The 55,348-nt window shown below is 68.6% G+C and carries 54 protein-coding genes and 1 tRNA gene (2 of these 55 running past the window's edge); 21 read left to right on the top strand and 34 right to left on the bottom strand.

All coding sequences use genetic code 11. The features are described 5' to 3' along the window. The 3 genes in view from trmFO to gluQRS are tightly spaced (at most 22 nt apart) and all read left to right on the top strand, a layout consistent with a single transcriptional unit that may run on beyond the window. On the top strand, window positions 1–1,139 hold the 3' portion of the coding sequence (gene trmFO / locus CEF10_RS03770) for a methylenetetrahydrofolate--tRNA-(uracil(54)-C(5))-methyltransferase (FADH(2)-oxidizing) TrmFO (protein WP_101066380.1). The gene continues 217 nt to the left of window position 1, outside the view; the window shows 1,139 of its 1,356 coding nt (coding positions 218–1,356); its start codon lies off the left edge, out of view; it ends in the stop codon at window positions 1,137–1,139. Between the two features lie 22 nt (window positions 1,140–1,161). Continuing rightward, window positions 1,162–1,779, top strand: a complete 618-nt coding sequence (locus CEF10_RS03765) for a class I SAM-dependent DNA methyltransferase (protein WP_101066378.1) — start codon at window positions 1,162–1,164, stop codon at window positions 1,777–1,779. Then, on the top strand, window positions 1,776–2,633 hold the full coding sequence (gene gluQRS / locus CEF10_RS03760) for a tRNA glutamyl-Q(34) synthetase GluQRS (protein ID WP_101066375.1): 858 nt from the start codon (window positions 1,776–1,778) through the stop codon (window positions 2,631–2,633). The genes CEF10_RS03765 and gluQRS overlap by 4 nt, the downstream gene beginning before the upstream one ends. 49 nt (window positions 2,634–2,682) lie before the next feature. On the opposite strand, the gene hisI is transcribed toward gluQRS, so the two are convergent. Then, window positions 2,683–3,045, bottom strand: a complete 363-nt coding sequence (hisI, locus tag CEF10_RS03755) for a phosphoribosyl-AMP cyclohydrolase (RefSeq protein ID WP_101066372.1) — start codon at window positions 3,043–3,045, stop codon at window positions 2,683–2,685. Between the two features lie 68 nt (window positions 3,046–3,113). On the opposite strand from hisI, the gene CEF10_RS03750 reads away from it, so the two are divergent. Further along, the gene (locus CEF10_RS03750) at window positions 3,114–3,569 is read left to right on the top strand and encodes an iron-sulfur cluster assembly scaffold protein (protein WP_101066370.1); all 456 of its coding nucleotides are present in this window, start codon (window positions 3,114–3,116) and stop codon (window positions 3,567–3,569) included. 212 nt (window positions 3,570–3,781) lie between these two features. Here the strand turns inward: CEF10_RS03750 and CEF10_RS17325 are convergent, their stop codons facing one another. The 5 genes from CEF10_RS17325 to sciP form a co-directional block, all read right to left on the bottom strand. Beyond that, on the bottom strand, window positions 3,782–3,904 hold the full coding sequence (locus tag CEF10_RS17325; RefSeq protein ID WP_269801313.1) for a hypothetical protein: 123 nt from the start codon (window positions 3,902–3,904) through the stop codon (window positions 3,782–3,784). A gap of 104 nt (window positions 3,905–4,008) precedes the next feature. Continuing rightward, complete coding sequence (gene recG, locus CEF10_RS03745; protein ID WP_101066366.1) at window positions 4,009–6,099, bottom strand: ATP-dependent DNA helicase RecG; 2,091 nt, start codon at window positions 6,097–6,099, stop codon at window positions 4,009–4,011. Further along, window positions 6,096–8,366 carry an NAD-dependent DNA ligase LigA gene (ligA, locus tag CEF10_RS03740; protein WP_101066686.1) on the bottom strand — a complete coding sequence of 757 codons (2,271 nt, stop codon included), beginning with the start codon at window positions 8,364–8,366 and terminating at the stop codon, window positions 6,096–6,098. Before ligA ends, recG begins: the two co-directional genes overlap by 4 nt. A 117-nt stretch (window positions 8,367–8,483) precedes the next feature. Then, complete coding sequence (gene ctrA / locus CEF10_RS03735; RefSeq protein WP_101066362.1) at window positions 8,484–9,200, bottom strand: response regulator transcription factor CtrA; 717 nt, start codon at window positions 9,198–9,200, stop codon at window positions 8,484–8,486. Between the two features lie 94 nt (window positions 9,201–9,294). Then, complete coding sequence (sciP, locus tag CEF10_RS03730; protein WP_101066360.1) at window positions 9,295–9,573, bottom strand: CtrA inhibitor SciP; 279 nt, start codon at window positions 9,571–9,573, stop codon at window positions 9,295–9,297. Window positions 9,574–9,699: 126 nt separating this feature from the next. Between sciP and mnmA the strand changes: the two genes are divergently transcribed. Next, window positions 9,700–10,842 carry a tRNA 2-thiouridine(34) synthase MnmA gene (gene mnmA / locus CEF10_RS03725; protein ID WP_101066356.1) on the top strand — a complete coding sequence of 381 codons (1,143 nt, stop codon included), beginning with the start codon at window positions 9,700–9,702 and terminating at the stop codon, window positions 10,840–10,842. A 94-nt stretch (window positions 10,843–10,936) separates the two neighbouring features. Here the strand turns inward: mnmA and lpxB are convergent, their stop codons facing one another. The 13 genes from lpxB to pyrH all read right to left on the bottom strand — a co-directional run bounded on the left by lpxB (window position 10,937) and on the right by pyrH (window position 22,952). Next, window positions 10,937–12,088, bottom strand: a complete 1,152-nt coding sequence (lpxB, locus tag CEF10_RS03720) for a lipid-A-disaccharide synthase (RefSeq protein WP_101066353.1) — start codon at window positions 12,086–12,088, stop codon at window positions 10,937–10,939. After that, window positions 12,088–12,894: an LpxI family protein gene (locus CEF10_RS03715; protein ID WP_101066351.1), complete on the bottom strand. Its 807-nt coding sequence runs from the start codon at window positions 12,892–12,894 to the stop codon at window positions 12,088–12,090. Before CEF10_RS03715 ends, lpxB begins: the two co-directional genes overlap by 1 nt. Before the next feature lie 3 nt (window positions 12,895–12,897). Continuing rightward, on the bottom strand, window positions 12,898–13,698 hold the full coding sequence (gene lpxA / locus CEF10_RS03710; RefSeq protein ID WP_101066684.1) for an acyl-ACP--UDP-N-acetylglucosamine O-acyltransferase: 801 nt from the start codon (window positions 13,696–13,698) through the stop codon (window positions 12,898–12,900). Window positions 13,699–13,703: 5 nt separating this feature from the next. Beyond that, window positions 13,704–14,168 (bottom strand): 3-hydroxyacyl-ACP dehydratase FabZ, encoded by a 465-nt coding sequence (gene fabZ, locus CEF10_RS03705; RefSeq protein ID WP_101066349.1) that lies wholly within the window; start codon window positions 14,166–14,168, stop codon window positions 13,704–13,706. Between the two features lie 84 nt (window positions 14,169–14,252). Beyond that, window positions 14,253–14,840 carry an OmpH family outer membrane protein gene (locus CEF10_RS03700; RefSeq protein WP_101066347.1) on the bottom strand — a complete coding sequence of 196 codons (588 nt, stop codon included), beginning with the start codon at window positions 14,838–14,840 and terminating at the stop codon, window positions 14,253–14,255. 7 nt (window positions 14,841–14,847) lie between these two features. Continuing rightward, complete coding sequence (bamA, locus tag CEF10_RS03695) at window positions 14,848–17,208, bottom strand: outer membrane protein assembly factor BamA (protein WP_408638412.1); 2,361 nt, start codon at window positions 17,206–17,208, stop codon at window positions 14,848–14,850. A gap of 93 nt (window positions 17,209–17,301) precedes the next feature. Further along, entirely contained in the window at window positions 17,302–17,424 is a 123-nt protein-coding gene (locus tag CEF10_RS17320) for a hypothetical protein (RefSeq protein ID WP_269801312.1), read from the bottom strand. A gap of 118 nt (window positions 17,425–17,542) precedes the next feature. After that, window positions 17,543–18,847: an RIP metalloprotease RseP gene (rseP, locus tag CEF10_RS03690; protein WP_101066682.1), complete on the bottom strand. Its 1,305-nt coding sequence runs from the start codon at window positions 18,845–18,847 to the stop codon at window positions 17,543–17,545. Window positions 18,848–18,910: 63 nt separating this feature from the next. Beyond that, the gene (gene dxr, locus CEF10_RS03685) at window positions 18,911–20,071 is read right to left on the bottom strand and encodes a 1-deoxy-D-xylulose-5-phosphate reductoisomerase (protein WP_101066343.1); all 1,161 of its coding nucleotides are present in this window, start codon (window positions 20,069–20,071) and stop codon (window positions 18,911–18,913) included. Beyond that, window positions 20,068–20,865, bottom strand: coding sequence for a phosphatidate cytidylyltransferase (locus CEF10_RS03680; RefSeq protein ID WP_101066341.1), 798 nt, complete (start codon window positions 20,863–20,865; stop codon window positions 20,068–20,070). Before CEF10_RS03680 ends, dxr begins: the two co-directional genes overlap by 4 nt. Continuing rightward, window positions 20,862–21,611, bottom strand: coding sequence for a polyprenyl diphosphate synthase (gene uppS / locus CEF10_RS03675; protein WP_101066339.1), 750 nt, complete (start codon window positions 21,609–21,611; stop codon window positions 20,862–20,864). Before uppS ends, CEF10_RS03680 begins: the two co-directional genes overlap by 4 nt. After that, entirely contained in the window at window positions 21,611–22,174 is a 564-nt protein-coding gene (frr, locus tag CEF10_RS03670) for a ribosome recycling factor (RefSeq protein WP_101066337.1), read from the bottom strand. Before frr ends, uppS begins: the two co-directional genes overlap by 1 nt. 40 nt (window positions 22,175–22,214) lie before the next feature. Beyond that, window positions 22,215–22,952 (bottom strand): UMP kinase, encoded by a 738-nt coding sequence (gene pyrH / locus CEF10_RS03665; RefSeq protein WP_101066335.1) that lies wholly within the window; start codon window positions 22,950–22,952, stop codon window positions 22,215–22,217. Between the two features lie 144 nt (window positions 22,953–23,096). On the opposite strand from pyrH, the gene miaA reads away from it, so the two are divergent. Further along, the gene (gene miaA, locus CEF10_RS03660) at window positions 23,097–23,975 is read left to right on the top strand and encodes a tRNA (adenosine(37)-N6)-dimethylallyltransferase MiaA (RefSeq protein ID WP_101066333.1); all 879 of its coding nucleotides are present in this window, start codon (window positions 23,097–23,099) and stop codon (window positions 23,973–23,975) included. Between the two features lie 99 nt (window positions 23,976–24,074). After that, complete coding sequence (locus CEF10_RS03655) at window positions 24,075–24,896, top strand: helix-turn-helix transcriptional regulator (RefSeq protein WP_101066331.1); 822 nt, start codon at window positions 24,075–24,077, stop codon at window positions 24,894–24,896. A gap of 24 nt (window positions 24,897–24,920) precedes the next feature. On the opposite strand, the gene CEF10_RS03650 is transcribed toward CEF10_RS03655, so the two are convergent. After that, complete coding sequence (locus CEF10_RS03650; protein ID WP_101066329.1) at window positions 24,921–25,508, bottom strand: lytic transglycosylase domain-containing protein; 588 nt, start codon at window positions 25,506–25,508, stop codon at window positions 24,921–24,923. Window positions 25,509–25,711: 203 nt separating this feature from the next. Between CEF10_RS03650 and ssb the strand changes: the two genes are divergently transcribed. Next, window positions 25,712–26,194 (top strand): single-stranded DNA-binding protein, encoded by a 483-nt coding sequence (gene ssb / locus CEF10_RS03645; protein WP_101066327.1) that lies wholly within the window; start codon window positions 25,712–25,714, stop codon window positions 26,192–26,194. 88 nt (window positions 26,195–26,282) lie between these two features. Then, complete coding sequence (typA, locus tag CEF10_RS03640) at window positions 26,283–28,103, top strand: translational GTPase TypA (protein WP_101066325.1); 1,821 nt, start codon at window positions 26,283–26,285, stop codon at window positions 28,101–28,103. Between the two features lie 13 nt (window positions 28,104–28,116). Here the strand turns inward: typA and CEF10_RS03635 are convergent, their stop codons facing one another. From CEF10_RS03635 to recA, 5 genes are all read right to left on the bottom strand, one after another. Next, window positions 28,117–28,395: a hypothetical protein gene (locus CEF10_RS03635; RefSeq protein ID WP_101066322.1), complete on the bottom strand. Its 279-nt coding sequence runs from the start codon at window positions 28,393–28,395 to the stop codon at window positions 28,117–28,119. A 193-nt stretch (window positions 28,396–28,588) separates the two neighbouring features. Continuing rightward, window positions 28,589–28,858: a hypothetical protein gene (locus CEF10_RS03630; protein WP_157932954.1), complete on the bottom strand. Its 270-nt coding sequence runs from the start codon at window positions 28,856–28,858 to the stop codon at window positions 28,589–28,591. A 346-nt stretch (window positions 28,859–29,204) separates the two neighbouring features. Next, window positions 29,205–29,492, bottom strand: coding sequence for a DUF1330 domain-containing protein (locus tag CEF10_RS03625; RefSeq protein WP_101066318.1), 288 nt, complete (start codon window positions 29,490–29,492; stop codon window positions 29,205–29,207). Window positions 29,493–29,496: 4 nt separating this feature from the next. Then, window positions 29,497–32,160, bottom strand: coding sequence for an alanine--tRNA ligase (gene alaS, locus CEF10_RS03620; protein ID WP_101066316.1), 2,664 nt, complete (start codon window positions 32,158–32,160; stop codon window positions 29,497–29,499). 127 nt (window positions 32,161–32,287) lie between these two features. Then, a complete protein-coding gene (gene recA, locus CEF10_RS03615) occupies window positions 32,288–33,376 on the bottom strand; it encodes a recombinase RecA (RefSeq protein ID WP_101066313.1) in 1,089 nt (362 codons plus the stop codon). 186 nt (window positions 33,377–33,562) lie between these two features. Between recA and CEF10_RS03610 the strand changes: the two genes are divergently transcribed. After that, complete coding sequence (locus CEF10_RS03610) at window positions 33,563–34,195, top strand: gamma-glutamyl kinase (protein ID WP_101066310.1); 633 nt, start codon at window positions 33,563–33,565, stop codon at window positions 34,193–34,195. Between the two features lie 7 nt (window positions 34,196–34,202). Here the strand turns inward: CEF10_RS03610 and CEF10_RS03605 are convergent, their stop codons facing one another. The 3 genes from CEF10_RS03605 to guaB form a co-directional block, all read right to left on the bottom strand. Continuing rightward, the gene (locus CEF10_RS03605; protein ID WP_332870128.1) at window positions 34,203–36,503 is read right to left on the bottom strand and encodes a hybrid sensor histidine kinase/response regulator; all 2,301 of its coding nucleotides are present in this window, start codon (window positions 36,501–36,503) and stop codon (window positions 34,203–34,205) included. 105 nt (window positions 36,504–36,608) lie between these two features. Then, a complete protein-coding gene (locus CEF10_RS03600) occupies window positions 36,609–37,775 on the bottom strand; it encodes an RsmB/NOP family class I SAM-dependent RNA methyltransferase (RefSeq protein WP_101066305.1) in 1,167 nt (388 codons plus the stop codon). Between the two features lie 15 nt (window positions 37,776–37,790). Next, window positions 37,791–39,239, bottom strand: coding sequence for an IMP dehydrogenase (guaB, locus tag CEF10_RS03595; protein WP_101066303.1), 1,449 nt, complete (start codon window positions 39,237–39,239; stop codon window positions 37,791–37,793). Between the two features lie 151 nt (window positions 39,240–39,390). Here guaB and speB point away from each other — a divergent pair, with 151 nt between their 5' ends. Next, entirely contained in the window at window positions 39,391–40,350 is a 960-nt protein-coding gene (gene speB / locus CEF10_RS03590; protein WP_101066301.1) for an agmatinase, read from the top strand. 211 nt (window positions 40,351–40,561) lie between these two features. After that, window positions 40,562–42,613: an ASKHA domain-containing protein gene (locus tag CEF10_RS03585; protein WP_101066299.1), complete on the top strand. Its 2,052-nt coding sequence runs from the start codon at window positions 40,562–40,564 to the stop codon at window positions 42,611–42,613. A 139-nt stretch (window positions 42,614–42,752) separates the two neighbouring features. Here the strand turns inward: CEF10_RS03585 and CEF10_RS03580 are convergent, their stop codons facing one another. Continuing rightward, window positions 42,753–43,481 (bottom strand): c-type cytochrome, encoded by a 729-nt coding sequence (locus CEF10_RS03580; RefSeq protein ID WP_232796391.1) that lies wholly within the window; start codon window positions 43,479–43,481, stop codon window positions 42,753–42,755. 224 nt (window positions 43,482–43,705) lie between these two features. Here CEF10_RS03580 and CEF10_RS03575 point away from each other — a divergent pair, with 224 nt between their 5' ends. Together CEF10_RS03575 and CEF10_RS03570 are read left to right on the top strand one after the other, a co-directional pair. Next, window positions 43,706–44,254, top strand: a complete 549-nt coding sequence (locus CEF10_RS03575) for a cytochrome P460 family protein (RefSeq protein WP_101066294.1) — start codon at window positions 43,706–43,708, stop codon at window positions 44,252–44,254. Between the two features lie 102 nt (window positions 44,255–44,356). After that, window positions 44,357–44,431: transfer RNA gene (locus CEF10_RS03570), tRNA-Gly, on the top strand. A 9-nt stretch (window positions 44,432–44,440) separates the two neighbouring features. Here the strand turns inward: CEF10_RS03570 and CEF10_RS03565 are convergent. Then, window positions 44,441–45,112, bottom strand: a complete 672-nt coding sequence (locus tag CEF10_RS03565) for a sulfotransferase family 2 domain-containing protein (protein ID WP_101066292.1) — start codon at window positions 45,110–45,112, stop codon at window positions 44,441–44,443. A 228-nt stretch (window positions 45,113–45,340) separates the two neighbouring features. Between CEF10_RS03565 and CEF10_RS03560 the strand changes: the two genes are divergently transcribed. The 3 genes from CEF10_RS03560 (at window position 45,341) to CEF10_RS03550 (ending at window position 48,881) form a co-directional block, all read left to right on the top strand. Next, on the top strand, window positions 45,341–45,799 hold the full coding sequence (locus CEF10_RS03560; RefSeq protein ID WP_101066290.1) for a (2Fe-2S)-binding protein: 459 nt from the start codon (window positions 45,341–45,343) through the stop codon (window positions 45,797–45,799). 3 nt (window positions 45,800–45,802) lie between these two features. Beyond that, on the top strand, window positions 45,803–48,046 hold the full coding sequence (locus CEF10_RS03555) for a xanthine dehydrogenase family protein molybdopterin-binding subunit (protein WP_101066288.1): 2,244 nt from the start codon (window positions 45,803–45,805) through the stop codon (window positions 48,044–48,046). Window positions 48,047–48,125: 79 nt separating this feature from the next. Continuing rightward, window positions 48,126–48,881 (top strand): SDR family NAD(P)-dependent oxidoreductase, encoded by a 756-nt coding sequence (locus tag CEF10_RS03550; RefSeq protein WP_101066285.1) that lies wholly within the window; start codon window positions 48,126–48,128, stop codon window positions 48,879–48,881. A gap of 23 nt (window positions 48,882–48,904) precedes the next feature. Here CEF10_RS03550 and CEF10_RS03545 read toward each other — a convergent pair whose 3' ends face one another. The 4 genes from CEF10_RS03545 to CEF10_RS03530 form a co-directional block, all read right to left on the bottom strand. After that, window positions 48,905–49,663, bottom strand: a complete 759-nt coding sequence (locus CEF10_RS03545; protein WP_232796390.1) for an ion channel — start codon at window positions 49,661–49,663, stop codon at window positions 48,905–48,907. Between the two features lie 75 nt (window positions 49,664–49,738). After that, window positions 49,739–51,565 (bottom strand): ABC-F family ATP-binding cassette domain-containing protein, encoded by a 1,827-nt coding sequence (locus tag CEF10_RS03540; RefSeq protein ID WP_101066283.1) that lies wholly within the window; start codon window positions 51,563–51,565, stop codon window positions 49,739–49,741. Window positions 51,566–51,601: 36 nt separating this feature from the next. Beyond that, on the bottom strand, window positions 51,602–52,345 hold the full coding sequence (locus CEF10_RS03535; RefSeq protein WP_101066281.1) for a GNAT family N-acetyltransferase: 744 nt from the start codon (window positions 52,343–52,345) through the stop codon (window positions 51,602–51,604). 86 nt (window positions 52,346–52,431) lie between these two features. Beyond that, on the bottom strand, window positions 52,432–52,890 hold the full coding sequence (locus CEF10_RS03530; RefSeq protein ID WP_101066279.1) for an outer membrane protein assembly factor BamE: 459 nt from the start codon (window positions 52,888–52,890) through the stop codon (window positions 52,432–52,434). Window positions 52,891–52,980: 90 nt separating this feature from the next. Between CEF10_RS03530 and CEF10_RS03525 the strand changes: the two genes are divergently transcribed. The 4 genes from CEF10_RS03525 to CEF10_RS03510 form a co-directional block, all read left to right on the top strand. Beyond that, a complete protein-coding gene (locus tag CEF10_RS03525; RefSeq protein ID WP_101066277.1) occupies window positions 52,981–53,535 on the top strand; it encodes a YceD family protein in 555 nt (184 codons plus the stop codon). A 146-nt stretch (window positions 53,536–53,681) separates the two neighbouring features. Then, window positions 53,682–53,888 carry a 50S ribosomal protein L32 gene (gene rpmF, locus CEF10_RS03520; protein ID WP_101066275.1) on the top strand — a complete coding sequence of 69 codons (207 nt, stop codon included), beginning with the start codon at window positions 53,682–53,684 and terminating at the stop codon, window positions 53,886–53,888. 22 nt (window positions 53,889–53,910) lie between these two features. Beyond that, window positions 53,911–55,017 carry a phosphate acyltransferase PlsX gene (plsX, locus tag CEF10_RS03515; protein ID WP_101066273.1) on the top strand — a complete coding sequence of 369 codons (1,107 nt, stop codon included), beginning with the start codon at window positions 53,911–53,913 and terminating at the stop codon, window positions 55,015–55,017. Then, a protein-coding gene (locus CEF10_RS03510; RefSeq protein ID WP_101066271.1) for a beta-ketoacyl-ACP synthase III crosses the window boundary here: on the top strand, window positions 55,014–55,348 show its 5' end (the start). Its footprint extends 640 nt past the window's final position; the window shows 335 of its 975 coding nt (coding positions 1–335); its start codon is at window positions 55,014–55,016; its stop codon lies beyond the right edge, outside the window. Before plsX ends, CEF10_RS03510 begins: the two co-directional genes overlap by 4 nt.

Here is a 55,348-nt window from a genome sequence, read left to right as displayed (position 1 = left end):
TGCGCCAGGCCGACGGGCTGATCATGCGGATGGGGGACAAGCACCGGCTTCCCGCGGGCGGCGCGCTGGCGGTCGACCGCGACGCGTTCTCGGCCGATGTGACCGCGACGCTGCGCGACCACCCCAACGTGAGCGTGGAAACCGCCGAGATCGACCGGCTGCCCGACGAAGGCACCTGGATCATCGCGACAGGCCCGCTCACCAGCGCGGGGCTGGGCGGGGCCATCGCCGCCGAGACGGGCGCGCAGTCGCTGGCGTTCTTCGATGCCATCGCGCCCATCGTCTACGCCGAAAGCATCGACATGTCGGTGGCATGGCAACAATCGCGCTACGACAAGGGCGAGACGGAGGCCGAGCGCACCGCCTACATCAACTGCCCGATGGACCGGGACACCTACGAGGCGTTCATCGACGCGCTTCTGGCCGCCGAGAAGACGGAATTCCACGAGGGCGAAACCGCCGACTACTTCGACGGCTGCCTTCCCATCGAGGTCATGGCCGAACGCGGCCGCGAAACCCTGCGGCACGGCCCGATGAAGCCGCGCGGGCTGACCAACGCCCACAAGCCCGACGAAAAGCCCCATGCCGTCGTGCAATTGCGCCGCGACAACGCGCTGGGCACGCTCTACAATATCGTGGGCTTCCAGACGAAAATGAAGTATGGCGCGCAAGTCGATGTTTTCCGGATGATTCCCGGGCTTGAAGAAGCACGGTTCGCGCGCCTTGGCGGGATCCACCGGAACACCTTCATCAATTCGCCGCGCCTGCTGGACGCGCAGCTGCGGATGCGCGCGCGCCCGCACATTCGTTTCGCCGGCCAGATCACCGGGGTCGAGGGGTACGTGGAAAGTGCCGCGATGGGCCTGGTGGCGGGCCGGCTGGCGGCCGCCGAACTGCAGGGCCACGAGATAGCGCCGCCCCCGCCGGAAACGGCCGTGGGCGCGCTGGTCACGCACATCACCGGCGGCGCGGAGGCCAAGACCTTCCAGCCGATGAACGTGAACTTCGGCCTGTTTCCGCCGGTCGACGGCATCAAGGGCGGGCGCCGCGCGCGAACGGAACGCTATCGCGCCTACACCGACCGGGCCAAGGCGGCCTGGCGCGACTGGCTGGCGCAGACGGCACTGGACGCGGCGTGATCGGCCAGCGTATCATGGGCGCATGAGCGACACGGGCTTTCTCGACCGCGCCTACGGTGTCTCCGGCACAGAAGAGACGCGCCGGCTCTACGACGACTGGGCGGCCACCTACGAGGCGGAGGTGGGCGAAAACGGGTATGCCACGCCGGGGCGCGTGGCCCGGGCGCTGCACGCCGTGGCCCCCGATCCCGGCCGGCCACTGCTCGATTTCGGCTGCGGCACGGGTCTTTCGGGGCTGGCCCTCAAGCTCGCCGGGTTCGAGGCCGTCGACGGCGCCGACCTGTCGGCGGAGATGCTCGAGATCGCGCGCGAAAAGCAGGTCTACCGTCACACCTGGCAGGTCGAACCGGACGCGGGCGACCCGTTCGAGGCGGGGGCCTACCCCCTTGTGGCGGCCATCGGCGTGATCGGGGCCGGCGCGGCCCCGGCCGAAACCTTCGACACGATCATGCGCCTGCTGCCCAGGGGCGGCCTGTTCGCCTTTTCCTTCAACGATCACACGCTGGAGGATCCCGCGTTCGAAGGCCGGATCAGCGAGTGGGCCGACACCGGCAACGCGCGGATGCACTTCCGCGAACACGGTGATCACCTGCCCGGTATCGGTATCGGCTCCACAGTCTACGTGCTTGAAAAGACGTGAATTTCATCACAAGGTTCGCGCCGTCGCCCACCGGGCCGCTGCACCTGGGCCATGCCTTTTCGGCCATGCTTGCCCATGACGCGGCCGTCGCGGCGGACGGGACCTTCCATCTGCGCATCGACGACCTGGACAAGAGCCGCTGCCGGCCCGAGTGGGAAACGCAGATCGAGGACGACCTGTCGTGGCTCGGGCTCGACTGGCCGCGCCCGGTGATGCGCCAGTCCGACCGGCTGCCGCGCTACCGTGCCGCGCTCGAAGGGCTCTGGGCGCGCGGGCTGCTCTATCCTTGCGGATGCAGCCGCGCCGACATCCGCGCCGCCGCCAGCGCCCCGCAGGAGGGCGTGCTGCCCCACGGCCCCGACGGGGTGATCTATCCCGGCACCTGCCGCCCCGCCACCGCCCCCCGTGGCCCGATGGCCGAGGGCGCGGTGCTGCGCCTCGACATGGCCCGCGCGCTGGCCACGCTGGACAGCCCGCCGGGGTTCTCCGAAACCGGCGCCGGACCCGCCGGCGAAACCGGCCGGATCACTGCCACCCGGCTGCACGAGACGGCCGGTGACGTGGTGCTCGCCCGGCGCGGCCTCGGCGCCTCCTACCACCTCGCGGTGGTGCTCGACGACGCCGACCAGGGCATCACCCACGTCATCCGCGGGCAGGATCTGTTCGAGGCCACGCAGATCCATGTTCTGCTGCAGCGACTGCTCGGTCTGCCAACGCCTGTCTACCGCCATCACCGGCTGATCCGCGACGACGCGGGACGGCGGTTGGCCAAGCGCGACGATGCCCGCGCCATCGCGACATACCGCGCCGAGGGCCTGCGCCCCGCCGACCTGCGCGCCATGGTCGGGCTCTGACCCGCGCTTCTTCTTGCCTGAAAAAACCTCGGGGGGCCGCCCCTCGGCCTCAGCCCGCCTCGGGCGCCATGATCTCCACTTCCGCGCCGTCGCGGACGGCGGTGTAGAAACAGCTGCGCCGGTTGGTGTGGCACGCCGGCCCTGCCTGCTCCACCAGCAACAGCAGGCAATCGCGGTCGCAGTCCACCCGCATCTCCTTGAGCGTCTGCACATGCCCACTGCTTTCGCCCTTGACCCAGAACGCCCGCCGCGAGCGGCTCCAGTAGGTCGCGCGCCCCGTCTGCAGCGTGCGCGCCACCGACTCGGCGTTCATCCAGGCCATCATCAGGACCTCGCCGGTGCCGGCGTCCTGTGCGATCGCCGGGATCAGCCCGGCCGCGTCGTATTTCAGTGTCGCGGGATCGAAAGACATGTCGTGAAATCCTTTGGCCTCCGGACGTTTGACGCCTATTTATTGGGTCAGCAGCGAAAGGGAAAGCCATGAGCAGCGAGCCCGACCTGATCAAGCTCTACTCCGCCCGCATTCTCGAGCTCGCGGCCGAGATCCCGCACCACGCGCGCCTGCCCGAGCCGCAGGCGAGCGTCAAGAAGCGTGCGCCGTTGTGCGGGTCCACGGTGACGGTGGACGTCACCTGCACCGACGGGCGCCTTGGCGAGATCGGGCTCGACGTCAAGGCCTGTGCCCTGGGCCAGGCCGCGGCATCGGTCGTGGCGGCGAACGCGGTGGGCTGTACGCCCGATCAGGTCGCCGAGGCGCGCGATTCGCTCAAGGAGATGCTCAAGCACGACGGCCCGACGCCCCCGGCCCCCTTCGACGGGCTCGAAGTGCTGCGCCCCGCGCGCGACTACAAGAATCGTCACGGCTCGATCATGCTGTCGCTGGAGGCCCTGACCGAGGCGATGACACAGGCCTGCGAAACCAGCAGCTGCGCCTGACCGCCGCACCGCGCGGCTTGCCAAAAAAAGCCGCCGCGCTTCCCGTCGGGGAAGGCGGCGGAGCAAGGTGCGGCACCCGTCACGGCCCCGGCCCGGGCGGGGGAGGCAGACCCCGCGGGGACAGGTTGGGCAAGGGCCGGCGACCTTGGCGCATCCGGACGGAACAGCGGGATGCGGGCAGAACAGGTACGGCGGGCCGCAGGCAGATTTCGTCAGACGATCGAGGGCAGATAAAGCCCGGCCACCAGCATCACGACCAGAGCCGCCCCGCCAAGGGCATCGCCCAGGAGCGTGTCATGGCAGCGGCGCGCGGCGGTCACGATCTGGCGGAACATGGGATTTTCCTTCCTCCGTCATCCGAGTTGCCACTTTGTTCTCACTTTTCGTTGCCGCTGTAAAGAACTTTTTTAGAACATTCGTGAACGAAAGGGGTTTCCGCTCATCCGACCGAGATCAACCGGATCCCCTGGTCCTGCTCCATGAGCCACAGCAGGTGCCGGGCCGCGGCTCCTCGGCCAGCGACAAGTCCCGGGTCGTCGGCCAACAGGCGGCGCGCGTCGCTCTGTGCAATTGCCATCAGGGCGGCCTGCGCCTCCATGTCGGCGATTCGGAACCGGGGCAGCCCGGACTGCGCGGTGCCGATCAGATCGCCCGCGCCGCGCATCTCGAGGTCCACCTCGGCGATGCGGAAGCCGTCCTCGGTGTCGCGGAGCGTCGTCAGGCGCCGTTCGCCCGTCTCGCTCAGCGGCGGCTGGTACATCAGCAGGCAGGTCGAGGCTTGCGTGCCCCGCCCCACGCGGCCGCGCAGCTGGTGCAGCTGCGCCAGCCCGAAGCTTTCGGCACGCTCGATCACCATGATCGTGGCGTTGGGCACGTCCACGCCCACCTCAATCACCGTCGTGGCCACCAGCACGCCGGTTTCGCCGCGCTGGAAGGCGGCCATCGCGGCATCCTTCTGGTCGGGCGGCATCTGCCCGTGGACAAGGCCCACCTTCCCCTCGCCCAGCGCCGCGCGGAGCCGGCGGAACCGGTCCTCGGCGCTCGACAGGTCGACGCTTTCGCTCTCCTCGACCAAGGGACAGACCCAATAGGCCTGGCGCCCCTCGGCCACGGCGCGGCGCAGGTGATCGACGACCTCGTCCATGCGGCCCTGGCTGACCAGCGCGGTCTTGATCGGCTGGCGGCCCGGCGGCTTCTCGTCGAGGATCGAGACGTCCATGTCGCCGTATTGCGCCAGCGCGAGGCTGCGCGGAATCGGCGTTGCGGTCATCACCAGAACGTCCACGCCCGCGCCCTTGCGCCCCAGTTCCAGCCGCTGGTTCACGCCGAAACGGTGCTGCTCGTCCACGATCGCAAGCCGCAGGTCGTGAAACGCCACGTCCTTCTGGAACACCGCGTGGGTGCCGACGAGGATCTGCGTCTCGCCCGAGGCCAGCGCGGCCAGCTTGCCGCGCCGCTCGGCCCCCTTGTCGCGGCCCGTCAGGATCTCCATGCGCGCGCCGGCGGCCCGGGCCAGCGGTTGCAGCGCCTGCAGGTGCTGGCGGGCCAGCACCTCGGTGGGGGCCATCAGCACGCCCTGCCCGCCCGCCTCCACGGCGATCAACAGGGCCTTGAGCGCCACCAGCGTCTTGCCCGCCCCCACGTCGCCCTGCAGCAGCCGGTTCATGCGGGTCTGCGCCCCCATGTCGGCGGCGATCTCTGCCAGCGCGCGCGTTTGCGCCCCGGTCAGGGCATAGGGCAGCGCCTCGACCACGCGGGCCTGCAACGCACCGGTGCCAACGCTCACCCGGCCCTTGCCACGCCGCAACCTGGCCCGCGCCAGCGCCAGCGTCAGCTGATGCGCCATGAACTCGTCGTAGGCCAACCGTTCACGCGCGGGGTCCGCCGGCGACAGGTCCGCGGCCTCCTGCGGGTGGTGCGCGGCCTGAAGCGCCGCGCGCCAGTCCGGCCAGCCGGCCTGCGCCTTCTGCACCGGGTCGATCCAGTCGTCCAGTTCGGGCGCACGATCCAGCGCCGATTGCACGGCGCGGGCCATCGTCTTCTGCGTGACCCCGGCGGTCAGCGGGTAGACGGGCTCGTATGCGGGGATCTCGCCGGCCTCCTCGGGCGGCAGGATATGGTCGGGGTGAACGATCTGCGCCACGCCGTCGAACAGCTCGGCCTTGCCCGAGACGACGCGCCGCGCGCCGGTGGGCAGCACCCGGCGCAGGTAGTCCGAACGCGCGTGAAAGAACACCAGCTGGAAGCTGGTCGCCGCATCCTCGACCGTCACGCGGTAGGGGCCGCCGCGGCGCGCGGGCGCGCGATGCTGTCCCACCGTGACCTCGACCGTCACCACCCCGGGCAGCTCCGCACCCTGAACGGTGGCGCGCCTGCGGCGGTCGACCCCCGCGTAGGGCAGCGTGAACAGCAGGTCGCGGGGCTTGTGGATGTCGAGCTGACCAAGGTGCTGGGCGGTTTTCGGGCCGACCCCGTCGAGCGAATCGAGCGCCGCGAACAGCGGGTAGAGCGCCTCGGGCCGCCCGCTCATGATTGCCCGACGAGGTCGAGCCAGCCGTCCTCGTCCAGGATCGCGACGCCCAGCTCGCGTGCCTTGTTGGCCTTCGATCCCGCCCCCGGGCCGGCGACGACCATGTCGGTGTTGCCCGACACGCTGCCCGAGACCTTGGCGCCCATCGCCTCGGCCCGCGCCTTGGCCTCCGCGCGGGTCATCCGCTCCAGCGTGCCGGTGAAGACGATGGTCCGGCCCGCGATCGGGCTGTCGTCCGCGCCGGCCGGCGCCTCGACCGGCTCGACCTTCAGCTGCGCCAGCAACCGGTCGATGCCGGCGCGCTCCTCGGGCTGGGCGAATGCCGTGACAAGCGCGCGCGCCATCGTGCCCCCGACGCCGTCGATCCCGGTGAGCCGTTCCCATTCCGGTCCCTGCTGGTCGGCGGCGGCATCCATCGCGGCCGTGAAATCCGCCCAGGTGCCGTGGAAACGCGCGATGGTCCGGCTGGCCACCTCGCCCACGTGGCGGATGCCCAGTGCGAACAACAGACGGTCGAAGGGGATGGTGCGGCGCGCCTCGATGGCCGCGAAGAGGTTCTCGGCGCTTCTCGCGCCCCAGCCCTTGACCTGGGCCAGCGGGGTCGCGCCGAGGTCTTCCAGCCGCGCCTTCACCGCGTCGCGGTCCCAGGCGTCCAGCCCCGCCGCCTCGGCCAGCCGCAGGCGCGCCTCGGGGCGGTCGTCGGCCTCGACCCGCGCGATGCGCTCGGCGGCGGGCACGACGGCCTTGTCGCCGGCTTCGTCGCGGGCCTTCAGCGTGAAGATGTCCGCCGGTTCGCGCAGCCAGCCCAGCCGGTAGAACTGCGCCACCTGTTTCTCGCCCAGCCCCTCGATGTCGAAGGCCCCGCGCGAGACGAAATGCCTGAGCCGCTCCACCGCCTGGGCCGGGCAGATCAGCCCGCCGGTGCAGCGGCGCACGGCGTCGCCCGCCTCGCGGATGGCGGCGGAGCCGCACTCGGGGCAGGTGTCGGGGAAGTCGTATGGCGTGGCGTCGGCGGGCCGGCGCGACAGGTCCACGTCGTTGATCTTGGGAATCACGTCGCCCGCGCGGTAGACCTGCACCCAGTCGCCTTCGCGGATGTCGCGGCCCTCGCGGATCGGGGAGCCGGAGGCGTCGCGGCCGGCGATGTAATCCTCGTTGTGCAGCGTCGCGTTGGACACCACGACGCCGCCCACGGTCACCGGGGCGAGGCGGGCGACCGGGCTGAGCGCGCCGGTGCGGCCCACCTGGATGTCGATCGCCTCGAGCCGGGTCCAGGCGGTCTCGGCGGGAAACTTGTGCGCGATCGCCCATCTTGGCGTGGTGGAGCGGAAGCCCAGGCGTTGCTGCAGGTCCAGGTCGTCCACCTTGTAGACCACGCCGTCGATGTCATACCCCAGTTCGGCGCGTTGCTGTTCGATCCGCGCGTAGTGGTCCAGCATCTCCGGCACCCCGTCGCAGCGCACCGTCAGCGGGTTGGTCACGAACCCCAGACGGCCCAGCCGCGCGAGCGCGCCCATCTGGGTGTCGGCCAGCGCCTCGCTCAGCGCGCCCCAGCCGTAGGCAAGGAACTTGAGCGGCCGCGCGCGGGTGATTTCCGCGTCGAGCTGGCGCAACGACCCGGCGGCGGCGTTGCGTGGGTTGGCGAAGGTCTTGTCGCCGGCCTCGGCCTGGCGTTCGTTGAGAGCCGCGAAATCGGCGTGATCCATGTAGACCTCGCCGCGCACTTCCAGGATGGCCGGCGCCGTGTCGCCCAGGTTTCGCGGGATCTCGTCGATCGTACGGGCGTTGGCGGTGACGTTCTCGCCCTCCTCGCCGTCCCCCCGGGTGGCCGCCTGAACAAGCCGGCCGCCCTCGTACCGCAGGCTCAGGCTCAGCCCGTCGATCTTGGGTTCGGCGGTGTAGGTCAGCGGCGCGTCGGCCCCGAGCCCGAGGTAGCTGCGCACGCGGGCATCGAAGTCGCGCACATCGTCCGCGTCGAAGGCGTTGCCCAGAGACATCATGCGAACGGCATGGCGCACCTTGGCGAAGGTCTCGGACGGCGCGGCGCCCACCCGGTCGCTCGGGCTGTCGGCACGTTTGAGTTCGGGAAAGCGCGCCTCGATCTCCGCGTTGCGCGCCTTGAGCGCGTCATACGCGGCGTCGCTCATGATCGGCGCGTCGCGGGTGTGGTAGGCCGCGTCGGCGCGGGACAGCAGATCGGCCAGGCGCGCCAGTTCGGACTCGGCCTCTGCCGCGCTCAGTTCCTCGACCGCCTTGGTGTCACTCATGTCCGCGCCCCCGAACGGATTGTCGCCGGGGTGTGCCATCGCGTTCCCCGGTCCTGCCCGTCCGTGATAGGGCGCGCCGGTCCGGAGGTCCAGCCTCGGCCGCCGGGGGCTGCGGCCTCAGGCGCCGATGGCCAGCCGCTCGTCGTCCATCTCGCCGGGCTCGGGGTCGCGCAGCACGTAGCCGCGCCCCCAGACCGTCTCGATGTAGTTGTCGCCGCCCGTCGCCTCGCTGAGCTTCTTGCGCAGCTTGCAGATGAAGACGTCGATGATCTTGAGCTCGGGCTCGTCCATGCCGCCGTAGAGATGGTTGAGGAACATCTCCTTGGTCAGCGTCGTGCCCTTGCGCAGCGACAGGAGCTCCAGCATCTGGTATTCCTTGCCGGTCAGATGCACCGCGGTGCCGTCAACGTCCACCGTCTTGGCATCGAGGTTGACGTTGATCCGCCCTGTCCGGATGACCGACTGCGCGTGCCCCTTGGAGCGGCGGATGATCGCGTGGATCCGCGCGACCAGCTCCTCGCGGTGGAACGGCTTTGTCAGGTAGTCGTCCGCGCCGAAGCCGAACCCCTTGATCTTGTTGTCGGTATCGTCGGCACCGGTCAGGATCAGGATCGGCGTCTCGACCCGGGCGAGCCGAAGCTGGCGCAGCACGTCGTGGCCGTTCATGTCGGGCAACCCGAGGTCCAGCAGGATCAGGTCGTAATCGTAGAGCTTGGCCAGATCGACCCCTTCCTCGCCCAGATCCGTCGTGTAGACGTTCAGGTTGGCATGGGTCAGCATCAGCTCGATGCTCTTGGCGGTCGTGGGATCGTCTTCGACCAGAAGCACACGCATCTGTCATCTCCGCTTGGGTCAGCTTTCGACACCCGAGACTGACCAGAAATGGTTAACTGCCAGTTACCGACATGGAACAATTAGCGAATTCCCCTCATGGTTGTCTATAGTCCTTGAGCGCCGTCGCCTTGAGCGCGGCCTCCCCGTGCTCGGTCACCGCACGCACCCATTCCGCGAATTCCTCGGCGCTCAGGCCATAGCGGCGCTGCGCCTCGGCCTGCGTGATCAGCCCGTAGGTCACGCCGCGCACCACCGCCAGCTTGCGCGAGGCGACCCAGCGTCGCGTGTCCGCCGGCGGCAGGTCCGCTTGTGTCATGACCGTGCCGTCAGGCAGCGTGACGGCCCTTTTTCCATCCACCTTCTTGAGATACATTGCACTCACCCTCACTTACCGGGGGCCGAAACTGGGTCGGGCGCGCTTAAGGCGCCGTGTACCCGGCCCTTGAGAGTGCTTAGGATTTTCCTATATTCCGCCGGACCCTGACCCCGGAGGCCACCGATGGCACTGGACACCGACACGCCCCTCAATTCGCTGGGCTTCGCCAAGCCGCCGGCGCAGACCCGCGTGGTGGTGGCCATGTCGGGCGGCGTGGACAGCTCGGTCGTGGCCGCGCAACTGGCAAGCGAAGGCTACGACGTCGTCGGCGTCACGCTGCAGCTGTACGACCACGGCGCGGCGCTGGCCAGGAAGGGCGCCTGCTGCGCGGGCCGCGACATCCACGATGCCCGCCGCGTGGCCGAGGAAACGGGGTTTCCGCATTACGTGCTCGACTACGAAAGCGTCTTCCGCGACGCGGTGATCGACGAGTTCGCCGACAGCTACCTCGCCGGCGCGACGCCCGTGCCCTGCATCCGCTGCAACGAGCGCGTGAAGTTCCGCGACCTTCTGGAGACGGCCAGGGACCTCGAGGCCGACTGCATGGCCACCGGCCACTACATCCAGCGCAGGACGGGCGCGCACGGCCCCGAGCTTCACCGCGCGGCCGATTCCGCCCGCGACCAGAGCTATTTCCTGTTCTCCACGACGCCCGAACAGCTGGAGTACCTGCGGTTCCCGCTGGGACACCTGGAAAGCAAGGACGCAACCCGCGCATTGGCCGCAAGGCACGGGCTGCAGGTGGCCGACAAGCCCGACAGCCAGGATATCTGCTTCGTGCCGAACGGCGATTACGCCGCCGTGATCGAGAAGCTGCGCCCCGGCGCGGCCGAACCTGGCGAGATCGTCCATGCCGACGGCCGCGTGCTGGGCGCGCACCGCGGGGTGATCCACTATACCGTCGGGCAGCGCCGGGGGCTGGGCATCGGAGGTCTGAGCGAGCCACTCTACGTGGTCCGTCTCGACGTGGAAAACCGCCGCGTGATCGTCGGCCCGAAGGAAATGCTTGCCACCCGCATCGTGCCCGTGCGCGAGATCAACTGGCTCGGCGATACCCCCTTCGCCGAGGCGGGCGAACACCATGTCTCCGTCAAGGTGCGCTCCACCCGTGCCCCCGGCGAGGCGATCGTGCGCCCCACGTCCGCCACCGCGGCGCGGGTCGAGCTCCTGACCCCCGAAGAGGGCGTGAGCCCCGGCCAGGCCTGCGTGTTCTACGAGACCGGGGGCACGCGCGTGCTGGGCGGCGGCTGGATCTGGAGCGGCTGACCGGCACGACGGTCGCCTGCCCCTTCATCTTGCCCCAAGTACTCCGGGGTGAATTGGCCGCAAGGCCAAGAGGGGCAGCGCCCCTCGCACGCCGCTACAACCGGGCCAGAACCGCCCGCGCGGCGCGCATGCCCGGCGCCTCGCCCGTTTTGCCCAGCCTGTCCATCGTCACGCGCATCGCCTCGAGCTGCGCTTCGGGCGCATCCAGCATCGCGCAGACGGCCTGGGCCATCGGCGCCGGGCGGCAGGCGGCGCCGATGAACTCGGGCACCACGCGGGTTTCGCTGACAAGGTTCACCAGCGTGAGCGTGTCCACGCGGATCATGCGCGGGATGATCTGGCGGCTCAGCCAAGACAGGTCATAGCCCACGACCATCGGGGTGGACGCCGCCGCGAGTTCCAGAGAAACGGTGCCCGAGGCCGCCAGCGCGCCGTCGGCCGCCGCGAAGGCCGCGCGCTTCTCGGCCAGGAACGCCTGGGCGTCGCGCCCCGTGGGGTCGAGCAGAACGGGTGCGCCCGGCCAGCCTCGCAATGTTTCGTGCAGCATGGGCGCCACCGATGGCGCGGCGGGCAAGACCACGCGCAGGCCGGGGCGGCGGGCCACGACCTGCCGAAGCGTCTCGGCGAAACGATCGGCCAGCAGCGCCACCTCGCCCCGGCGCGATCCCGGCAGGACCAGCAGCACCTCGGCCCCCGTCAACCCGTGCCGGTCGCGAAAGCCAGCCGCCTCGGCGGGTGTGGCGACCGGTTCCGACACCACGGGGTGGCCCACGAAATCCGCCGCGATCCCCTCGGCCTCCATGTAGGGCGGCTCGAAGGGCAGCAGGCACAGCACCTGGTCGATGAAACGCGCCATCTTCCGTGCGCGCCCGGGCCGCCATGCCCAGACGGAAGGCGCCACGTAATGCACCGTCCGCACGGGCGCGCGTGCCCGCACGCGGCGGGCCACGCGCAGGCAGAAATCGGGGCTGTCGATGGTAATCAGCGCATCCGGCCGTGCCGCCAGCACGGCATCGGCCACCTGGTTCTTGCGCCGCACGAGGTGGGGATACCGCGGCAGCACCTCGGCGATCCCCATGAGGCTGAGCTCTTCCATCGGAAAGAGGCTGTTCATTCCCTCGGCCTGCATCAGCGGGCCGCCCACGCCCTCGAAGGACACCTCCGGCGCCAGCTGTCCGAGCCCGCGCATCAGCGCGGCGCCCAGCCGGTCGCCCGACGGCTCGCCGGCAATCAGGAAGACGCGCATCACAGCTCCTGCGCGGCCAGGAACAGCCCGCGATCGCACACCGCCTGCAGGGTTTCCGCCCGGTCCAGGATCATCACGCGGTGCGCCTCGATCACCATGCCGGCAAGGCCGGCGTCGGCCACGGCGGCCACGGTGCGCGGGCCTATCGCCGGCATGTCGATGCGCAAGTCCTGCCCGCGCTTGGCTGCCTTGACGTAGACGCCCTCGTAGCCGCGGCGCAGCGTGTCCGGCGTGCGCGCGACGAAATCCAGCAGCGCGTCGGTGCCCTGGATCGTCTCGATTCCGAAGCACTGGCCGCCGGCCACCACCGCGCCCTGCCCGATGTCGAGCGGCGACAGCGCCATCAGGATGTCGGCGGCGCGCGCGGCATCGCGGGTTTCCGCCTTGCCCGGCGCCGAACCGGCGAGCAGCCCGGGCGCGGCCGTGAGATCCGGCAACAGCTCGTGCGCGCCGACGACCGCCACGCCCTGTTCCTCGAAGACGGCGATCACCTCGCTGAGCAGCGCGTCATCGCCCTGCCCCATTGCCGCCATGAGCCGCGGCGCCAGCGCCGTCATCGTCGCGTCGAAGCGCCCCGGATCGAGCGGTGGCCGCGTCAGGTGACCGGCGAACACGAGACGGGACACCTTCGCCTGCGCGAGACGCGCGAACAGGCTGCCGAGTTCCTCGAGCCCGTGCTCCTCGGCACGGCCACCAAGATCATTGGGCACGCCGGCAAGGCCGACGATCAGCGCGTCCGGATAGGCCTCGGCCAGCCGCACGGGCAGCCGGCCGCCGCAGGCAAGGATGGCCAGGTCGCCGCCCACGCCTCAGCCCTGCCCGGGGCCCGGGGTGAGGAACGACCGGTCGCTCGCCCCGGTGACGAACTCGACGATCTGGCGGACGTAGGCGCTTTGCGTCTCTTCGCCCAGCCGGCGCGCGCGGTCCTGGAAGGTGCCGTCGCCCTGCGCCAGCATCTGGAAGGCCGCGCGCAGCGCCGTGATGTCCTCGCGTCCCACGCCGCGGCGCTTGAGCCCGACAAGGTTGAGCCCGTCCAGTTCGCCGCGCGGTGCCTGCACCAGACCGTGCGGGATCACGTCGTTGGTGACCATCGTCACCGCGCCGATGATCGCGCCCTGCCCGATGCGCACGAACTGGTGCACGCCCGACAGGCCGCCAAGGATCACGTCATCCTCGATCACGCAATGGCCCGCCAGCGCCGCGTTGTTGACGATGATCACGCGGTTGCCGATCTGCACGTCGTGGGCGACGTGGCAGCCCGCCATGAACAGCCCGTCGTCGCCCACGCGGGTGACCCCGCCGCCACCTTCGGTGCCGGTGTTCATGGTGACATGCTCGCGGATGCGGTTGCGCGCGCCGATCACCAGCCGCGTTTTCTCGCCCCGGAACTTCAGATCCTGCGGGATCTCGCCGATGCAGGAGAACGGAAACACCAGCGTCTCCGCGCCGATCTCGGTCCGCCCGGTGACCACGACGTGGGATTTCAGTTCCACGCCGTCGCCCAGTCTGGCCTCGGGGCCGACGTGGCAGAACGGGCCGATCTGCACGCCCGCACCCAGTTCGGCGCCCGGCTCGACCACGGCGCTCGGGTGGATCTCGGTCTGTGCCATCGCGGTCATTCCTGCGGCAGGTCCATCATCGCCGTGAATTCGGCCTCCGCGGCCATCTGCGCGTCCACCTGTGCAAGGCCCGAGAACTTCCAGACCTTGCCGCCGGGCTTGCCGCGCAGGGTCGTCATCCGCATCTCGAGCACGTCGCCCGGCCCCACCATCCGGCGGAACTTGCAGCGGTCGATCGACATGAAATAGACGAGCATGTTGCGATCCTCCATGCCGAGCGCGGTGCCCACCATGACGGCGGCCGTCTGCGCCATCGCCTCGACGATCGTGACGCCGGGCATGATCGGCTTGCCGGGGAAATGCCCCTGGAAATGCGGCTCGTTCATGGTGACGTTCTTGATCCCGCGGGCGGACTGGCAGCCGTCGATATCCTCCACCCGGTCGACCAGCAGGAACGGGTAGCGGTGCGGGATGATGCGCTGGATCAGGTCGATATCCGCGCGTTTCAGGGGCTCGCTCATCAAGGGTCCTTTCGGGCAGGGCCTGTGCGCCGTCTGCGTAGCAACTCGGCCCGAAAGGGGCAAGCGCCGCGGGCTGACGCGCCGCTAGTCGCCCTGCTGCCCGTCCTCGCGGCCATCGCCGACCGCCCGGTTCACACGCTCGATCGCCAGGTCGGTGATGTCGATGACGTCCGCGCTGAGCAACGTGCTGCGCTTGTCCAGCACGACGACCCCGCCGGCTTCGCGCATGACCCGCGCGAGGATCGGTTCGACCCGTTTCATGAAGGTCACCGGCGCGCGTTCCCGGCGCCGTTCGAGATCGCGCACGGCGCGCTCGTTCTCCTTGCGGATGCGGCGCACCTTCTTGTCGAAGGCATCCGCCGCATCGCGGAACGCCTCGGGCGACATCTCGGGCCGCTTTTCGGTCAGCGCCTTTTCCTCGGCCTCCAGCTCGGCCTCCAGCTTCCTGTTGTCCTCGATGATCCTCTCGCGCTCGGCCTGGATGTCGGCGCTGATGCTCTGCCCGTATTCGGTATTCCGGAACAACCTCTCGGGATCCAGAACAAGCACCTCGCTCTGGACGACGCCGACGTCCTGCGCGCGCGCCGCCGGGGGCGTCATCGCGGCGGCGATCACGACCCCCAGTGCGACCGCGACCAGGGCCAGGCGTCGGGCTGCGCGAAGGCGCTGCATCCGGCGTTCAGAAGTCGGTCGAGACGGTCAGGTCGAAACCCTGGGTGACGTCGGTGGGCTCCTTCTCGATCGGGTGCGAGAAGTTGAAGCGCAGCGGTCCGAAGGCGGATTCCCAAAGCAGCGAGACACCGATCACGTGACGGGCGTTGAACCCTTCGGACACCACCGCCCCGGTGGCATTCGTGGTATCGACGTCCCAGATCCCGCCGATGTCGTAGAAGGCGCCGCCGGTCAGACCGTATTCCTCCGGCAGGCCCAGCGGGAACTCCGTCTCGAGCTTGAGCACCGAGTAGAAGTTACCACCGAGATGCTCGACGTTTCCGGCATTGATCTCCGCGGGTCCGAGCCCGTTGGGATCGAAGCCGCGCATGACCTGGCTGTTGAAGCGGGTCGTGGCGCGGCTGTTCTGACCGCTGCCGAAGTTGATCGCGCCGCTTTCGAAGACGGCCCGCAGCGTGACCTCCTCGTGCCACACCTTGGTCTGGGCAACGGCGCGCCCCGTGGTGCGGATGAACTCGTTGTCGCCGCCGAGCCCGGCAAATTCCTGTTGCACCTCCACCAGGACGCCCGAGTTCGGATCGAGCCCGGTTGTCCGGGAATCGTAGTTGTACGTGTACCCGAGGGCCGAGGACGTCCGGCTGCCCTGGGCGACCTCGGCCGCGAGGATGCCCGAGGTGCCGGTGTAGTTGTCCATGTCGTTGTACCGGAAATTGTAGAACACGCCGAGGCGGGTGCGTTCACCGGTCGGGAAGGTCAGGCTGGGCCGGAAGGTGCCGGTCGTGGTGTCATACGCCGAGAAATCGCTGTCGGTCTCCTGGAAACCCAGGTTCAGGCCGAACGCAACGTCGCGGCCAAGGAACGCCGGCTCGGTGAAGTCCAGCGAGTAATTGGCGGTCTGGTCCGTCAGGCTGAACGACAGGCCGGCCTGCTGGCCGCGGCCGAGGAAGTTGCGTTCGCGCAGGCTGGCGGTCAGGCCGATACCACGGCTGGACGAGTAGCTCCCGCCGAAGCTGAACGACCCGGTCGTCGTCTCTTCGACATCCACGTCGATGACCACCTGGTCGGGTCGCGAGCCTTCGCGGGCGTCGACCTCGGCCTTGCTGAAGTAACCGAGCGCACGGATGCGTTCCGCCGCCTGCCGGATGGCGCGCGGGTTGAAGGGGTCGCCCTCCACCGTCTCGAACTGGCGCCGGATGACGCGGTCCAGCGTCGTGGTGTTGCCCTCGATGTCGATCCGTTCGACGAAGACGCGCGGTCCGCGCACCAGCGCGAACTCGACGTCGAGCGTCAGTTCACGATCGTTGCGGGTGATCCTGGGCTCGACCCGCAGGAAATCGAGGCCGTTCTTGACCGCAAGGCGTTCCATGCGGGCGATCGAGTTCTCCACCAGCGTCGGAGAATACACGACACCTGAACGGATCTTGAGCACGTCCTGGTACGCCTCCGGATCGGCGCCCTCGTGTTCGCTGACGGTGGTGATCTCGCCGAAGGTGAACTGCTGACCTTCCTGGATGTTGAAGGTGATGAAATAGCCGTCGCGTTCGCGCGTCAGTTCCGCGTTCACGCCCGTCACGCGGAAATCGACGTAGCCGCGCGACTGGTAGAAATCGTTGAGCACCTGCTTGTCGAACTCGATCCTGTCGGCGACGAAGGTGTCCTTGGCGATGATGGCCCGCAGCAGCCCGGCCTGCTTGCTTTCGAGCACGCGACGCAGGCGCCGGTCGGAGAAAGCGCGGTTGCCCACGAACCCGATGCGCTGCACCTCGATGTTCTTGCCCTCGAAGATCTCGAAAACGAGATCGACGCGGTTGTCGCTGCGCCGGATGATGCGCGGCGTCACCTTGGCCGCGACGCGCCCGTTCTGCACGTAGGATTCGGTGATCGCCGCCGCGTCACGCTCGGCCTGATCGGGGTTGAAGACCTGCCGTGGACTCGACGAGATCACCCCCTCGAGATCCTCGTCCTTCAACCGCCGGTTGCCCTCGAAGCGGATGCGGTTGACCGTCGGATATTCCTTGACGCGAATGACAAGCCGGCTGCCCTGCGGGTCGACCTCGACCTCCTCGAAAAGCCCGCTGCCGAGGATGCGCTGATAGGCATCGTTCAGCTCACCGGCCGAAACGGTCTCGCCGCGCGCGATTCCCGCGTAGCTGAGGATCGTTTCGGGTTCGACTCGCTGGTTGCCCTCGATCGAAACGGATGTGAAGCGGTAGTTCTGTGCTTCCGCGCTTCCGGCGAGCGCCAGAAAAACCAAGGAAAACAGAACCGTGAAAACCGTTCCTAAACTTGCTGCTCTTGCGCGGGCCCGCGGCGATCGCGATGCCCCACCCCCGTTGGTATTGGTCATTTTTCTAACCCAGTCAGACATCCCTCGGAAACGTGAGTAACCGGTCTGAGTGGGCTTGTCAAAATCACCTTTGGGTGGGCTGCGCCCCATCTGCAACAGTGTCGGTCCCGCGCCTCACGCGGTCAGCATCGACCCCAGGAATGCACCGGCGAGAAGCGCGGCGAACACCATCGCGGGATAAAGCAGGCGGTCCCAGTTCAACTGCACCAGCACGTTCAGGCCCTGATATCCGCTCATGACGAGTTGCATGGGTAGATTCCCCCGATTTCGCTTCGTTTGCCACCAAGAATGGCGAGCAAATGTGTCCGAAATTGGTCGCGGAACCTGCGAAACCGTGGCGATTGCCGGGCCGTTTTCAGTTGCAGAACAGGTCATTGCCGAGGGCGAAGACCATCAGCGACAGGATCACGGCCAGGCCCAGTGTCATCAGGACACGCAGCGCCGCATCGCTGGGCGGACGGCCGGTGGCGGCCTCGTAGACGTGAAACAGCAGGTGCCCGCCATCCAGCACGGGAATCGGGAACAGGTTGAGCAGCCCCACGGCAGTTGAAAGCACCGCGATGAACCACACGAAACTCTCCACGCCCTGGCTTGCCATGGCGCCGGAGACTTCCGCGATGCCGATCGGGCCCGACATGTTGCAGCTGCTGATGGCGCCCGTGACCATGTGGTAGAACCCCGAAAGCGAGTTGGTGACGACCCCCCAGGTCTGCGCGGCACCCGCCCCTACCGCGGCCAGCGGCCCGAGGCGTTCCGTCGCCGGCTCGAAGGCGAAGCCGCCGGCGATCCCGATGCGCCATTGCGTCTGGAACCCGCCATCGGGCAGCGGTTCGTCCATCCGGCGCGGTTCGAGCGTGAGATCGAGCGTCCGGCCGTCGCGCCAGACCGTAAGGTCCAGCGGGCGCCCGCCGGAGGATTCCACGATCTCCTTGAGTTGCGAAAAGGCCGCGACCGGGTCGCCGTCCACGGCCGTGATCACGTCGCCGGGCTTCATCCCCGCGTCGTAGGCTGCCGATTGCGGCGCAAGCTGGCTGGCCAACGGCGGCATCGGATGCGGCCCCTGCACGACCCGGGTCTTGCCATCGCGTTCCACCGTGTAATCGATGACCCGCTTTTCCGGCAGGGCGGCGACGAAATCGTCGAACGCGTCTTCTTCCGCGAAATCGGGCACCGGCCGGCCCGCGATCTCCAGCAGCCGGTCACCGGCCTGCAACCCGTCCGCCGCCACCGGCAGCGGTTTCACCTCGCCCACGGTCAGCGGCTCGGCGACCTTGCCCTGCACCATCATGATGCCGCCGAAGACCAGTATCGACAGCACGAAGTTGAACAGCGGCCCGGCCACGACCGTCGCGCTGCGGGCCCACAGCGGCGCGCCGTGCATCGTCGTGCGGCGTTCCTCGGGCGACATGGCCTCGTAATCCTCCGACGCCTTGTCGCTGGCCGCGCCGGCGTCGCCGTGGAACTTCACGTAACCGCCGAAGGGCAGCGCGGCGATCTGCCACTGCGTGCCGTGCCTGTCGGTGCGCGCCCATATCACCGGTCCGAAGCCGATCGAGAAGACATCCGCCTTGATGCCGGACCAACGGCCGACGATGTAGTGGCCGTATTCGTGGATCGCCACGATAACCGAAAGTGCGACCACGAAGGCCAGCAGCGTCATGAAAAAGCCGCCGAACTGCGGCAACAGCGTCGTATCCAAGGCTCGCGTCCGTGAATTGCGTGATCAAAGCAGCCGGTCAAGGCCGGCCCGAGACAGATGGTCGATCTCGAACACGGTATCAAGTGTGATCTCGGCATCAGTGAGACGCCGATCGGACGACAGCGTGTCGAGAACCTGCTCGACCAGCCCGCTCATCTGCGTGAATCCGATGCGCCCGGCGATGAAGTGATCCAGGGCGCGTTCCTTCGCCGCGTTGAACGCCGCGCCACTCAGGCCGCCCGTGTCCATGACCCCGCGCGCCAGGGCCAGCGCGGGATAGCGCGCCACGTCGGGCGCGCGGAACCTCAGTTGCCCGATCTCCGCCAGATCCAGCCGGGCCACAGGCAGCTCGGCCCGGTCGGGCCAGTTGAGCGCATAGCCGATGGCGTGGCGCATGTCCGGGGCACCGACATGCGCCATCAGCGCACCGTCGCGGAAACCCACCAGCGCATGCACTAGGGATTCGGGATGCACCAGCACCTCGATGCGGTCGGGGTCGATCCCGAAGAATTCCCGGGTTTCAATCAGTTCCAGCGCCTTGTTGAACATCGAGGCGCTGTCGATGGTGATCCGCTGACCCATCGCCCAGTTCGGGTGTGCCGACGCCTGTTCGACGGTCGCGTGCGCGAGGTCGGCCAGCGGCCAGTCGCGAAACGCCCCGCCCGAGGCGGTGAGGATCACCCGCTCGACCGCCGCGATGTCCTCGCCCACGAGGGCCTGGAAGACGGCCGAGTGCTCGCTGTCCACCGGCAGAACGCGCGCGCCCGCCCGCCGCGCGGTCTGCATCAGCAGCGGCCCGGCCGTCACCAGGGATTCCTTGTTGGCCAACGCAAGGGTCGCGCCCTGCTCCAGCGCGGCCAGGCCGGGGGCCAGGCCCGCCACGCCGACAATGGCCGACATCACCCAGTCGGCCGGGCGTGCGGCCGCCTCCAGCAGCGCGGCGCGGCCGGCCGCCGCTTCCACCCCGCTGCCGGCAAGCGCCGCGCGCAGGTCGTCCAGCAGATCGTCGTGTGCCGTCACCGCCACCTGTGCACCGAGGGCGCGGGCGTCCGCGGCCAGCCGTGTCACGTTGCGCCCGCCCGTCAGCGCGACCACCTCGAACCGCTCCGGCGTGCGCGCGATCAGGTCGATCGTGTTCTGCCCGATCGAGCCCGTCGCCCCCAGGATCGAGACGCGCCGACTCATGCCGCGCCTCCCGGGACCCCGCTCGCCCATCGGACCAGCGCCACCAGCGCGGCGGCGGCCAGCATGGCGTCGAACCGATCCAGCAGCCCGCCGTGGCCGGGGATCAGCGCCGAGGCATCCTTGACGCCGACGCGCCGCTTGACCGCGCTTTCGGCGATGTCGCCCATCTGCGCGGCCAGCGCCAGCGCCGCGCTGAACACGACAAGCCACGCGCCCGCGCCGGTCGGCGCCATGAAGGCCCAGCCGACGGCCGCCGCGCCCAGCCAGCCGGCAACCGTGCCCGACCATGTCTTCTTGGGGCTCACCCGCGGCCAGAACCTGGGCCCGCCCAGAAGGCGCCCGGCGAAATAGCCCATCACGTCGCTGGCCACGACCACGCAGATCAGCCAGATCACCCAGACCACGCCTGCCTCGCCGCGCAGCGCCAGCAGGCCCAGCCCGGCCAGCGCCACAACCGGCAGATAGACCAATGCGATTCCACGGTCCTGCGGCACCGCGGCGGCCCCGGCCACGCCGGCACCGGCGACCACTGCGGCCACCGCCCAGCCCGGCAGAACGGGAAGCGCCAGCAACGCCCCGCCGAGGGCCGCGCCAAGCCCGATCGCCACCGCGGACCGTGTCCGCCCCCGGCCCAGAAGGCGCAGCAGTTCCCAGCACATCAGCCCGCAGGCCGCGGCGATCAGCAGGCGAAACCAGATCCCGCCCAACAGGACACCGGCCAGTCCGGCGGCGACCAGCACGCCGGCCGAAGCCAGCCGCACGGCAAGGTCATCCCATTTGCCCGCAGCCGTCATGCGGTGACGGCACCGAACCGTCGGTCGCGCGCGCCGTAGCTGCGCACGAGCCGGGCGAAGATATCGCAGGTGAAGTCGGGCCAGAGCGTGTCGATGAACTCGTATTCGGCATAGGCCGACTGCCACAGCAGGAAGTTCGATATCCGCGCCTCGCCACTGGTGCGGATCACGAGATCGGGATCGGGCAGCACGCGGGTATCAAGGTATCGCGGCAGGGTTTCCTCGTCCACCTCGGCCGGGTCGAGCCGACCGTCGGCCACGTCCTGCGCCAGCCGTTGCGTGGCACGCGATACCTCGTCGCGACTGCCGTAGTTGAGCGCGATGGTCAGGTGCACACGGTCGTTGTGCGCGGTCATTCCCTCGAGTTCGTCCATCATCGCGACCAGCTTGTCGTCGAGCTTCACGCGATCGCCGATGAAGCGCACGCGCACGCCCTCGTCGCGCAGGGCGCGCGCCTCCTTGGTGATGTAGCGGCGGAACAGGCTCATCAGACCGGCGACCTCGGTCTGGGTGCGCTTCCAGTTCTCGGTCGAGAAAGCGAAGATCGTCAGGTATTTCACGCCCAGATCGGGGCAGGCCTCGACGATCTCGCGCACGCGCTTGGCGCCCGCGTGATGGCCGAACAGCCGCGGCCGACCGCGCGCACGCGCCCACCGGCCATTGCCGTCCATGATGATCGCCACGTGGCGCGGGCCGGGTGCGCCGCCGGGATCTGACGCCTGTGTCTTCGGGGCCGCCTGCGTCATCAGACCTGCATGATCTCGGATTGCTTGTTCTCGAGCGCGTCGTCCACCGCGGCGATGTATCTGTCGGTAAGGTCCTGCACCTCGTTCTCCCAGAACTTGGCGTCGTCCTCGGACAGGCCCTGGTTCTTTGCCTTCTTCACCTGGTCCATGCCGTCGCGGCGCACGTTGCGGATGGCAACGCGGGCGTGTTCGGCGTATTGGGAGGCGACCTTGCCCAGCTCCTTGCGGCGCTCCTCGTTGAGCTCGGGGATGGGCAGCATGATGATCGTGCCGTTGGTCTGCGGATTGATGCCCAGCCCGGATTCGCGGATCGCCTTTTCCACCTTGTTCACAAGGCTCTTGTCCCAGACGTTGACGGTCACCATCCGCGGTTCGGGCACGTTGACCGTGCCCACCTGGTTGATCGGGGTCTGCTGGCCGTAGGCCTCGACCGTCACCGGCTCCAGCATGCTGGCCGAGGCGCGGCCCGTCCGCAGCGATGCGAATTCGCTGCGAAGGGAGGCCATCGCGCCGTCCATGCGGCGCTCCAGATCGTCGATATCGATTTCGATGTCGTCCGCCATCTTGTTTCCTTCTTGCGGGTTGCGCGGGGTCCGCCCCTGTTTATCCGTAACCGTGCACCGTTGTATAGGCACCGTTTCCGGCAAGGATCCCGCTCAGCCCGCCGGGTTCGTCCAGCGAAAAGACGATGATCGGCAGGTTGTTGTCACGCGCAAGGGCAATGGCGCTGGCATCCATGACGTTGAGGTGTTTCTGGAGCACCTCGTCATAGGACACCTGGTCGTATCGCGTGGCATCGGCGTGCTTGATCGGATCCTTGTCGTAGACGCCGTCGACCTTCGTGCCCTTGAAGATTGCCTCGCAGTTCATCTCGTTGGCGCGCAGCGTGGCCGCGGTATCGGTGGTGAAATAGGGGTTGCCGGTGCCCGCGGCGAAGATGCAGACGCGCTTTTTCTCAAGGTGACGCACCGCGCGGCGCCGGATGTAGGGTTCGGCCACCTCGTCCATGCGGATGGCCGAGATCACGCGGGTGAACACGCCCAGCTTTTCCAGCGCGCTCTGCATGGCCAGCGCGTTCATCACGGTGGCCAGCATCCCCATGTAGTCGGCGGTTGTCCGCTCCATTCCCTGCGCGCTGCCCGCCAGGCCGCGAAAGATGTTGCCGCCGCCGATCACCATGCAGACCTCCACGCCCATCTCGTGGACCGACTGCACCTCGCGCGCGATTCGCTCCACCGTGGGCGGGTGCAGCCCGTAGCCCGCGTCGCCCATCAGCGCCTCGCCCGAGATCTTCAGCAGCACACGCCGGAACGTCGTCCTGGGGGCTTGGCTTTCGGGCATGGGCAGTCTCCGTCGGGGCCTGTTGCGCAATCGCGCGCAAGATGTCGGAAAAGCCGGGAAGGTGCAATCGCAGAGTCCCCCGCTGCCGGCGTGCGCGTGATACTGCCTCGCGTCGCGGCCGTATCTGCCCTATCTCGGGCGGTGATGACGAAACTGTCCGATATCCCCGGCGACCGTCCGGTACTGATTGCCGGGCCGACGGCCAGCGGCAAGTCGGACCTGGCCACGCGCATCGCCGAGACCGCCGGGGGGCGCATCGTCAACGCGGACGCCATCCAGGTCTTCGCCAACTGGCGCGTGCTGACGGCACGGCCGACGCCCGAGGACGAGGCCCGCGTGCCCCACGCGCTCTACGGTCACGTTGCGGCCACGGACGACTACTCGGTGGGCCATTGGCTGCGCGACCTCGCGCCGCTGCTGAACGCCCCCGAGCGGCCGATCATCGTGGGCGGCACCGGGCTGTACTTCATGGCGCTGACCGAGGGGCTGGCCGAGATCCCGCCCACGCCCGCGCGGGTGCGCGCCCGCGCCGACAGGATTTTGGCGCGCGAGGGGCTGACCGCCCTTCTGGAAGACCTCGACGCAGCCACCCGCGCGCGCATCGACACCAACAACCCGATGCGCGTCCAACGCGCGTGGGAGGTCCTGGAAACCACAGGACGCGGCCTGGCCGACTGGCAGGCGGACACCCCGCCGCCGCTGCTGCCCCTGTCGGCCTGCACGGCGATCCTGGTCGAGGCCGACAAGACCTGGCTCAACGGCCGGATTGCCCGGCGTTTCGACAAGATGCTCGCGGCCGGCGCACTGGACGAGGCACGCGCCAACCTGCCCGGCTGGGATCCGGCTCGGCCGTCTGCCAAGGCGATCGGCGCCCCCGAGTTGATCGCCCACCTGCGTGGCGAGATCACGCTGGACACGGCCCGCGAACGCGCCAGCATCGCGACCCGCCAGTTCGCGAAACGCCAGCGCACCTGGTTCCGGCGCCGCATGGCCACGTGGCGCCGGTGGCCCGCCGGTGAATGACGGGATTTCGAAAACACGACATTTGACCCTGACAAGACCCGCAGAATCTGGCACTCGCCTTCCAGACTGGAACAACCGGGGCCGAATCGCCACCTGCCGATGAGCTATACCGCGCAAATCATGACGCTGGCCCAATGGGTTCAGGGCGCGGCCTGGCGGGCCGAACTGCCACACAGTTGCGACAGCCATGCCTTCGTCTGGATCACCCGCGGACAGGGCCGCTGCATCGTCGAAGGGGTCCGCCGCGGCTTCGGCATGCACAATGCGCTTGTCATCCCCGCCGGCACGATGTTCGCGATCGAGGTCGGCAAGCAGGCCTTCGGCATGGTCTGCCTCGTCCCGCCGGGGGGGACCGTCCTCATGCCCGACACCTTCCAGCACCTGAGGGTGCGCGACGTTCATGCCCAGGCCGAACTGACCAGCCTGTTCGAAGTCATGCAACGCGAGCAGAACGGCCGGCGCCCCTTCGCCGACGAGGCGCTGAATGCCAACGCCTCCCTCATTACAGTGTGGCTGCGCCGGGCCATGATCGATCACGGCGAGCGCCCACCGGATAGCCCCGCCGCCGAGCGGCTGGTCATGGCCTATTGCGCCCTGGTGGAGCGCGATTACCGCTCGGGCCGGACGATGGGCGACTACGCCCAGATCCTCGGCGTGACGCCGACGCACCTGTCGCGCAGCTGCCGCAAGGCCTGCGGGCTGACCGCCGCGGAGCTCCTGACCCAGCGCACGCTGCATGCCGCGCGCGAACTCCTGGCCGAGACGCGCGAACCCGTGCGCAACATTGCGCGGCATCTCGGGTTCTCCAGCGCGGCCTATTTCTCGCGCTTCATCCTGCATCACACCGGGCACAGCCCGACCGACCTGCGCGCGCGTGAAACGAGGGCCGCGCAGACACGACCGGCCGCGAAAGAAAGTTGACCGCCTCGCCTGCGACGACGGCCGTCAGCTGCCCATGATGATGCGGACGTAATTCCTGGTTTCGCGATAAGGCGGGATACCACCGTGCTTGCGTACCGCTTCGGGCCCCGCGTTGTAGGCCGCCAGCGCCAGCCGCCACGAGCCGAACCTGCGGTACTGCGTCGCCAGGTAGCGGGCGCCTCCGTCAAGGTTCTCATACGGATCGTGCGGGTCCACCCGCAGGCGGCGCGCGGTATCCGGCATCAACTGCGCCAGGCCAATCGCGCCCTTGTGCGACTCCGCGGTCGGCCTCCAGGCCGATTCCTGCTGAACAAGCCGCAGGAACAAGTCGGCGGGCACGCCGTGACGCTGCGCCGCGGCGCGCGCCATGTCGAGATAGCGGCCCCGATAGGACCCGTCGTAGGGCTCGGATGAGCCCCACTTGGTGGGTGTGCGCACCTTGCCCGAGTCGAGCCCGAGACTGCGCTTGGATTTCAGCGAGGCGCGCTTGTCCAGCACACTGGTCTGCGAGGCGAAGACGCCGCCCGTGTTCTTCGTCGAAAGGAAATCCGCACGGGCCACGCCCGGCAGAACGAACGCCACCGCCAGTAGCGAGATCGCCAGATTTCGCATGATGTCACGTCCCCCGCAAAATCCGTCACACGGATGTATCCATTATGCAGATTCCGGCGCGGATTTCCAGATCCGCTGCTCGCTCGCGCCGCGGCAGGCGCGGAGTTGCCGGCGCGCCCGGACAATTTTAATCTTTCCTTCACCGCGCTGCGGTGGTGTAACCCGACAGACACGCAGCGCGCACCGATTCAAGGGGGAAAGCGATGGCCGGATCCGTCAACAAGGTAATTCTCATCGGCAACCTCGGCCGCGACCCGGAAGTGCGCACCTTCCAGAACGGTGGCAAGGTCTGCAACCTGGCGGTCGCGACCTCGGAGACCTGGAAGGACCGCAACACCGGCGAACGCCGCGAGCGGACCGAATGGCACCGCGTCGCCATCTTCAACGAAGCGCTCGTGCGGCTGGCCGAGCAATACCTGCGCAAGGGCTCCAAGGTCTATCTCGAGGGCAAGCTGGAAACGCGCAAGTGGCAGGACCAGTCCGGGCAGGACCGCTACACGACCGAGGTGGTGCTGCGCCCCTACGCCGGCGAGATGACGTTCCTCGACGGGCGTGACGGCGGGGGCAGCGGCGGCGATTACGGCGGCGGCCCCGGCTACGGCGGTGATTACGGCGGCGGCCAGAGCAGCGGCGGCCCCGGCGGCGGCGCGCCGTCCTCGGACATCGACGACGAGATCCCGTTCTGAGTCACGCCCCGTGCGGATGCGTTTCGCTCTGGCCTTTCCCGGCGGCAGGGTATAGGGCCCGGCCATCAATTTCCGGGAGATCACAGGCATGGACCTGCGCAACATCGCGATCATCGCGCACGTCGACCATGGCAAGACCACGCTGGTGGACCAGCTTCTTGCCCAGTCAGGCGCGTTCCGCACCGGCCAGCAGGTCGATGAGCGCGCGCTCGACAGCAATGACCTCGAACGCGAGCGCGGGATCACGATCCTTGCCAAGACGACGAGCGTGACCTGGAAGGACACGCGCATCAACATCGTCGACACCCCCGGCCACGCCGACTTCGGCGGCGAGGTGGAACGCATCCTGTCGATGGTCGATGGCGTGGTGCTGCTGGTTGACGCCGCCGAGGGCCCGATGCCGCAGACCAAGTTCGTCACCGACAAGGCGCTTGCGCTGGGGCTGCGGCCCATCGTGGTGCTCAACAAGGCCGACAAGCCCGACGCCGAACCCGACCGCGCCCTCGACGAGGTGTTCGACCTGTTCGCGGCGCTGGACGCCAGCGAGGACCAGCTCGATTTTCCCCACCTCTATGCCTCGGGTCGCGACGGCTGGGCCGACGCCGAGCCTGACGGCCCGCGCAAGGACCTGTCCGCGCTGTTCAAGCTGATCATCGATCACGTGCCCGCGCCGCGCCAGCTGGCCCGCGCCGACGAGGATTTCCGCATGCTGGCAACGACGCTCACGGGCGACCCGTTCGTCGGCCGGTTGCTGACGGGCCGCGTGGAATCGGGCCGGCTGCGCGTGGGGGCCACGGTGCAGGCGCTGTCGCGACTCGGCGAGAAGGTCGAACAGTTCCGCGTCAGCCGCATCCAGGCGTTCCGCGGCCTGGCGCACCAGGAAATCGAGGAGGCGCAGGCCGGCGACATCGTCAGCCTCGCGGGGATGTCCAAGGCCACCGTCGCTGACACGATCTGCGCGCTGGCCGTGGAGGAGCCGCTGGCCGCCCAGCCGATCGACCCGCCGACCATAAGCGTCACTTTCGGTATCAACGACAGCCCGCTGGCGGGGCGCGACGGGAACAAGGTGCAAAGCCGCGTGATCCGCGAGCGCCTGATGAAAGAAGCGGAATCCAACGTCGCCATCCGGGTGACCGACACACCCGGCGGCGAGGCCTTCGACGTCGCCGGCCGGGGCGAGTTGCAGATGGGCGTGCTGATCGAGAACATGCGCCGCGAGGGTTTCGAACTGTCGATCTCGCGCCCCCGCGTGCTGTTGCGCGAGGACCAGGACGGCAACACGCTGGAGCCCGTAGAGGAGGTGACGATCGACGTGGACGACGCCCATGCCGGCGCGGTGATCGAGAAGCTGACCGGCCCGCGCCGCGGCGACCTGGCCGAAATGAAGCAGGCCGACGGCGGCAAGACGCGCATCGTTGCGCATGTGCCCTCGCGCGGGCTGATCGGCTATCACGGGGAATTCCTGGCCGACACCCGCGGGACCGGTGTGCTCAACCGCGTGTTCCACGGCTGGGTGCCCCACCGCGGGAACATCCCCGGGCGCCGGGCCGGTGTGCTGATCTCGATGGAAAACGGCGAGTCGGTCGCCTTCGCCCTGTGGAACCTCGAGGAGCGCGGCCGCATGTTCATCGGCCCGCAGGAAAAGGTCTATCAGGGCATGATCATCGGCGAACACAGCCGCGAGAACGACCTCGAGGTCAACCCGCTGAAGGGCAAGAAACTGACCAACGTGCGCGCCTCAGGCTCGGACGAGGCGGTGCGCCTGACCCCGCCCACGAAGCTGAGCCTGGAGGAGGCGATCTCCTACATCGACGACGACGAGCTGGTCGAGGTCACGCCGAACGCGATCCGCCTGCGCAAGCGCGAACTCGACCCCCATGCGCGCAAGCGCGCGGCCAAGGCGGGCTGAACCGCCGCGCGCGTCAGTTGCAGGGAATTTCCTGCATCTCGACGTGTTCTTCCTTCACGAGCTTGCGGTCAACCCGGTAGATCGCCGGGTATTCGACCAGTTCGATCCGCCCGTTGCGCTTGATGTACTTGCGCACCGGCTCCTTGATCTTCACCTTGGTTTCCTCGTACTGCGCGGGCACGACCACGCGCTGGTAGCACGCGATGAGACGCGCCTTGCCCTGCTGCGTCTCCGCGGCCGCGGGGGCGGCAGCGGCACAGGCCCCTGCCGTCAGGATGATTGCCCTCAGCATTCCGTTCTCCGTTTCCGACTGCTCTGCGCGGGAAACCCTGGCGGGGGAATGCGGCAGGATTCGGAACGGGGTGTGGTCGTTGCGTGGTGTGTGGTCAGAGGCGGCCGATGGCGGGCCGCGATGCCCGCCGGCGCCCTCGCCTGGGCAGGACGCGCGACACCGGCCGCGCGCCCCCTTGGCCGGCGGCGCCCGCTTACTTGCAGGGCGCCTTGTGCAGTTCGTAGTGGCCTTCCATGTCCACGTACTTCTTGACCATGTAGATGGCCGGGTAACGCATCTTCACCATCTGGCCGTCGTGGTGCTCCCACTTCTTCTTGGCGGGATACTCGAGAACCTTCTTGGACTTGTACGTCGCAGGCACCCACACCTTGTCGTAGCAGGCGACCTTCTTGCCTTCCCAGGCGAGCGCCGGTGTCGCGGCGGCCGCCATCGTGATAATTGCACCCGTGATAATAGCTTTCATCATACTTCTCCGTTCTGGACCAGTAGTATCCGAAATCGTAGCCAATGCCGCCGCCCCGACGCGAGTTCAAAAAGCGCGAAAACAAGGACGCGGTGTGTCAGACCGCTGATTTTTACCGGATTCGGTCCCGGTGTGTCCGGCAGGCCATAGTTTCGCCACATTCCGGAAAAGCACCTGAACTCCCTACTGTTTATCTGACAGCGACAATTCACGCGTCTTCGACGCCCGGTTCATGATCGGGAAACGCCTTTCGGCAACCACCCAAGGTGATTCGGCATGCATGTCGCCGGTCGCGCACACGTTTCGTCCCTGGCCAGCCCCCGGCGCGGTGACGGCGGATCGCCGCCTAGTCCGGCAGTTCGACGATCACCAGCTCCCGCTCGGCCGCCCCGCGGGCGTGGGCCAGCGCGGCCTGGTAGGCCTCGGAGCGATAGCACGCCTCCGCTGCGTCGAGCGACGGGAACCGCGCCACGACGTTGCGTTCACGCTCCGCGCCTTCCAGCTGCACGTAGCGCGTGCCGCGTGCGATGAACTCGCCGCCGTGCGCGGCGATCGCCGGGCCGGCAAGTTCCGCATACCGGCCGTAGGCGTCCGGGTTCGTGACATGCACATGCGCGATCCACAGCGCCGGCATCGCTTCACCCCTCGAGCACGGCCTGCGCGGCCTTGATCGCCGCGTCGGCATTGCCGGCGTCGCGGCCGCCGCCCTGCGCCATGTCGGGGCGGCCACCGCCGCCCTTGCCGCCCAGTTCAGGCACGGCGGCGCGCACGAGGTCCACGGCCGAGACGCGGCCTGTCAGATCCTCGGTCACGCCCGCGGCAACGGCTGCCTTGCCGCCGGTGTCGGCGATCAGCAGGACGGCGCCCGAGTCCAGCCGCGCCTTGTGCGCGTCGATCAACGCCGGCAGATCCTTGCCCGACACGCCATCGAGCACCTGCGCGAGGAACTTGACCCCGCCGACCTCCTGCGCCTGCGGCTCCGCGCCCTGCCCCGTGCCTCCGCTCATCGCCAGTTCGCGGCGCAATTGCGCAACCTCGTTTTCCAGCGCGCGGCGTTCGGAAAGAAGGTTGCGTACCCGGTCGACCACGTCATCCGGCGATGTCTTGAGCTCGCCGGCGAGCCGGGCCACCCGGCCGTCCTGCGCGCTGAGATGGCGGAACGCCTCCGGACCCGTCAGCGCCTCGATCCGGCGCACCCCGGCACTCGAGGCCTGGTCGCTGGTGGTGACGAACAGGCCGATATCTCCGGTGCGGCGCACATGCGTGCCGCCGCACAGTTCGATCGAGTAGGTCCTGCCATCCAGTCCCTTGCCCGAACCTTCGTCGGCGCCCATCGAGACGACGCGCACCTCGTCACCGTATTTTTCACCGAAAAGCGCCTGCGCGCCCACCTCTCTGGCATCATCGAGCGCCATGATCCGCGTCTCCACCGGCGCATTCTCGCGGATGTGGGCGTTGACCTCCTCTTCGACGCGCGCGCGCTCTTGCCCGGTCAATGGCTTGGTATGGCTGAAGTCGAAGCGCAGGCGGTCGGGCGCGTTCAGGCTGCCGCGCTGGGCAACGTGATCGCCCAGGGCGCGGCGCAGCGCCTCGTGCAACAGGTGCGTTGCCGAATGGTTCGCGCGGATCGCCGTGCGACGGTCGTGGTCGACCTCCAGCTGCGCCGCCGCGTCGCGCGAGATCGTGCCCTCAGTCACCTCCGCGAAATGGATGAAGACACCGGCCGTCTTCTTCGTGTCGGTGATCCGCGCGGTGCCATCCTCGGTGCGCAGCGTGCCGGTATCACCGACCTGTCCGCCCGCCTCTGCGTAGAACGGCGTCTGATTGAGCACGAGTTGCACGGTCTCGCCCTTGTCCGCGCTGTCAACGCGCTTGCCGTTCTTCACAAGGGCCATGACCTGGCCCTCGGCGGTCTCGGTATCGTAGCCCAGGAAATCGGTCGCGCCCACCTCGTCGGAGATGTCGAACCATATCGCGGAATCGGCCGTTTCGCCGGAACCGGCCCAGGCGGCACGCGCCTTGGCCTTCTGCTCGGCCATCGCGGACTCGAACCCCTCGATGTCCACGCTGCGGCCCTTCTCGCGCAGCGCATCCTGCGTAAGGTCAAGCGGGAAACCGTAGGTGTCGTAGAGCTTGAACGCCGCCTCTCCGGGCAGCGGCTTGCCCTCGGGCAGGCGCCCCAGCTCGTCGTCGAGCAGGCGCAGCCCGCGCGACAGCGTCTTGCGAAAGCGCGTTTCCTCGAGCTTGAGCGTCTCCTCGATCAGGGGCTGCGCGCGCCCCAGTTCCGGGAACGCCTGGCCCATCTGCGTGACCAGTGCCGGCACCAGGCGATGCATCACCGGCTCGCCCGCGCCCAGAAGGTGGGCATGGCGCATCGCGCGGCGCATGATCCGGCGCAGGACGTAGCCGCGCCCCTCGCCCGCGGGCATCACCCCGTCGGCGATCAGGAATGAGGTCGAACGCAGGTGATCCGCGATGACGCGGTGGTGCACGTTGCCCGGCCCGTCCGGTTCGCCGTCGGTCGCGTTGGCGCTGGCCTCGATCAGGTGGCGCAGCAGGTCGGTGTCGTAGTTGTCGTGCTTGCCCTGCAGCAGCGCGCCGATGCGTTCCAAGCCCATGCCGGTGTCGATCGACTGGCTGGGCAGGTCCTGCCGGCTGCCGTCGGCAAACTGCTCGTACTGCATGAAGACGAGGTTCCAGATCTCGACAAAGCGGTCGCCGTCCTCCTCGGGGCTGCCCGGCGGGCCGCCCCAGACCTCGGGCCCGTGATCGTAGAAGATCTCGGAACACGGCCCGCAGGGACCGGTCGCGCCCATCGACCAGAAGTTGTCGTCGCTGGCAATGCGGATGATGCGCTCATCCGGCAGGCCGGCGTATTTCTTCCAGATCGCCGCGGCCTCGTCGTCGGTGTGGTAGACGGTGACCAGCAGCCGATCGGGATCGAGGCCGAATTCCCCGGTCAGCAGATCCCAGGCAAAGGGGATGGCCTGCTCCTTGAAGTAGTCGCCGAAGCTGAAGTTGCCCAGCATCTCGAAGAAGGTGTGATGCCGCGCGGTGTAACCGACGTTGTCGAGGTCGTTGTGCTTGCCGCCGGCGCGAACGCATTTCTGGCTGGTGGCCGCGCGGACGTAGTCGCGCGTCTCGACCCCGGTGAACAGGTTCTTGAACTGCACCATGCCCGCGTTCGTGAACATCAGCGTGGGGTCGTTGCGCGGCACCAGCGGCGAACTTTCGACGATGCGGTGATCGTTGCGCTCGAAGAAGTCGAGGAAGGTGGACCGGATCTCGTTCAGCGTCGGCATCTGCGTCTCTTTCACGGCTGCGGTTGCCAGGGGCTGTGCCGATTTAGCCGTGCCGTGCGCCGGTGTCCACCGCAAGAAAAACGCCCGGGCGGCACGGCCCGGGCGTCACGCCGCGAAACGGGCCGCTTCAGGCCTCGACGACGTCGCCGCTGTCGTCGCCGGGCTCTCCGCCGTTCTCGCCCATGTCGAATTCCAGCCCGTGGGCGGCCCGGATCTTGTCCTCGATCTCCAGTGCCACGCGCGTGTTCTGCTTCAGGAAGGTCTTGGCGTTCTCGCGGCCCTGGCCGATGCGCTCGTCGCCGTAGCTGAACCAGCTGCCGGACTTCTCGACCACGCCGGCCTTGACCCCGAGGTCGATCAACTCGCCGGTCTTCGAGATGCCCTCGCCGTACATGATGTCGAACTCGACCTGCTTGAACGGCGGCGCCACCTTGTTCTTGACGACCTTTACGCGGGTGGAGTTGCCCACGACCTCGTCACGGTCCTTGACCGAGCCGATGCGCCGGATATCCAGCCGCACGGAGCTGTAGAACTTCAGCGCGTTGCCGCCCGTGGTGGTCTCGGGGCTGCCGAACATCACGCCGATCTTCATGCGGATCTGGTTGATGAAGATCACGGTGCAATGCGAGCGGCTGATCGAACTGGTCAGCTTGCGCATGGCCTGGCTCATCAGGCGGGCCTGGACCCCCACGCTGGAATCGCCCATGTCGCCCTCGAGTTCGGATTTCGGCGTCAGCGCGGCGACCGAATCGATCACCACCATGCTGACCGCGCCGGAGCGTACCAGCGTGTCCACGATCTCGAGCGATTGCTCACCGGTGTCGGGCTGGCTGATCAGCAGTTCGTCAAGGTCCACGCCCAGCTTCTGCGCGTAGATCGGGTCGAGCGCGTGCTCGGCGTCGACGAAGGCGCAGACACCGCCCTTCTTCTGTTCCTCGGCGACGCAATGCAGGGTCAGCGTCGTCTTGCCCGAGCTTTCCGGGCCGTACACCTCGACGATGCGACCGTTGGGCAGCCCGCCGATCCCCAGCGCGATGTCCAGGCCCAGCGAACCGGTGGAGGTCGCCGCGATGTCCTGCACAGGGTTGTCCGAGCCCATCTTCATGATGGAGCCCTTGCCGAACTGCCGTTCGATCTGCGCCAGCGCGCTGTCGAGGGCCTTTTGCTTGTCCGCCGATTTCTTGTCCGTCATCGAAAGAAGGTCTGCCGTTGCCATTGTGTTTGATCCCTTATTTCACACCCGCCCACGGGCAGCAATGATAGGCTTTGTTCCCGCCTTGTTCCGCCCTGTATGAAGACATAATGAGAACATTTCAAGAATATTGTGCTTCGCGCCGAGTTTTGACATGAAGGGTTAAGGAGTGGTTTACAACACCCCCGACAACGGGGCGGGAGCGGCGGCATGCTGGTGTTTTCGAGGGCGAAACTGGTGTTCCTGTCGGTGCCCAAGACAGGAACCACCGCCTATGCCGAAGCCCTCGCCCCGCAGGCAGCGATGGTGGTGCGCGACCCGCCCGAGCTCAAGCACGCGCCGGTGTTTCGCTACAACCGCTTCTTCCGTCCGGCGCTGGAGAAATTCATCGGCGAGGACCTCGATGTCGTCGCGGTCATGCGCGAGCCGGTGGACTGGCTGGGCAGCTGGTTCCGCTACCGGCGGCGGCCCTTCATGGAAGGCCGGCCCAATTCGACCCATGGGATAAGCTTCGACGACTTCGTGCTCGCCTACACCAGGGGCCAGCGGCCGGGGTTCGCCAACGTGGGCTCGCAGACCAAGTTCCTGGAGCCGCAGCGCAACGGCACGCGCGTGACCCACCTGTTCCGCTACGAGGACCAGGCGGGATTGCGCGCGTTCCTCGAGGCAAGGCTGGGCACACGGATCGAGACGCATCGGCATAACGAATCGCCGCGCCTTCCCCTTTCGCTGTCCGCGGAGGTCGAGACAAGGCTGCGCCGCAAGTGCGCGGACGAGTTCGCGCTTTGGGACGGCATCGGCGAGAACGGCGCCTACCGGCCGCTGTCCGACGCCGACGGATAGGCCCCGCTCAGGTCTTCGGTCCGGCGAGCTGGCGGCACACCGTCTCCGTCAGATCCGAAAGCGAGAACGGCTTGGGCAGGAAGACGGACTGTGGAATCGTCTGCTGCAAGTCGCCGAAAGCCTCCTCGGCGTAACCGGAGATGAAAACCACCCCCACCTCCGGGCGCATTTTCACCGCCTCCCGCACCCAGGTCGGCCCGTCGACGCCCGGCATGATGACATCGGTCACGAAGAGATCGACGTGCAACGACGCATCCTGCAGGATCTCCAGCGCGTCCTCGGCGGACTCGGCCTCGAGCACGGTGAACCCGCGCATCTGCAACGCCCGCGCCGCGAAGGCGCGGACGGGCGCTTCGTCTTCCACCAGAAGGATAACGCCGCTGGCGGAACCGGTCGCCGGCGTCGCCTCTTCCGCCTCGGGGGCCTGCGCCGCCGTGTCGTAGGCCGGCAGCAACACCTCGAAGGACGTGCCCTGACCCGGCGTGCTGTCGGCGAAGATGAACCCGCCGGTCTGCTTGACGATGCCATAGGCCGTGGACAGCCCAAGCCCCGTTCCCTCGCCGGTCCGCTTCGTGGTGTAGAACGGCTCGAACACCTTCTGCAGCTTGTCGGGCGCGATGCCCTCGCCCTCGTCGCGGACGCGCACGCAGACGTAGCGGCCGGCCGCCACCACCGCGCGCTCGCGGTGCAGCGGCGACTCCAGCGTGCGGTTGGCCGTTTCGATCGTGATCTCGCCGCCGTCGGGCATCGCGTCGCGGGCATTGACCACGAGGTTCATCAGCACCTGTTCCAGCTGCCGCCTGTCCGCCCGGATCGACCACAGAAGGGGATCGTGGCTGAGCGAGAGCGTGACCTTTTCGCCCACCAGACGGTTGAGCAGATGGGTCAGGTCCGCCAGCGTGTCGCGCAGGTCCATGATCTCGGGGCGCAGGGTCTGCTTGCGGGAATAGGCCAGCAGCTGGCCCACCAGCGCGGCCGCCCGGTTGGCATTCTGGTTGATCTGCAGCAGGTCGCCGTAGTCGGGATCGCCCGCGTCGTGGCGCATCAGCAGCAGGTCGCAATGGCCCGTGATCGCGGTCAGCAGGTTGTTGAAATCATGCGCGACTCCACCGGCCAGCTGGCCGATCGCCTGCATCTTCTGGCTCTGGACGAACTGTGCCTCCAGCGACTTGAGCTCGGTGGCATCGCTCAGCACCGCGATCAGGATCGTCTCGCCGTCTTCCCGGGCGGGGTTCAGCATGACCTGCACGAATGTCTCCCGGTCGTCGCGGCGCACCCGCAGGAACTCCGAATGCACCGTGCCGCGACCGTCGGCGGCGTCGGCCAGCCAGTCCGCCACGGGCCGACCCAACCCCTCCAGACGCTCGGCCAACCGGCCGCCCCCTGCCTCGGGCAGGCACAGGAGATCGCGCGCGGGCCGGTTGGACAACACGATGTTCCCCGATCGGTCCAGTTTCAGCAAGGCCACCGGCAGCGCGTCGAAGAACGCCCAGCCATCCGGCTGACAATCCGCCGCGGTCACCTCGGGCAGAAGGAACACCTCGCGCCGGCCGGCCTGCGCGTCCCGGGCGACGGCCATGCAGCCCGTCAGACCGTCGGCCGTTGCCACCTCGTTGATCTGGCCCGAGACCAGCGGCCGGCGCGGGAAGACACGTTCGAGGTTGCGGGCGCGCTCCCCGATCAGTTGCCGTGCCGCGGGGTTCATGTACAGGATCGTGTCGTTGCGCCCCGCGATGAGCATCGGCAGGCGAACCGAATCGCCGCTCGCGGGCGCGTTGCCCGCCCGCTCGATCCGCCAAAACAGGTGGTCGGCGCCGATACGCTGCGCCGAAACACGCAGACGGCCTGCGCGCGTCACGGCCTCTTCCACGGCGGCCCCGCCGTTCTCCGCCCGCGTGGCGAGGCGAAAGACAAGCGCCGCGGGGTCCGCCAGATCCCCGCGCAGCACCTCCGCCACCGTGGCGGCCTGCCCCGCGCCGCCGTCACGCGCGACCTTGCCGCGTTGCACGATCGCGCCGTCCGGCCCGGTCAGAAAGGCCGCGGCGGCGTCGGTTTCGATCAATTCGCCGACCGCCCGCAAAAGCCGGCGATCCCGCGCGACGGCCAGACGCCTGATCGCCACGATCAGCAAAGCCGTCACCGCCAGCGTGCCCGCGACCGCCACCAGCGCCAACCGCGCGAGGGGCTGCGCGACGATCAGCGCGCCGGCCGCGAAGCACATCGCGACCAGCAGCAGGATCGACGCCCGGGGCCGCAGTATGCGCGCGGCATGTCGGGCGGGGTCTGCGAGGGAGCCGGAAATGGCCAAGCGACTGTCCCCTGCTTGCGGCATCTGCGCGCAAGCCTTGCGCGGAAAGCCTTAAGCAAGGCTTAAGAAAAGTCGGGGCGTCGCGTCAAGGTTGCATGGCTCCCTCTAAACACGACAGAGCTGCGCGAGGAAGAACCCGTCGCCGCTTTCGCCCACCGGCCAACCGCGCCGCGTCACCGCCTTCCAGCCGGCGTTGCGGGCAAGAAAGGCGTCGATCTGCGCGTCGTTCTCGGCGTGCAGCACCGAGCACGTCGCATAGGCCAGCACACCGCCGGGCGCGACGAGGCGCGCCGCACGGTCGAGGATCTCGGCCTGGACCCGGCCCAGCCCCTCCAGGTCCGCGGGCGCCAGGCGCCACTTTGCCTCGGGCGCCCGGCGCCACGTGCCGCTGCCCGAACAGGGGACATCGCACAGGACCAGGTCGAAGGGCGCGGCGGCGTCCACGGCGGTGGCCTCCAGTCGTGTCACGGCAATACCGGCACGCCTTGCCCTGTCCGGCAGGTCGCTCATGCGCTCCGGCGCGGCGTCATGGGCGAAGAATTCGCCCGTGCCCCGCGCGGCCAGGGCAAGCGTCTTGCCGCCACCGCCCGCGCAGAAATCGAGCACGCGCGCGTTGCCGGCCACCGGCAGGCATTCCATGGCCGCCTGCCCAGACCCGTCCTGCAATTCGACGAGGCCCTCGCGATAGGTGGCCGCCTGGGCGACGCGCCGCGCGGCTTCCGTCACGCGCAGCGCGGTCGTCGCGATGGGGTCCGGCACTGCCGTCACGCCCTCTTGCGCAAGCGCCTCCCGCGCTTGCGCCGGGGTCGCCTTGCGCAGGTTGGCGCGCAGCATCAACGGCGCGCGGTCGCGCAACGCCAGCGCCGTCGCTTCGGCACCGGACCCGAGCGAGGCGCGGAAAAGGGGGATAAGCCAGTCGGGCAGGTCCCAAAGGTCGCCTTCGGTCATTGGCGGGGCACCGGCCGCGGCCTCCGCGTCCGTCAGGGGGGCGGGCGCGTGGCGCGCGCCGGTGAAAACCTCCGACGGGTCGGCGCCCTGTTGGCGCAGCGCGCCCAGCATGAGTGCACGGCCGGTCCTTCCCCCGCCCATGCAGGCGCAGGACCTGTACCGCCGCAGGACATGAAAGACATGATCGCGCACCGCCGCGCGGTCCTTAGACCCGGCATAGCGCGCCCCGCGCGCCCAGCCCGTCAGGGCCTTCTCGGCCGGTGTGCCGCTGCCCACTGCATCCAGCACCCCGATGGCCGCCTGCACGCGCGCGGCGGGCGTCACCGGCCCGCCCCCAGGTCAGCCGATCCGGTAGTTGGGCGACTCTCGGGTGATCTGCACGTCGTGGACATGGCTTTCCTTCAGCCCCGAACCCGTGATGCGCACGAAGTGGCACCCGCCGCGCATGGCCTCGACACTGGCGCAGCCGGTGTAGCCCATGGCCGCGCGCAGCCCGCCGACCAACTGGTGAATCACGTTGCCGGCCGCGCCCTTGTAGGGCACCTGCCCCTCGATGCCCTCGGGCACCAGCTTGTCGGACGCCGCGTCCTTCTGGAAATAGCGGTCGGCAGAGCCCCGTGCCATCGCGCCCAGCGATCCCATGCCGCGGTAGCTCTTGAAGCTGCGGCCCTGGTACAGGATCACCTCGCCCGGGGATTCGTCCGTGCCCGCAAGCATCGAGCCCACCATCGCGCAGGAGGCCCCCGCCGCGATCGCCTTGGCGAAGTCGCCCGAGTACTTGATGCCGCCGTCGGCGATCACCGGCACGTCGCCCGCGGCCTCCGCGCATTCGAGGATCGCGGTGAGCTGCGGCATCCCCACGCCGGCCACCATGCGCGTGGTACAGATGCTGCCCGGCCCGATGCCCACCTTGACCGCGTCCGCGCCCGCGCCGATCAGCGCCCGCGTGGCCTCGGCGGTGGCGACGTTGCCGGCCACGACCTGAACCTCGTTGGACAGTGCCTTGGCACGCGTCACCGCCTCGGCGACCCCGCTGGAATGCCCGTGCGCGGTGTCGATCACGACCATGTCGACGCCCGCGTCAACCAGCGCCTCTGTCCGCTCGAAGCCGGCGTCGCCCACGGTGCTGGCCGCGGCCACGCGCAACCGGCCGAGGTGGTCCTTGCAGGCCGTGGGGTTGAGCACCGCCTGCTCGGTGTCCTTGAGCGTCAGCAGCCCGGTCAGCTTGCCCTGCGCGTCGGTCACCAGAAGCTTCTCGATGCGCCGCGCCTTCATCAGTGCCTTCGCCTGCTCGCGGTCGGCCGGCTCCTGCAGGATCGCCAGGTCCTCGCCGGTCATCATGCGATGGACCGGCGTGTCGTCGGCCTCGGCAAAGCGCATGTCGCGGTTGGTCACGATCCCGACGACGCGGCCGGTGTCATCCACAACCGGGAAGCCGGTGACGCGGTACCGCTCCTGCAACGCCTTGGCATCGGCCAGCGTCTGGTCGGGACGCAGGGTGATGGGGTTGTAGACGATGCCGCTCTCGAACCGCTTGACGCGCCGGATCTGGCTCGCCTGTTCCTGGATGTTCAGGTTGCGGTGGACCACCCCCATGCCCCCCGACTGCGCCATGCAGATCGCCATGTCGGCCTCGGTCACCGTGTCCATGGCCGAGCTGAGCAGCGGGATGTTGAGGTCGATCGTCCGCGTGACGCGGGTGCGCGTGTCGGCCGTGTTGGGCAGCACGTCCGAGGCCGCGGGAACGAGCAGTACGTCGTCGAAGGTCAGCGCCTCGCGAATCGCCATGGCATGTCTCCGTGGGGCAAATCGTTTGGCGCTTCCCTATTGCACGGATGGACGGAGGGGAAAAGGCCATTCCTGCCTTGTCGCGGGCTTGTCCTTGGGGCACCGTCGCGTTCGTTGCAGGTTCTCACGCACGGAACGACACGGAGGCTCCATGACCCGGCACGGATACCAGGGCGGGCGGCTCGACCTGCCCTTCACCGGCATCGCGACCTTCGGCAAGCGCCCGCACCAGCCGGACTGGTCCGCGCTGCGGGCCGACGCGGCGATCCTCGGTGCGCCCTTCGACGCGGGCACGCAGTTCCGCGCCGGCGCCCGCTTCGGGCCGAGGGCCGTGCGCGAGGCCAGCACGCTTTTCAGCTTCGGACACGCCGGCGCCTACGATCACGAGGACGACGTCACATACCTCGGCCCCGAGGTGACGATAGTCGACATGGGCGACGCCGACATCGTGCACACGGATACGGATCAGAGCCACGCCAACATCGCCACCGGCGTGAGGGCGGCACTCGACGCCGGTGCCCTGCCGGTGGTGATCGGCGGCGACCATTCGGTCAACATTCCCTGCATCGAGGCCTTCGAGGGCCGGGGCGACATCCACGTCCTGCAGATCGACGCGCATCTCGATTTCGTCGACGAACGTCACGGGGTGACGCGCGGCCACGGCAACCCGATGCGCCGCGCCGCCGAGAAGGACCATGTCACCGGGCTCACGCAGTTGGGCATCCGCAACGTCAGCTCCACCGCGCGGGAGGGATACGAAGACGCGCGCGCCCGCGGTGCCGACATCCTGTCGGTGCGGCAGGTGCGCCGCCTGGGCGCGGATGCCGCCGCCGCGCGCGTTCCGCCCGGCGCGCGCGTCTACATCACGATCGACATCGACGCCTTCTGCCCTTCCATCGCGCCGGGCACGGGCACGCCCAGCCACGGCGGCTTCCTCTACTACGAGGTGCTGGAACTGCTGCAGATCGTCGCCCACACCCGTGAGGTCGTGGGCATTGACTTGGTGGAGGTCGCGCCCGATTACGACCCTTCGGGTTCCACCTCGATCCTCGCCGCGCAGCTTCTGCTCAACACGCTGGGCTTCGTCTTTCACGCGCGAACGACGGGATAGCCCCTGATCCGACACGCCGTGGCCGGGGCCGGGGCGCGCGGGTGCCGTCGGGTGCCGCCGTTCGTGGCCGCGCGTTTCCGGCAGATGCCCCCGCAGCCCGCGCACCGCGGCGAGATGACGCCGCCAGCCGTGAATCTGCCGCAAGCCGGCCTTTGCGCGGGCCGCCCGACGCATATGTTGGCTGCACGCGAACAGCAGGCAGGACACCGACATGAGCCAGGACCCCCTTGTCGTCTTCACCCCGTCGGGCAAGCGCGGCCGCTTCCCCGCCGGAACGCCGGTGCTGACCGCCGCGCGGCAGCTGGGCGTGGACCTCGATTCCGTCTGCGGCGGCCGCGGCATCTGTTCGAAATGCCAGGTGGCGCCGTCCTACGGCGAGTTCTCGAAACACGGTGTCAATGTCGCCCCGGACGCGCTGTCGGACTGGAACGAGGTCGAGGATCGGTACAATCGCAAGCGCGGCCTGAAACCGGGCCGGCGGCTGGGCTGCCAGGCGCAGATCATGCGCGACGTGGTGATCGACGTGCCCCCCGAAAGCCAGGTGCACAAGCAGGTCGTGCGCAAGGCCGCCTCGGTACGCACCATGATCATGGACCCGGCGACGAAACTCTATTTCGTCAGCGTGGCCGAGCCGGACATGCACGAGCCCACCGGCGACCTGGAACGGCTGGCCCAGGCGCTGAAGGCGCAATGGGACATCCCCGACGTGACCGCCGACGCCAGCCTTCTCGCCCGGCTTCAACCGATGCTGCGCAAGTCCGGCTTCGAGGTGACGGTCGCGCTGCACAAGTCCCACACCGACGACGTCGCGCAGGTGCTCGAGGTCTGGCCGGGGCTGCACGAATCCGGCCTGTACGGCCTTGCGATCGACCTGGGCTCCACCACCGTCGCCGCGCATCTGACGGACCTTGAAACCGGCGACGTGGTCGCCGCCTCGGGCATCATGAACCCGCAGATCCGCTTCGGCGAGGACCTGATGAGCCGGGTGAGCTATGCCATGATGAACCCCGGCGGGGCGCAGGAGATGACGCGCACGGTGCGCGAGGCGATCGACACCCTCGCCACGGAGATCGCGAAGGAGGGCGGGATCGACCCCGCGCTGATCGTCGAGACGACCTTCGTGTGCAACCCCGTCATGCATCACCTGCTGCTGGGCATAGACCCGGTGGAACTGGGACAGGCGCCGTTCGCATTGGCCACGTCCGCAAGCGTCGCGATGCCCGCGCGCGAGCTGGGGCTGACGGCGATCAACGCCCGCGCGCGCAGCTACATCCTGCCGTGCATCGCCGGTCACGTGGGCGCCGATGCGGCCGCCGTGGCGCTGTCCGAGCAGCCGGGCAAGTCCGAGGACCTCGTGCTGATCGTGGACGTGGGCACCAACGCCGAGATCATCCTGGGCGACACCAGCCGCGTGCTCGCGTGTTCCTCGCCCACCGGGCCGGCCTTCGAGGGTGCGCAGATCAGCTCGGGCCAGCGCGCGGCGACCGGCGCGATCGAGGCGATCCGCATCGACCCCGAGACGAAGGAACCGCGCTTCCGCGTGATCGGCTGCGACAAGTGGTCGGACGAGGCCGGCTTCGCCGAGGAAACGGCCGCGACGGGCATCACCGGCATCTGCGGTTCTGGCATCATCGAGGCGGTGGCCGAGTTGCGCATGGCCGGGCTGATGGACGACTCCGGCCTGATCGGCTCGGCCGCGCAGACGGGCACCGACCGCTGCGTGGCCGACGGGCGCACCAACGCCTATCTCGTCCACGACGGCACGGCCGAGGGCGGCCCGCGCATCACCGTCACCCAGGGCGACGTGCGCGCCATCCAGCTGGCCAAGTCCGCGCTTTACGCGGGCGCGCGGCTGCTGATGGACGAACGCGGTGTCGACCGGGTGGACCGTGTGGTGCTGGCCGGCGCCTTCGGCGCACATATCTCGGCCAAGCACGCGATGGTGCTGGGGATGATCCCCGACGCGCCGCTCGACAAGGTGTCGAGCGCCGGCAACGCCGCCGGCACCGGCGCACGCATCGCGCTGTGCAACGTGGCCGCGCGGGCCGAGATCGAACGCACGGTGCGCGAGATCACCAAGGTGGAGACCGCGATCGAGCCGCGGTTCCAGGAGCATTTCGTCGCCGCCAACGCGATCCCGCACAAGACCGACCCGTTCCCCGAGCTGGGCAAGGTCGCCCCGTTGCCCCGGGTCAGCTTCAACACCGGCGCGCAGGGCGATGACGGGGACGGCCGGCGGCGCCGGCGGCGGCGCGGCGCGTGAGCGACAGGCGCGGCAGGCGACCGTTGTCCGGCGGTGCGCCTTGCGGCGCGCAGGGCATCTCGGCGTCGGCCGCTGGCCGCCGCCTCGGGCGGGAGTATTTATGGGCAAGGCGAAGACCGGGTGGGCCGGCGCGGCCGGCTCAGGTGTTCGAACGCCAGAAGCAGCGGTCGAAATCCACGTATTCCAGCATGTCCTCGGTGGTGCCGACCGGCGTGATCCGCGAGCAGCCTTCGAAGGCATCCTCGGATTCGTAGACGGAGACGACGCCGGTTTCGGCCTGTGGCGCATCGATGCACAGGACGCCGCCGGACTCCAGCGTCTTGACCCGGCGGTCGGCGCCGTCGGCCTCGACCGCGAAGAGATGCGCGCGCGCGCTAAGGTTGCGCACGCAAAGCCGCCCGGCGGCGGTGTCGCGCGGCGGCACCTGCGGCGCCGTCCCGGAGGAGCCCGCCTTTGCCCCTGCTTCGCCTGCGGGATCATCACGATCCGCGTCCGCCGTATCGCCGTCATCGCCGAAGCCGGCAAGGTAGGCGATGACGTCGCGGCGCTTCTGCGCATCGGGCAGTTTGAAGGGCATCCTGGCGCGTGCGTCCTCGTCCCCGAGGTGGTCGCGCAGGAAGGCGCTCGGCCCCGCGAGATACGCGAACAGGTTTTCCTTCGTCCAGACCAGCCCGGCCGCGCCGGCGTCTTCCATGCTCCGGGAATAATCGAAGCCCGCGCGGCTGCCGGCCGCCCGGCCGATCACGCCAGTCAGCGCGGGACCGACGCGGTTTTCCGCCCCTTCGCCGATGTCGTGACACGCCGCGCACTGCCGGAAGACCTGTTCGCCCTTTTCGGCGTCCTGCGCGGCCGCGGCCGGCGCGAGCAAGCAGGCCAAGATCGCTGGCCATAGCCGTTCAGGTTTCATGTGCCGCCCTCCGTTTCCCTGTCGAAAGATCGCGGATTTCGCGCCCTTCGGTCAAACACGGCGACCCCGCGCGCCGCACACAAAGAGGTGACCGCATCGTGACCCCGCGGTGATTGCCGCGTCGTTACACTTCTCCCCGGAGAAACCCATCGAACCGGCACCAGAAACCCGAGGAGGAGACGGAAATGAAGCGCACCCTATCCACCGCCATCGCGACGCTGGCCCTGGCCGGCGGCGCCGCCTTGGCCCAGGACGCCCCTTTCGGCACCGAGACCGAGATCGGCTATGCCGCCGATCTCTGGGGCGTGCTGGAAGAGATGAACATGGTCGGCGCGGATGCCGTCCGCGCCTTCCCCTACGAGGGCGTGGCCCCGCACGGCATGATGCTAGAGACCTTCTACACCGAGGCCACGGTGAACGGCCACACCGGCGACCTGCTGGTCAAGCGCAACTACGGCCCCGAGGGCGTGAGCAAGGAACAGGTGCTCGCGAACCCCGACAAGCACCTTGGCGCGGTGACGGTCATGTTCCGCCGCGAGGCGGGCTACGACGCCGACAACGACAACTGGTTCTGGGCCAAGTACCTGCCCGACGGCTCGCTCGACAAGAACCCCAAGGGCATGGAACTGGCCGGCCGCGTCGCCAAGGGCGCCGACAAGGGCTGCATCGCCTGCCACTCGGGCGCCGGCGACTACGTGTTCACCACCGATGCCATCGGCGCCGGCATGGAGTGACATCGCCGGCGCACAGCGCACCGGCCCGCCGGGCCGGTGCGCGCCCCGGCGCCACGATCGCCCTTGAACCCGGCCCGCGCCGGGGCTAGAAACTATGCCGGCGCGGGTGTAGTTCAGAGGCAGAACGCCAGCTTCCCAAGCTGGATGTCGTGGGTTCGATTCCCATCACCCGCTCCATGCCTCGGCTCAGGCGATTTGTCTGGTCAACCACGCCTCGCACATTCCATAGAACGCGATATCCTGTGCGTACCATCGGGTCAGGTTATCGATCGCTTTCTGGCTCAGATCGGGATGATCGTACGGATTGATGTGCGCGCGCGCGGGATCGCTCGACAGTTCGATCGAGTCGCGCGGCACGTCGAGACGGTCCAGAAGGATATCGAGATCGGCTTCGAAGTGTTCCTGCCGGATGATCCAGACCGGCGGGTGTGTCTTCAGGAAATACCCCATGAACATGAACCAGTCCGTCTGTTCCATGGCCGTGTGCTCGACCGAATTCATCGCGCAAAAGGCATCGCGCCCCCGGTCGTCGGTGAGGAACAGCGCTTCGGCAAGATCGTTGGCCTCCGCGAAGGTTTCGAAGGCCAGCGCTTCGTCAGGGCTCCACTTTCCGTTGGCATGGCGTGGCCATCCCTTGCGCTTTCGGCTGTAGAAGCCGGAAACGAAACGCGTGAGCGGATGCCGGATCGAGAAGAAATATGGTTCGTCCTTCGGCAGGTCGCGCAGCCTGATGCGGTGCGGGTGTTTGACGATCTCCACCGGTGCGGCGCCGGATTTGATCTGCTTTGCCACCAGCCCGATCTGGTTGCCGGCCGTCTTGCCGATGTGAAGGAAGTTGACCTTGCGTCGCTCTGTCATCGCGGCTCCCGAATGCGGCCAGGGTTTCAACATGCCTTCGAAGCGTGACGATGGTCTTTTATCACGCCCCGGTGTTGGAAACGATCGTGCCGTCAGTATTCGGCAATCCCTGCGCGCGCAAGAGCGTCCCGCGCGATCTCCATCGCATGGCCATTGATCCACTTTGGGCCGTGGCGATGTGCCCTTTCCGTGTTAGGTTTTCAGCAGGCAAGAAAGAGTGATCCGTTCATGAAACTCACAGTCAACAGCGAAACCCACGACCTGGACGTCGAGGAGGACATGCCGCTGCTGTGGGTGCTGCGCGACGAACTGGGCCACACGGGCGTGAAATACGGCTGCGGCATCGCACAGTGCGGCGCCTGCACGGTGCACATCGACGGGCAGGCCGTGCGGTCCTGCCAGGTGAGGGCGGCCGATGTCTGGGGCGGCGTGACCACGATCGAGGGGCTGGGCACGCCGGAGGCGCCGCACCCTGTCCAGGCGGCCTGGATCGAGCACCAGGTCGCGCAGTGCGGCTACTGCCAGTCCGGGCAGATCATGCAGGCCGCCGCGCTGCTGGCGCAGGTGGCCGACCCATCCGACGGCGACATCGACGACGCGTTGTCGGGCAACCTGTGCCGTTGCGGCACCTACACGCGCATCCGCGCCGCGGTGAAGACCGCGGCGGCAAGAATGCAGGAGGGCTGACCGATGAGCCGGCTGGGAAAGATCGCGCGCCGCACGTTCCTCGTCGGCTCCGCCGCCGTCGCGGGCGGTGTCGCCTTCGGCTACGTCATGTATCGCCGCGACCCCGGCAACCCGATCGCCGAGGGGCTGGGCGCGACCGAGGCCGCGATCACGCCCTACGTGCTGGTCACGGGCGGGGGCGTGACGCTCATCACACCGCGGGCCGACAAGGGCCAGGGCGCGATCTCGGTCCAGGCGGCGCTGCTGGCCGAGGAACTGGACGTGGAGCTGGACCGGATCGCGACGGATTTCGGCCCGCCCTCGGCGGCCTACTACAACACCGCGCTGGCCGAGGAGGCGGTGCCGTTCCGTGCCACGAATCACGGAGCCATGGCCGAGACCCTGCGCGACGTGATGGACGTGCCGATGAAGCTGCTGGGCATGCAGATCACCGGCGGCTCCACCACGGTGCCCGACGCCTTCGACAAGCTGCGCCGCGCGGGGGCCGTCGCGCGCGAGACGCTCAAGGCCGCCGCAGCGCGGGAAACGGGCGTGGCCGCCGACCGGCTGGGGACCGAGGCGGGGGCCGTGCTGCTGCCCGACGGCCGGCAGATCCCCTACACCGATCTGGCCGCGACGGCAGCGCAGGTTGAGCCGGTGACGGACGTGGCCCTGCGTCCGCCCGACAACTGGCGCTACATCGGCAAACCGATGCAGCGCGTTGATATCGTTGCGAAGTCCACCGGTCGCCAGGACTACGGCATCGATCACGCGGCCGACGGGATGCTGCACGCCGCGGTGCGGACCAATCCGCGCCGGGGCGGCGCGATGATCGGGTACGACGCGTCCGCCGCCGAGGCGATGCGCGGGGTGAAACAGGTGGTCCCCGTCAGCGGCGGCGTGGCCGTGGTGGCCGACAACACCTGGCGTGCCTTCAAGGCCGTCGAGGCCATCGAGGTGGACTGGGGCCCCGCCCCCTACCCTCCGGAGATGGAGGGCCACTGGCAGGCGCTGGCCGACAGCTTCACCGGGGACCGGGTCGACAGCCGCTTCCGCGATACCGGCGACGTGGCGGCCGCGCAGCAGGGCGCCGAGGTGATCGCGGCGGAGTTCCGCGCCCCCTACCTCGCCCATGCGCCGCTTGAGCCGGTGAACGCGACCGTCCGGGTCGCCGAGGGGCGCGTCGACGTCTGGACGGGCACGCAGATCCCCCGCTTCGTGCAGGCCAACGTCGCCGGGATCGCCGGGGTGGACCGCGCGCAGGTGCACGTGCACGTGGCCATGATCGGCGGCAGCTTCGGGCACCGCCTCGAGGACATGGTCGTGCGGCAGGCCACCGAGATCGCCGTGCAGATGCCGGGCACGCCCGTCAAGCTGACGCTCAGCCGCGAGGAGGACACCGCCCAGGACTTCCCCCGCCAGATCGCCATGGCGCGCGGGCGCGGCACGGTGAAGGACGGGCACGTGGCCAGCCTCGACCTCGGGATCGCGATGCCCTCGGTGATGGCCTCGCAAATGGGCCGCCAGGACCAACCGGTACCCGGGCCGGACCTGCAGATCATCGCCGGCGCCTGGGACCAGCCCTTCGCGATCCCCGATTACCGCGTCACCGGCTACCGCGCGCCCGAGTTGGCGCCGATCAGCTCCTGGCGGTCGGTCGGCGCGTCGTCCAACGGGTTCTTCCACGACGCCTTTCTCGACGAGTTGATCCATGCCGCCGGCGCCGACCCGCTGGAGGAACGCCTGCGGCTGTGCGACCACGCCCCGTCGCGCGGGGTGCTGGAGGCCGTGGGCGAGATGTCGGGCTGGGGCAGCCCGCCAGGCCCGGGACAGGGGCGCGGCGTGGCCTTCGTGCTGTCGTTCGGGGTGCCCTGCGCCGAGGTCGTCGAGGTCACCGATACCGGCGGCGGCATCCGGCTCGACCGAGTCTGGGTGGCCGCGGACGTGGGCCGCATCGTCGACCCGGTGAACTTCGAGGCGCAGATGACGGGCGGCGCGATCTTCGGGCTGGGCCATGCCATCAACTGCGAGATCACCTATTCCGGCGGGCAGGCCGAGCAGCGCAACTTCGACAGCTATCCGGGGGGTCTGCGCCTTTACCAGGTGCCGCGGGTCGAGGTGCGCGGGCTGGAAACCGCGGCCAAGATCCGCGGCATCGGTGAGCCCCCCGTGCCCCCGGCCGCCCCGGCGCTGGCCAACGCGATCTTCGCGGCCACCGGGCAGCGGCTGCGCGAGATGCCCTTCAACCGGCACGTCACCTTCATTTGATCCGCGCCCGGCGGCTTTGACAGGCGCCCGCCCGCGCGGTATCTGAACGCATGTTCATTTCACATGAGGGAGGCGCCCCATGCGCATCGACGACACCGCCGCCATCGTGACCGGGGCCGCCTCGGGGCTGGGCGAGGCGACCGCCCGCCATTTCCGCGACATGGGCGCGCAGGTCACCCTGCTGGACCGCGACGCCGACCGCGGCAGCCGGGTGGCCGGCGAGATCGGCGCGACCTTCGTGGAAACCGACGTGACCGACGAGGGTTCGGTCACCGCCGCGGTGGACAAGGCCGGGTCGGCCATGGGCCGGATCACCGCCGCGGTGAACTGCGCGGGCATCGCCACGGGCGAGAAGACGCTGGGCCGCGACGGCCCGCATGCCCTCGACAGTTTCCGCAAGACCATCGACATCAACCTTGTCGGCACGTTCAACGTGGCCCGCATCGCCGCGGCGGCGATGGCCGGCAACGCCCCCGGCGCGGACGGCGACCGTGGCGTGATCGTCAACACCGCCTCCATCGCGGCGTTCGAGGGGCAGAAGGGGCAAGCCGCCTACGCCGCCTCCAAGGGGGGGATCGCCGGGCTGAGCCTGCCGATGGCGCGCGACCTGTCACGCGAGGGCATCCGCGTGATGGCGATCGCGCCGGGGATCTTCCTCACGCCGATGATGCAGGGATTGCCACAGGACGTGCAGGAAAGCCTCGCGCAGGACGTGACCTTTCCCAAGCGGCTGGGTGACCCGGCCGAGTTCGCCCATCTGGCGCGGTTCATCGTCGAATGCGGCTACCTGAACGGCACGGTGATCCGCCTCGACGGGGCGCTGCGGATGCAGTGAGGCGCAGGCGGCACCGCGGTGTCTCAGGCGCCCTCCGTCTCGATCTTGAGCGGCTCGCCGCAGTGCTTGCAGTGGATGGCATCGGGATCGTGGCGGTTCAGCCCGCATTCCGGGCACTTGTAGCGCACCTTGGCCGGCGAGAAGAGCGCGCGCGCCAGCTGCAGGAAAAGCCCCACGCCGATCACCATGATCCCCACCGCCAGCAGCCGGCCCAGTTCCGTGGTCATCGTGATGTCCCCGAAACCGGTCGTCGTCAGCGTGGTGACGGTGAAGTAAAGCGCGTCGACATAGCTCTCCAGCGCGGGTTCGCGCACGCGCAGCAGGTAGACCAGCGCCGTCATCGCGAAGATGAAGACCAGCAGGTTCACCGCGGCCATGATCGCGTCCTCGTGGCGGCGGAACGTCAGGGAATCCCGCCGCAGGTCACGCAGCAGGTGATAGGAATGGATCAGCCGCAGCGAGCGCAGCAGGCGCAGCGCGGCCAGCCCCTGGCCCATGAACGGCGCCGCGACAAGCGAGGCCAGAACGAGGATATCCACGGTCATGTGCACCTGCCGCAGCAAGCGCCAGGGCCGGTCCGAGATCCACAGGCGCATCGACAGGTCGATCAGGATCAGCACGCCGATCACCGCATCGGCCAGCAGGATCCAGGGCGCCAGCGGCATGGCGGCGGTCGCCACGAAAAAGGCGATGGTCGCGGCGTCAAAGGCCAGCAGCCCGTAGCGGAACCGCGTGGCCCGCCGGCTGCGCCCCTCGTAAAGCAGTCTGATCGTGCGTTTCACCCGCCGCCTCCCGCCGGTCCGCTGGACCCGGTCAACCTAGATCGGGCGCGCGGCCGGCGCAAACCCGGCGCGGTGTCATTCGGCCGCCTCGGCCTTTTCGGCCAGCGTCAGCCATTCCTCCTCTGCCGCGCTCAGTCTTTCCTGCCGCGTTGTCAGTGCCCTGGTCGCCTTCTCGAACTTGTCGGGATCGCGTGTGTAAAGCCCCGGATCGGCCAGCACCTGTTCGAGCTTGGCAATCTCGGCCTCGAGCGTTTCGATCTCGCCGGGCAATTCCTTCAGCCGGTGCTGTTCGGTGAAACTCAGCCCGGGCGCGCGCCCCTTCGACTTCTGCTTCGGCTTTTCTGCCCTTGCCTTTGTTTTTCCCGATTTTTCCCCGGTTTCGATCGCGGCGTCACCGCCCCGCTGCGCCTGGTAGTCGGACCAGCCGCCGGCATAGACCGTGGCACGCCCGTCGCCTTCCATGGCGATCGTTGCCGTCGCCACGCGGTCGAGGAAATCACGGTCGTGGCTGACCAGCAGCACCGTGCCGTCGTAGTCGTCCAGCAGTTCCTGCAGAAGGTCCAGCGTTTCGATGTCCAGGTCGTTGGTGGGCTCGTCGAGCACGAGCAGGTTGCTTTCGCGCGCCATCAGCCGGGCCAGCAACAGTCGCGCCTTCTCGCCGCCCGACAGTGAGCGGACGGGCGCACGCGCCCGGGATTCGGGGAACAGGAAATCCTTCAGGTAGCCCACAACGTGCCGCGGCTGGCCGCGCACCATGACCTGGTCCGCCTGCCCCGAAACGCGCATCTCGGGATCGTCGGTCAGCGTCTGCCAGAGCGTGGCATCGGGATCGAGCTGGGCGCGCGCCTGGTCGAACACCGCCGGTTGCAGGTTCGTGCCGTGGGTCACGGTCCCGGCGTCGGGCGCGACCTCGCCCATCAGGATCTTCAGCAGGGTGGTCTTGCCCACCCCGTTGGGTCCGACCAGCGCGATCCGGTCGCCACGCAGGATCTTGATCGAGAAATCGCGCAGGATCGGCTTGCCGTCGTAGGCCTTCGCCACGCCCTCGGCCTCGATCACCTTGCGGCCCGATTTGGGCCCCGACTCCAGCGCCATCGCCGCCGTGCCCTGCCGCGCCGTCTGGGCCGCACGCTCGGCGCGCATCTGCTGCAGCTTGCGCAGGCGACCCTGGTTGCGCTTGCGCCGGGCCGTGATGCCTTCGACGGCCCATTTCGCCTCGGCCCTGATCTTGCGGTCGAGCTTGTGGCGCTGGGTGTCCTCTTCTTCCCAGACCTTGTCGCGCCATTCCTCGAAATGCGCGAACCCGCGCTCCTGCCGGCGCAGGATTCCCCTGTCCAGCCAGAGGGTTGCGCGGGTGAGTTCACGCAGGAACGCACGGTCGTGGCTGATCAGGACGAAGGCGGCGCCGGTCTGGCGCAGCGTCTCCTCCAGCCAGGTGATCGCGGCGATGTCGAGGTGGTTGGTGGGCTCGTCGAGCAGCATCAGTTCGGGTGCCTCGGCCATCAGCTTGGCCAGCGCGGCGCGGCGCCGTTCCCCGCCCGAGGCGGTGTCGGGGCTGATCGACGGGTCGAACCCCAGGCCCTCCGCGGCCATCTCCACGCGATAGGCCTCGTCCGGGTCCAGCTCACTGGCGGCATAGGCGCCGAGGCTGTCGTAGCCTGCCATCTCGGGATGCTGGCGCATGTAGCCGACCCTGACACCGGGCGGAACGGTGCGCGCGCCGGTGTCCGGCTCCACCAGCCCGGCCATGATCCGCATGAGCGTGGACTTGCCCGAGCCGTTGCGGCCGACCAGCGCCACACGGTCGCCCGGGTGGATCACCGTCGAGACCTCCGAGAACAGCGGATCGCCACCGTGGGAAAGCGAGATGTCGGAAAGTTGCAGAAGCGGGGCGCGTGCCATGCCTGCCAGCTATCCACGCAGGCGCGGCGCGTCAAGCTACTGCGCCGCCGCCCGCAGCAGGCGCTTGCGCGCGGGCGGGATGGCCGCGATTTCCAGGCCGGTGAAGACATGCAGCGTGCCAAGATCCCGGTCGACCACCGCATGATCGCTGACCCAGCCGCCCATCAGCAGGTAGGTCCGCAACAGCGGCGGCATGCGCAGCATCGCCTGCTTGGCGTCGGGCGTGCGCCGCCGAAGCTTCTGGGCATAGCGGAAAACCGAGGGCGCCTTGACCCGCGGCAGCCAGCGGCGCGGCGCGAGGTGGCGTTCCTTGAGCATGGCGAAGGCGTCCAGATAGGCGTCTGCATCGGTGCCGTGGAACGACGAGCAGCCGAAAAGCATCTCGACGCCATGCGCATCGACGTAGCGGGTCATCGCCCCCCAGGCCACGCGCAGGATGTCGGGATCATTCACATCGGGATGGATGCAGAACCGGCCCATCTCGACCATTGGCCCCTCGAAGGTGCTGAGTGCGGAAAGCTCGTAGTGCTGGGCCGAGTAGCTGCGCCCGATCTCGGCCCCGCGTTCAAGCGGCAGCATCCTGAAGCAGCAGACCAGTCGGCCGGTCGCCGCCTCCTCGACAAGGATGTGGGTGCAGATCTCGTCGAAGGTGTCGGCATCGCGGCCCGTGCGCGTGGCGTCGCCCACGAAGGTGATGAACCGCAACCGCTGCGCGGCGGCAACGTCGTCGTCCGTCTGCGCGATACGGGTGCGGTAGCGTCCCTTCTTGAGCGTCATCATGCCGCGTCCCCCGACCGACCGTTACACCACGCCGTCATGCGGCCCCGCCTAGCACGACGGACGTGACAGCGCCGTGACGCGCCGCGTCAATCGAGCGCCTGGCCAAGATCGAAGTTGCCGATGTTGCCCAGCAACTGCCGCAGGAAGCCCTTGCCGACGACCGAGGAATCCGTCACCCGCCGCGACAGGCGGACAGGGCGGCCATCTTCCAACCCGAAGCGTTCGATGTTGGCGATTGTGTCGGTGTCGTCGAAGCTGATCGCGACGATCTGGCGATCGATGACCTCGGGCGCGAACATGCCGCGCTCCCTGAAACGGCTGCGAACATAGTAATAGTCGCCCCCGCTCAGCAGGCCCGAGGCCGAGGGCGCGCCGATCTGGTCATCCACCGTGGCGCGCGTGTCCACGCCCACCACCAGCTCCTCGAGGTCCGACTCGGGCGGAACATATCCGTGGTTGGAGTACTGGGCCGAGCAGCCGGAAATCAGCAGCGCCAGCCCGAGAAGCCCAAGCGCCGCGCGGATGCGGAGTAACGTGCCAGCCATGACTGCCCTCTTGATATCGGCCCGGTATGCCTTTTATCCCGCTTACACCACCCGCGCCGCCGGGTTCAAGAAAGGAAGCGTGCCCGCCCAATGCCCGAGACCGGCCCCGCCGCCCACCGCCTCCGCGTCGCGGACCTGTCGCCGCGCCGTCCCACGCCGGTGCATGTCGCGCCCGACTCCGCCGCGCGCGACGAGATCGCCCGGGCCCTTGGGCTCAAGTCGTTGCGCAAGCTGTCCTTCGACGGCCAGGTCGCCGCGCAGGGCCGGGCCGACTGGCGGCTCGAGGCGCGGCTCGCCGCGACCGTGGTGCAGGATTGCGTGGCGACGCTGGAGCCGGTGACCACCCGGATCGAGGAAACCGTGATCCGGCAGTATCTTGCCGATCCGCCGCCGCTTCCGCCGGGCGACGAGATCGAGATGCCCGAGGACGACACGATCGAGCCGCTAGGCGATTGGATCGCGCTGTGGGATGTCATGGTCGAAGCGCTCGCGCTGGCGGTGCCGCAGTTTCCCCGGGCCGACGGCGCGCCCGACGGCGATGCATCCGCCGCGCCGCCCGGGGCCGACCCGCTGCCGCGGGACGAGAACCCTTTCGCGGCGCTTGCCGGCCTGCGGGACACGCTGAAGGGTGACGAGAACGACTGAGAATCCGCTTGCCTCGGCGCGGATTCACTGTATTTTCGCGCCTTCATCTGGATTTGGGGTTGAACCGGCGGCGCGTTGACGATTATCAGCCGCGGACCCCCCGTGGAAACGGGCCGCTACGGCCCAATGAAAATCGAGGTTGCGACATGGCTGTCCAGCAGAACAAAGTATCGAAATCGCGCCGCAACAACCGTCGCGCCCACGACGCGCTGACAGCGGCCAACCCGGACGAATGTCCCAATTGCGGCGAACTCAAGCGTCCGCATCACGTCTGCGCGGCTTGCGGCCACTACGCCGACCGCGAGGTGGTGGCCATGGCCGAAGAGGTCGACCTGGACGACGACGCGGCCTGAGCCTGCATGGACTGACGCCCGCATGACCGCGCCGCAGCATCAGGCCAACGCGGGTGCCGGGCGCACCATCATCTCGGTCGACGCCATGGGCGGCGACCGCGGCCCGGCGGCCGTGGTGGCGGGAATCGCGAAATCCGCCAAGAAGAATCCGAAGATCGGGTTCATCCTGCACGGCCCGCGCGAGACGCTGGAGCCGCTTCTCGCCAAGCGACGTCATCTCGAGGATCGGTGCGAGATCCGCGATGCCACCGACATCGTCACCATGGACGACAAGCCCGGCAACGTGCTGCGGCACGGGCGCAACACATCCATGTGGTCGGCCATCGATTCGGTGCGCAACGGCGAGGCGACCGTCTGCGTCTCCTGCGGCAACACCGGCGCGCTGATGATGCTGTCGGTCATGCGCCTGCGCAAGCTGGAAGGCGTGACACGCCCGGCGATCGCGGTGCTCTGGCCCTCGCGCAACCCGCAGAAATTCAACGTCATGCTCGACGGCGGCGCCGACATCCGCGCCGACGCCCGCGACCTGCTGCAGTACGCGCTCATGGGCACGTCCTATGCGCGCAACGGCTTCGGGCTGCAACGACCGCGCATCGGGTTGCTGAACGTCGGCACCGAGGAGCACAAGGGCCGCCCCGAACTCAAGGAGGCACACGGCCTGATCGCGGCAAACGCCGACGAGGCGGGTTTCGAATTCGCCGGCTTCGTCGAGGGCCGCGACATCCCCGGCGACGTCTGCGACGTGATCGTGACCGACGGGTTCACCGGCAACGTCGCGCTCAAGACCGGCGAAGGGATCGCCAACCTGATCTCGGACCTTCTCAGGGAAGCGTTCAAGTTCACGCCGCTGTCGCGCCTGGCCTCGGTGCTGGCCTACACCTCGATGCGGCGGTTGAAGAAACGCATCGACCCGCGCCGGCAGAACGGGGGCGTGTTCCTCGGCCTCAACGGCACCGTGGTCAAGTCGCACGGCGCGGCGGACGCAACCGGCGTGTCCTCGGCCGTGAAACTGGCCTTCGAGCTGGCACAAAGCGGTTTCTCCGAAAAACTGGCGGCCCGGGTTGCATCTGCCTCGTTGTCCGCCCAAGATGCCACGACCGCAGAAAAAAACCACGGTGACCGCGAATGACGCGACGCGCCCTTGTCGAAGGTGTGGGGCACTACCTGCCCGAGCGCATCGTCCCCAACAGCGAATTCGAAAAGACGCTGGACACCAGCGACGAATGGATCCGCAGCCGCTCGGGGATCGAACGCCGTCACTTCGCCGCAGACGACGAGACGACGTCGGACCTCGCCATGCACGCCGCCCGCGCGGCGCTCGACAGCGCGGGGCTCGCCCCCGACGACGTTGATGGCATCATCGTCGCAACCTCCACCCCTGACCTGACGTTCCCGTCCGTGGCCACAATGCTGCAGCAGAAACTGGGCATGACGCGCGGATTCGCCTTCGATCTGCAGGC

It is taken from the genome of Roseovarius salinarum, assembly GCF_002834145.1.
Taxonomy (GTDB): domain Bacteria; phylum Pseudomonadota; class Alphaproteobacteria; order Rhodobacterales; family Rhodobacteraceae; genus Roseovarius; species Roseovarius salinarum.
The sequence above is the reverse complement of the archived record's forward strand: the minus strand, read 5'-3'. Positions and strand labels throughout refer to the sequence as shown.

What these genes read in the sequence shown, in the direction of transcription:
- CEF10_RS03565 (WP_101066292.1), bottom strand. Translation starts at nt 45,112, where the DNA reads ATGACAGAGCGACGCAAGGTCAACTTCCTTCACATCGGCAAGACGGCC.
- sciP (WP_101066360.1), bottom strand. Translation starts at nt 9,573, where the DNA reads ATGTATCTCAAGAAGGTGGATGGAAAAAGGGCCGTCACGCTGCCTGAC.
- mnmA (WP_101066356.1), top strand. Translation starts at nt 9,700, where the DNA reads ATGGCACTGGACACCGACACGCCCCTCAATTCGCTGGGCTTCGCCAAG.
- CEF10_RS03650 (WP_101066329.1), bottom strand. Translation starts at nt 25,508, where the DNA reads ATGCGAAATCTGGCGATCTCGCTACTGGCGGTGGCGTTCGTTCTGCCG.
- CEF10_RS03765 (WP_101066378.1), top strand. Translation starts at nt 1,162, where the DNA reads ATGAGCGACACGGGCTTTCTCGACCGCGCCTACGGTGTCTCCGGCACA.
- bamA (WP_408638412.1), bottom strand. Translation starts at nt 17,208, where the DNA reads ATGTCTGACTGGGTTAGAAAAATGACCAATACCAACGGGGGTGGGGCA.
- guaB (WP_101066303.1), bottom strand. Translation starts at nt 39,239, where the DNA reads ATGGCGATTCGCGAGGCGCTGACCTTCGACGACGTACTGCTCGTTCCC.
- CEF10_RS03530 (WP_101066279.1), bottom strand. Translation starts at nt 52,890, where the DNA reads ATGGCTGGCACGTTACTCCGCATCCGCGCGGCGCTTGGGCTTCTCGGG.
- pyrH (WP_101066335.1), bottom strand. Translation starts at nt 22,952, where the DNA reads ATGCCCGAAAGCCAAGCCCCCAGGACGACGTTCCGGCGTGTGCTGCTG.
- plsX (WP_101066273.1), top strand. Translation starts at nt 53,911, where the DNA reads ATGACCGCGCCGCAGCATCAGGCCAACGCGGGTGCCGGGCGCACCATC.
- fabZ (WP_101066349.1), bottom strand. Translation starts at nt 14,168, where the DNA reads ATGAGCGAGCCCCTGAAACGCGCGGATATCGACCTGATCCAGCGCATC.
- typA (WP_101066325.1), top strand. Translation starts at nt 26,283, where the DNA reads ATGGACCTGCGCAACATCGCGATCATCGCGCACGTCGACCATGGCAAG.
- CEF10_RS03655 (WP_101066331.1), top strand. Translation starts at nt 24,075, where the DNA reads ATGAGCTATACCGCGCAAATCATGACGCTGGCCCAATGGGTTCAGGGC.
- CEF10_RS03575 (WP_101066294.1), top strand. Translation starts at nt 43,706, where the DNA reads ATGAAGCGCACCCTATCCACCGCCATCGCGACGCTGGCCCTGGCCGGC.
- CEF10_RS03585 (WP_101066299.1), top strand. Translation starts at nt 40,562, where the DNA reads ATGAGCCAGGACCCCCTTGTCGTCTTCACCCCGTCGGGCAAGCGCGGC.
- miaA (WP_101066333.1), top strand. Translation starts at nt 23,097, where the DNA reads ATGACGAAACTGTCCGATATCCCCGGCGACCGTCCGGTACTGATTGCC.
- CEF10_RS17325 (WP_269801313.1), bottom strand. Translation starts at nt 3,904, where the DNA reads ATGTTCCGCCAGATCGTGACCGCCGCGCGCCGCTGCCATGACACGCTC.
- lpxB (WP_101066353.1), bottom strand. Translation starts at nt 12,088, where the DNA reads ATGCGCGTCTTCCTGATTGCCGGCGAGCCGTCGGGCGACCGGCTGGGC.
- alaS (WP_101066316.1), bottom strand. Translation starts at nt 32,160, where the DNA reads ATGCCGACGCTGAACGAGATCCGGTCCACCTTCCTCGACTTCTTCGAG.
- CEF10_RS03550 (WP_101066285.1), top strand. Translation starts at nt 48,126, where the DNA reads ATGCGCATCGACGACACCGCCGCCATCGTGACCGGGGCCGCCTCGGGG.
- frr (WP_101066337.1), bottom strand. Translation starts at nt 22,174, where the DNA reads ATGGCGGACGACATCGAAATCGATATCGACGATCTGGAGCGCCGCATG.
- ssb (WP_101066327.1), top strand. Translation starts at nt 25,712, where the DNA reads ATGGCCGGATCCGTCAACAAGGTAATTCTCATCGGCAACCTCGGCCGC.
- recA (WP_101066313.1), bottom strand. Translation starts at nt 33,376, where the DNA reads ATGGCAACGGCAGACCTTCTTTCGATGACGGACAAGAAATCGGCGGAC.
- CEF10_RS03525 (WP_101066277.1), top strand. Translation starts at nt 52,981, where the DNA reads ATGCCCGAGACCGGCCCCGCCGCCCACCGCCTCCGCGTCGCGGACCTG.
- rpmF (WP_101066275.1), top strand. Translation starts at nt 53,682, where the DNA reads ATGGCTGTCCAGCAGAACAAAGTATCGAAATCGCGCCGCAACAACCGT.
- ligA (WP_101066686.1), bottom strand. Translation starts at nt 8,366, where the DNA reads ATGAGTGACACCAAGGCGGTCGAGGAACTGAGCGCGGCAGAGGCCGAG.
- hisI (WP_101066372.1), bottom strand. Translation starts at nt 3,045, where the DNA reads ATGTCTTTCGATCCCGCGACACTGAAATACGACGCGGCCGGGCTGATC.
- CEF10_RS03540 (WP_101066283.1), bottom strand. Translation starts at nt 51,565, where the DNA reads ATGGCACGCGCCCCGCTTCTGCAACTTTCCGACATCTCGCTTTCCCAC.
- CEF10_RS03680 (WP_101066341.1), bottom strand. Translation starts at nt 20,865, where the DNA reads ATGACGGCTGCGGGCAAATGGGATGACCTTGCCGTGCGGCTGGCTTCG.
- CEF10_RS03750 (WP_101066370.1), top strand. Translation starts at nt 3,114, where the DNA reads ATGAGCAGCGAGCCCGACCTGATCAAGCTCTACTCCGCCCGCATTCTC.
- lpxA (WP_101066684.1), bottom strand. Translation starts at nt 13,698, where the DNA reads ATGGCACAGACCGAGATCCACCCGAGCGCCGTGGTCGAGCCGGGCGCC.
- recG (WP_101066366.1), bottom strand. Translation starts at nt 6,099, where the DNA reads ATGAGCGGGCGGCCCGAGGCGCTCTACCCGCTGTTCGCGGCGCTCGAT.
- CEF10_RS03535 (WP_101066281.1), bottom strand. Translation starts at nt 52,345, where the DNA reads ATGATGACGCTCAAGAAGGGACGCTACCGCACCCGTATCGCGCAGACG.
- CEF10_RS03630 (WP_157932954.1), bottom strand. Translation starts at nt 28,858, where the DNA reads ATGAAAGCTATTATCACGGGTGCAATTATCACGATGGCGGCCGCCGCG.
- uppS (WP_101066339.1), bottom strand. Translation starts at nt 21,611, where the DNA reads ATGACGCAGGCGGCCCCGAAGACACAGGCGTCAGATCCCGGCGGCGCA.
- CEF10_RS03700 (WP_101066347.1), bottom strand. Translation starts at nt 14,840, where the DNA reads ATGCAGCGCCTTCGCGCAGCCCGACGCCTGGCCCTGGTCGCGGTCGCA.
- CEF10_RS03635 (WP_101066322.1), bottom strand. Translation starts at nt 28,395, where the DNA reads ATGCTGAGGGCAATCATCCTGACGGCAGGGGCCTGTGCCGCTGCCGCC.
- dxr (WP_101066343.1), bottom strand. Translation starts at nt 20,071, where the DNA reads ATGAGTCGGCGCGTCTCGATCCTGGGGGCGACGGGCTCGATCGGGCAG.
- CEF10_RS03555 (WP_101066288.1), top strand. Translation starts at nt 45,803, where the DNA reads ATGAGCCGGCTGGGAAAGATCGCGCGCCGCACGTTCCTCGTCGGCTCC.
- CEF10_RS17320 (WP_269801312.1), bottom strand. Translation starts at nt 17,424, where the DNA reads ATGAGCGGATATCAGGGCCTGAACGTGCTGGTGCAGTTGAACTGGGAC.
- CEF10_RS03610 (WP_101066310.1), top strand. Translation starts at nt 33,563, where the DNA reads ATGCTGGTGTTTTCGAGGGCGAAACTGGTGTTCCTGTCGGTGCCCAAG.
- ctrA (WP_101066362.1), bottom strand. Translation starts at nt 9,200, where the DNA reads ATGCGTGTGCTTCTGGTCGAAGACGATCCCACGACCGCCAAGAGCATC.
- CEF10_RS03560 (WP_101066290.1), top strand. Translation starts at nt 45,341, where the DNA reads ATGAAACTCACAGTCAACAGCGAAACCCACGACCTGGACGTCGAGGAG.
- CEF10_RS03625 (WP_101066318.1), bottom strand. Translation starts at nt 29,492, where the DNA reads ATGCCGGCGCTGTGGATCGCGCATGTGCATGTCACGAACCCGGACGCC.
- speB (WP_101066301.1), top strand. Translation starts at nt 39,391, where the DNA reads ATGACCCGGCACGGATACCAGGGCGGGCGGCTCGACCTGCCCTTCACC.
- rseP (WP_101066682.1), bottom strand. Translation starts at nt 18,847, where the DNA reads ATGACGCTGCTGGCCTTCGTGGTCGCACTTTCGGTTATCGTGGCGATC.